The organism is Billgrantia lactosivorans (genome assembly GCF_003254665.1).
Lineage (GTDB): Bacteria > Pseudomonadota > Gammaproteobacteria > Pseudomonadales > Halomonadaceae > Halomonas > Halomonas lactosivorans.
This window is the reverse complement of sequence record NZ_QHGY01000002.1, coordinates 55,624-111,517: the sequence shown is the minus strand read 5'-3', so window position 1 is coordinate 111,517 and position 55,894 is coordinate 55,624. Positions and strand designations below refer to the sequence as shown.

Sequence of the window (55,894 nt, the reverse complement as noted above, 5' to 3'; positions counted from 1 at the left end):
GACGCGGACGTCGTGTCTCGGTCGGAAAGCATTCGGAACAGGCGAACGACCCGATGTTAGTCAAGGCCGGCGAGGAACGCAACCCCGCAGATCAACCTGGGGCGATTGACAGGCCGGAGGAGTCGCCGCAACCTTTAGCCATTGACCGTCAGGATGCCTCGATGAACTCACCCACGGAACGGCCCAACCTCGTCAGCGATGCCCCCGACGTGCCCCCGGCGCAGCGCCTGGCCGCGATCGACCTGGGCTCCAACAGCTTTCACCTGCTGGTCGCGCATCATCAGGCTGGCCGGCTTCAGGTCGTGGCCCGACTGGGCGAGAAGGTGCAGCTGGCCGCCGGCCTGGATGCCACCAACCGCCTCGACGAGGCCGCGATGGAACGCGCCATGGCGTGCCTCTCGCGTTTCGCCCCGCTGCTGGATGGTGTGGTTGCCGATCGTCTGCGCGTGGTGGGTACCAGCGCGCTGCGCACGGCGCGCAATCGGCAGTCCTTCGTTGAGCGTGCCGAGGCGCTGCTGGGCTGCCGCGTCGAGGTGATCCCGGGGCACGAGGAAGCGCGCCTGATCTACCTGGGCGCGGCCCACGCCATGGCCGAGAGCGGTCGTCGCCTGGTCGTGGACATCGGCGGGGGCTCCACCGAGTTCATCGTCGGCGAACGTTTGAAGCCGCTGATGCTGGAGAGCCTCGACATCGGCTGCGTGACCCACACCCGGCGCCACTTCGCCGATGGTCACTTGAGCGCGGCGCGCATGGACCAGGCCGAAGCGGACGTACGGGCCCAGCTCGCCCCCCTCCGGGCGAGCTACAGCGAGCTGGGCTGGGACGAGGCCCTGGGTTCCAGCGGCACGATCAAGGCGGCCGCCTCGGTGCTTGCCACCAGCGGCGGCACGCCCGGCGAGATCTGCCGGGCCGGCCTGGCAGAGCTGCGCCAGCGCCTGATCGACTGCGGCCATCTCGAGCGGGTCGCCCTGGAAGGGCTCAAGCCCGATCGCGCGCGCATCTTCCCGGCCGGTGTGGCGATTCTCGCGGCGATCTTCGAGGCGTTCGAGCTGACCACGATGCGCTATGCCGATGGCGCGCTGCGCGAAGGGGTGCTGCACGACATGCTGGCGCGCGAGGCGTCGCGGCCCTGAGCCTTCACTCTTTCCCGACCTCCGCCCGCCAGCCTTCGGCTACCGCCAGCCAGCGCATCGCATCGGGCTGAAGCACCGCCACGGGCGTCTCGCCGTGCCATGCCACCAGCAGCCGCTCCCGCTCCCACGGCGGCACCTCCCTCTCCTGCAGCAGGCGCTTGAGATCGCGACTTCCGCGCCGTGCCAGACGCAGGCTCTCGCCGCCCTGGCGCGGCATGAGGCGCAGCGAAGCCTGGCCGCCCTCCTCGGGCACGAGCTTGACGTCGACGGTCCGCCAAGGGGTCGCCAGGAGGGAGACGCCGTCCCATTCGACCAGCCACGTCGGCGCCAGCGGCGGCCGGCTCGGCAAGAAGTGAAGGTGTCCGCGCCAGATCCTCGCCTCGGCGCCGGCCCAGCTGACCCTCACCCGGGCGTCATGACGGGCATCGAACTGGGCCAGCAGCGCCTCGAGACGCGCCGCGGGCGGCGTGAGCAACTCCAGACGGTGGCAGGCATGTCGCAACAACGCGCGGCGGCGGGCGGGCGACAGCTCCGCGAGCCCCGCCAGCGGCAGCCGGGCGGGGTCGCCGCCAAGGGTCGCCAGATCCTCGGCGGCGCGTTCGGCGATCAACGCCTCGGCCTCGGCAGCGTGGCAAGCGCTGCTCGCCAGCGTCTCGCCCGCCTGAGGCCAGCGTTGCGCCAGCAGCGTCAGCACGCGGCGGCGCAGGAAGTTGCGGTCCAGGGTCTCGTCGGCGTTGGAGGGATCGTCGACCCAGTGCAGCCCGCGCCGCCCGGCCTCGGCCTCGAGCTCGGCCCGCGAGCGGGCGAGCAGGGGGCGCACCAGGCGCCTGCCCTGCCACTCGCGTTCGGACGGCATGCCCGCCAGGCCGCGCACGCCGCTGCCACGCAGGGCGGCGAGCAGGAAGGTCTCGGCCTGGTCGTCGCGGTGCTGGGCCAGCCACAGCGTTTCGCCCGGCGCCACGCGGCGGGCGAAGGCGGCATAGCGCGCCTGGCGCGCGGCGCCCTCGAGCCCCAGCCCGGCGTCGCGCTCGACCGCCACGCGCTCGACGAACAGCGGTACGCCGAGCCGCGAGGCGAGCCGGCGGCAGTGGGTCTCGAAGTCGTCGGCAGCGGCCTGCAGGCCGTGGTGGACGTGCAGCGTACGCAGCGGCCGGGGATGTCGACGGCACGCCGCGGCCGCCAGGGTGAGCAGCAGGCTCGAATCCATCCCGCCGGAGAGCGCCACCCAGACGACACGCCCCGGCGGGGTTTCCGCCAGGGCGTCGTCGATCAGGGCCTGCAGCGAGACTCTCTTATGCCGGTGCGCCATAGCTCATCAGGCGCTCATAGCGCCGTTCGAGGAGCGCCTCGGTCTCCATCGCCTCGAGGCGGTCGAGACTCGCCAGCAGCGCCTCCTTGACCCGTTCCGCCGTGGTCTGGGGATGGCGGTGGGCGCCGCCTAGCGGCTCCTCGATCAGGGTGTCGACGAAACCGAGCTCCTGCAGCCGCTCGGCGGTAATGCCCATGGCCTGGGCGGCGTCGGCGGCCTTCTCGGCGCTCTTCCACAGGATCGAGGCGCAGCCCTCGGGGGAGATCACCGAGTAGGTGGAGTACTGCAGCATGGCCAGCTCGTCGCACACGCCGATGGCCAGCGCCCCGCCGGAGCCGCCCTCGCCCACCACGGTGGAGACGATCGGCGTCTTGAGCCGCGACATCACCGCCAGGTTGTAGGCGATGGCCTCGCTCTGGCCGCGTTCCTCGGCGTCGATGCCGGGATAGGCCCCCGGGGTGTCGATGAAGGTGAGCACCGGCATCCGGAAGCGCTCGGCCATCTCCATCAGGCGACACGCCTTGCGGTAGCCCTCGGGCCGAGGCATGCCGAAGTTGCGCCGCACCTTCTCCTTCACGTCGCGGCCCTTCTGGTGGCCGATGACCATCACCGGACGGTCATCGAGGCGGGCGATGCCGCCGACGATGGCCGGGTCGTCGGCGAAGCGGCGGTCGCCGTGCAATTCGTCGAAGTCGGTGAAGATGTGTTCGAGGTAGTCGAGGGTATAGGGGCGCTGGGGGTGGCGCGAGAGCTGCGACACCTGCCAGGGGCTCAGGTCCTTGAAGATCGAGTCGGTGAGCTTGCGGCTCTTCTCCTCAAGGCGACTGATCTCGTCGCTGAGGTTGAGCTGGCTGTCGGTGCCGACCAGGCGCAGTTCTTCGATCTTGGCCTGGAGTTCGGCGATGGGCTGTTCGAAATCGAGGTAGTTGGGATTCATAGTGGCTGGGCCGCCTTGTCTTTGCTGTCGCCGAGGCATGATGAACGCTGTTCGCCCCGGAAGCCATGAAATCGAGTGTCGGGCATTATCGCACCCTCAACGCCCTACGCAAGGCAGGACATAAGGTGTTCTTGCCAGCCCCGCTGCCTTTCTCGGCGCCAACACCCATCGTCGATACCTAGCGGTACTTCAGCCGCACGCCGTCCTGCCCCTCCACCTCGCGCAGCGCGATCAGCAGCTCGTCGCAGGGTGACACCCGCCACTGGCCGTCCAGCTCCAGCCAGCCGGCGGCCGCGTCGTTGCGGTAGCGCAGGCGTACCGGCAAACCGCCTTCGTCGCGGTGCGGCGCCAGGCTGTCGCGCAGCGTGTCGATCAGGCGCCCATTGACCCGGCTGCCGTCCAGCGACAGCTCCACCGCCTCGCCGTAGCGCGCGCGGGCGGCCACCATCGGCGTGACCTCCTTGCCGCGCAGGCGCAGGCCGCCGGAGAAGTCGTCGCTGGAGACCTCGCCCTCGACGATCAACACCTGGTCCGCCTCGATCTGCCCGCGCAGCTGGTCGAACAGCTCGCCGAACAGCGACGCCTCGATGCGCCCGGTGCGGTCGTCCAGGGTGATGAAGGCCATGGTGTCGCCACGCTTGGACTTCATGGTGCGCATGGCCACCACCAGGCCCGCCACCCGCTGCGGCTCACGCGATGGCTTGAGGTCGCTGATGCGGGTCGAGACGAAGCGCGCCAGCTCCTTCTCGTACTCGTCGATGGGGTGGCCGGTGAGGTAGAGCCCGAGGGTCTCCTTCTCGCCGGCCAGGCGCTCCTTGTCGGTCCATTCGCGGGCGCGGCGATAGGCCTCGTAGGGGTCGCTCTCGACCTCGTCGTCGGCGAAGGCCTCGCCGAACATGTCCATCATGCCGAGGCTCTGGTTGGCCTGGGTCTGGGCCGCGGCGCGGATGGCGTCGTCGAGCGCGGCGGCGAGCACCGCCCGGTTCGGCCCCAGGTTGTCCAGGGCCCCCGAGCGGATCAGCGCCTCCAGGGTGCGCTTGTTCATGCGCCTGGGGTCGACCCGGCGACAGAAGTCGAACAGGTCGGCGAATGGGCCGTCGGCCTCGCGCGCCTCGACGATGGCACCGATGGGACCCTCGCCCACGCCGCGTATCGCCCCCAGGCCGTAGACCACGCGTCCCTCGCTATCCACGGTGAACTTGTAGGCGCCGATGTTGACGTCCGGCGGCGTCACGGTCAGGCCGATGCGCCGCGACTCCTCGATCAGCGGCACCACCTTGTCGAGATTGTCCATCTCGGTGGACATCACCGCGGCCATGAACGGCCCCGGATAGTGCGTCTTGAGCCAGGCGGTCTGGTAGGAGACCAGGCCGTAGGCCGCCGAATGCGACTTGTTGAAGCCGTAGCCGGCGAACTTTTCCACCAGGTCGAAGATGTTGCCGGCCAGCTCCTTGTCGATGCCGTTGGCCGCGCAGCCCTCCATGAAGCCGGCGCGCTGCTTGGCCATCTCCTCGGGCTTCTTCTTGCCCATGGCGCGGCGCAGCATGTCGGCCTGACCCAGGCTGTAGCCCGCCAGCACCTGGGCGATCTGCATCACCTGCTCCTGGTAGAGGATGATGCCGTAGGTGGGTTCGAGCACCGGCTTGAGCCACTCGTGCTGGTAGTCGGGGTGCGGGTAGGAGATCTCGGCGCGGCCGTGCTTGCGGTTGATGAAGTCGTCGACCATGCCCGACTGCAGCGGCCCCGGGCGGAACAGGGCGACGAGGGCGATCATGTCCTCCAGCGAATCGGGCAGCAGGCGCTTGATCAGCTCCTTCATGCCGCGCGATTCGAGCTGGAACACCGCCGTGGTCTCGGCGCGCTTGAGCATCTCGAAGGTGGGGCCGTCGTCGAGCGGGATGCTGTCGATCTCGAGCGGCCCCTCGCCCCTGGCGGCACGTACCTTGTCGACCATCTCCAGCGCCCAGTCGATGATCGTCAGGGTGCGCAGGCCGAGGAAGTCGAACTTGACCAGCCCGGCCTCCTCGATGTCGTTCTTGTCGAACTGCACGACCAGGCCGTTGCCCTCCTCGTCGCACAGCAGCGGCGAGAAGTCGGTGAGCTTGGTCGGCGCGATCACCACGCCGCCGGCGTGCTTGCCGGTACCGCGGGTGATGCCCTCGAGCTTGACCGCCATCTCCCAGATCTCGGCGGCCTCCTCGTCGTTGTCGATGAACTCCTTGAGCGCCGGCTCCGCCTCGATGGCCTTGGCGAGGGTCATGCCCACCTCGAAGGGGATCAGCTTGGAGAGCTTGTCGCCCAGCGAATAGGGCTTGCCCTGGGCGCGGGCCACGTCGCGCACCACCGCCTTGGCGGCCATGGTGCCGAAAGTGACGATCTGGGACACCGCGTTGCGGCCGTAGCGGTCGGCCACGTACTCGATCACCCGGTCGCGCTTCTCCATGCAGAAGTCGACGTCGAAGTCGGGCATCGAGACCCGCTCGGGGTTCAAGAAGCGCTCGAACAGCAGGTCGTACTCCAGCGGGTCGAGGTCGGTGATCTTCTGCGCGTAAGCCACCAGCGAGCCGGCGCCGGAGCCACGCCCCGGCCCCACCGGGACGTCGTTGTCCTTGGCCCACTGGATGAAGTCCATCACGATCAGGAAGTAGCCGGGAAAGCCCATCTGGATGATGATGTCGAGCTCGAAGTCGAGACGCTCGCGGTAGCGCTTGTCGATCTCGGCGAACTCGGCAGCGTCGCGCGGGTACCTGTCGGCGGGATAGAGGAAGTCGAGGCGCTCGGTGAGGCCGTCGTGGGAGACCTTGCGGAAGTACTCGTCCTGGGTCATGCCCTCGGGGATCTCGAACTCCGGCAGGAAGATCTCGCCCAGGCGCACGTCGACGTTGCAGCGCGCGGCGATCATCACGCTGTTCTCTAGCGCCTCGGGAAGGTCGGCGAACAGCTCGGCCATCTCCGCCGGGCTCTTGAGGTACTGCTCCTCGGTGTACTTGCGCTCGCGCCGCGGGTCGTCCAGCGCCTTGCCCTCGCCGATGGCGACCCGGGTCTCGTGGGCCCAGTAGTCCTCGCGCGCGAGGAAGCGCACGTCGTTGGTGGCCACCACCGGCGTGCCCGTGGCCACGGCGAGGTCCACCGAGAGGTGCACGCACTCCTCCTCCAGCGGCCGCCCGGTGCGGGTCAGCTCCAGGTAGAAGCGATCGGGGAAGGCCGCCTGCCACTCCTCGAGCAGCGCGCGGGCCTCGTCGCGGTGGTCGGCCAGCAGGTGGCGGCCGACGTCCCCTTCGCGGCCGCCGGAGAGCGCGATCAGCCCCTCGCTCTGCGCCAGCACCCAGGCCTTCTCCAGCACCGCGCGCCCCTGACGCTGCCCCTCCATCCAACCCCGCGAGATCAGCTCGGTGAGGTTGCGGTAGCCGGTGTCGTTCATCGCCAGCAGGGTCAGCCGGTAGGGGTGCGTCTCGTCGTGGGGGTTGGCCAGCCACAGGTCGGTGCCGATCACCGGCTTGAGCCCGCTGCCCTGGGCGCCGCGATAGAACTTGACCAGCCCGAACAGGTTGGCCTCGTCGGTCACGGCGAGCGCCGGCATGCCCTGCTCGGCGGTGGCCTTGAGCAGCGGCTTGAGCCGCACCAGGCCGTCGACCAGGGAGTATTCGGTATGGACGCGCAGGTGTACGAAGGGCGTGGTCATAAGAGGCTCGGGGCTTGGCGGTAAATGATCTAGAGCAGCTCGAGCTGCCCCTTGAGCGGGGCGAAGGAGCGGCGATGCTCGGGCAGGGGCCCGAGGCGCTCCAGGGCATCCAGGTGCTCGGGCGTGGCGTAGCCCTTGTGACGGGCGAAGCCGTACCCGGGAAAGAGGGCGTCGAGCGCCACCATCTGGGCGTCGCGGGCCACCTTGGCGAGTATCGAGGCCGCGGCGATGGCCGGATGGCGGGCGTCGCCCTTGACGATCGCCTGGCCGGGAACATGATGCCCGGGCAGCCGGTTGCCGTCCACCAGCAGGTACTCCGGGACCAGCGGCAGGGCGTCGATCGCGCGGCGCATGGCCAGGTGAGTGGCGTGGTAGATATTGAACTCGTCGACCTCGGCATGCGTGGCCTCGGCCACGGCGAAGGCCAGTGCCTTGTCGCGAATCTCCATGTCCAGTTCGGCACGCCGCTGGGGGGTGAGCTTCTTGGAGTCGGTCAGCCCCGCGATGGGTCGCATGGGGTCGAGGATCACCGCCGCCGCCACTACCGCGCCGATCAGCGGCCCGCGGCCCACCTCGTCGACGCCGGCCAGCAGGTGGCCCTGGTAGTCGACCACCAGCGGCGGGAACGGACAGTCGCTCATCTCTCTTCCCTCCCTACTCTGCCTCTCGGTACGGTTCGTCCGGCCGTCGCATCCTCGCTCGTCTCCCCGGCCTCACTGGAGCGCGGGGCCGGCAGCGGCCGCCCCGCCACCAGCGCCTCGATGGCCTCGGCCGCCCGGGCGCTGGCGTTGCGCTGCAGCCCGGCGTGCATCTCGGCGAAGCGCGCCTCGAGGGCGCCGCGGCGCTCGGCGTCGTCGAGCATCGGCCCGATATGCGCGACGATCGCCTCGGGCGTGGCGGCGTCCTGGATCAGCTCCGGCACCAGCGTCTCCCGGGCGATCAGGTTGGGCAGCGAGATCCACTCGGTCTTGACCAGGCGCCGGGCCAGCCAGTGGGTCATCGGCGCCATGCGGTAGGCCACCAGCATGGCCCGGTGGCACAGCATCGCCTCCAGGGCCGCGGTGCCCGAGGCCAGCAGCACGGCGTCGCTGGCCACCATGGCCTGGCGCGCCCGGCCGTCGAGCAGGGTGATTCGCTCGGCCAGCAGCGGCCTGTCCGCCAGCAGGCTCTCGAGTTCCTCGCGGCGCAGCGGGGTCGCCGCCGGGATCACCACCTGCAGCGCGGGCCGTTCGCGGCACAGCCGCTCGGCGGCATCGAGGAAGGTCGCGCCGAGGAAGCGGATCTCGTTGGCCCGCGAGCCCGGCAGCACCGCCAGTACCGGGTCGTCCTGGGCCAGGCCGAGCTCGGTGCGCGCCCCGCCGCGGTCGCTGACCAGCGGCAGCTCGTCGGCCAGCGGATGGCCGACGAAGGCCACCGGCAGGCGATGCCGCTCGTAGAAGGCGGCCTCGAAGGGCAGGAAGGTGAGCATGGCATCGACCGATCTCGCGATGCCCTTCACCCGGCCCTGGCGCCACGCCCAGACCGTGGGGCTGACGTAGTGCACCGTGGTCAGGCCGGCCTCGCGCAGCTGTCGCTCGAGGCCGAGATTGAAGTCGGGGGCATCGATGCCGATCATCACGTCCGGCCGCCAGGCCAGGGCGTCGGCGCGCAGGGTTCGCCGCACCCGGATCAGCTCGGGCAGGTGCCTGAGCACCTCCACCAGGCCCATGACCGAGAGCGTCTCGAGCGGGAAGCGGCTGTCGATGCCCTCGGCGAGCATGCCGGGGCCACCGATGCCACGGAACTGCACCTGGGGGTGGCGCGCCTTCAGGGCGCGCATCAGGCTGGCCCCGAGCAGGTCGCCGGACATCTCGCCGGCAACGATGTAGACACGCGCGAGCTGGCTCATATCAGACCCGTTGCGAGGCTGCGTCAGCGTATGATGCCGCGCGTCGAGACCTCGATGGAAGCGGCGAAGGATTCGGTCTCGGGCAGCGCGAAGCGGGTACGGATCTCCTCCAGCGCCTGGGGCACGGTCAGCCCCTGGCGATAGACCAGGCGATAGCATTCGCCCAGCGCCTTGATCGCCTCGGCCGAGAAGCCGCGACGCTTGAGCCCCACCTGGTTGAGCCCGTGCACCCGAGCCGGGTTGCCGTTGATCATGACGAAGGCCGGGGTGTCCTTGGTGATGATCGAGCCACCGCCGGCCATGGCGTGATCGCCGAAGTGGCAGAACTGGTGGATGGCCGACAGCCCGCCGAGGATGGCGAAGTCGCCCAGGGTCACGTGGCCGGCCAGGGTCGCCTGGTTGGCCAGCACGCAGTCGTCGCCGATGACGCAGTCGTGGCCGACGTGCACGTAGGCCATGAACAGGTTGCGCGAACCGATCGTCGTCTCGCCGCGATCCTGGGCGGTACCGCGATGCAGCGTCACGCATTCGCGAATGACGTTGTCGTCGCCCATCACCAGGCGCGTCGGCTCGCCGGCGTACTTCTTGTCCTGGCAGTCCTCGCCCACGGATGCGAACTGGAAGATGCGGGTGCGCGCGCCCAGCACGGTGGGGCCCTTGATCACCACGTGCGGCCCGATGCGGCTGCCGGGGCCGATCTCGACGCCGGGCCCGATCACGCTGAAGGGCCCGACCTCCACATCCTCGGCCAGACGTGCCCCGGGATCGACGATGGCAGTGGAATGTATCAAGAAACCTTCCTCTCCGCACAGATGACATCGGCCTCGCAGACCAGCTCGCCGTCTACCGTAGCACGACAGGCGAACTTCCAGATGCCGCGCTTTTCACGCTCGACCTTCGCTTCCAGCGCCAGCCGGTCCCCCGGCATCACCGGGCGCTTGAAACGCACGTTGTCGCTCCCCACGAGATAATAGACATAGCCGTCGGCCGGCAGCTTGTTGACGGTCTTGAAACCCAGGATGCCGCAGACCTGTGCCAGCGCCTCGAGCACCAGCACGCCGGGCATGATCGGATGGTGCGGAAAATGGCCGTTGAAGAACGGCTCGTTGATGCTGACGTTCTTGTAGCCAACGATGGATTCGCCAAGGCTCAGCTCGGTTACCCGGTCCACCAGCAGGAAGGGGTATCGGTGCGGCAGGTATTCACGAATCTCGTTGATGTCCATTACCATCGTAGCGACCTCTGAAATGAAGTAGGGAAGCCATCACGAGCGTTGGCGCGACTCGCCCGGCTTCCCGATAGAACGCCTGCATCAGGCAGGCGGGATTATAGCGCCGCCCCGCCCTGCCTCAACCCCCCCGGCTGCGCTTCTCGAGCCGCGCCAGGCGTCGGGCGAAATCGTCGAGCTGCTTGAAGCGCACCGCATTCTTGCGCCACTGGGCGTTGGTCATGGCGCCGGTGCCCGAGGAGTAGACGCCCGGCTCGTGGATCGAGTTGGTCACCAGGCTCATGCCGGTGACCTGCACGCCGTCGCAGATGGTGAGGTGGCCGGCAAGCCCCACGCCGCCGCCCAGCATGCAGTTGCTGCCCACGCGGGTGGAGCCGGCGATCCCCACGCAGCCGGCCAGGGCGGTATGGTCGCCGATGCGAACGTTGTGGGCGATCTGCACCTGGCTGTCGATCTTCACGTCGTTGCCGATCACGGTGTCGTCGAGCGCGCCGCGGTCGATGCTGGAACAGCTGCCGACCTCGACGTCGTCGCCCAGCACCACGCCGCCGAGCTGGGCGATCTTGTGCCAGCGACTGCCGTCGTGGGCGAAGCCGAAGCCATCGCCGCCGATCACGCAACCGCTGTGCAGGATGACCCGCGCGCCGACGATCACCCCGTGACATACGGTGGCATTGGGGTGCAGGCGCGATCCCGCGCCGATGCGCGCGCCGGCGCCGATGAAGCAGCCGGCGCCGACCACCACTTCGTCCCCCAGCTCGACGCCGGCCTCGACGACGGCATGGGGGCCGATCTCGACCCGCTCGCCAAGCGCCGCATCGTCGGCCACCACGGCCGTGGGGTGGATGCCCCCCCGCGGGGGCGCCAGGATCGGGTCGAACAGCTGCGACAGCTGAGCATAGCCGAGGTACGGGTTGTGCAGCTCCAGCCGCGCCACCGGGCAGGCCGCGGCGTGGTCGGGCTGCAGCAGCACGGCCCCGGCCCGGGTAGCGGACAGGTCCTTGAGATAGGAGCGATTGGCCACGAAGGCCACCTGATCGGGGCCGGCTTCCTTGAGGGTGGCCAGGCCCCGGATCCGGTGGTCGCCGTCACCCACCAGGTGGGCGCCGAGCCGCTCGGCCAGTTCGGCCAGGGTGAATTCGCGAGTAGCAGGGTGCGTCATGGAAACCCGTATCGACAGCGTGCGGCAGCAGCCTGCCGTCATGTTCAGTTGAGGGTGTTCAAGATCTCGACCACTTCATCCGTCAAGTTGGGCAGGTCTCGGTCGGAGTGCAGCACGCCCTGTGGCTCCACCAGCACCTCGACGCCATGGCGCTCGATCACCTGCCCCACCGCCTCTTCCAGCTTGGGCTCGGCCTGCTCCAGGAAGGCCTGCTCGGCGCTCCTCTGCTCCTCCATGATCTGCTGGCGCAGCTGCTCGAAGCGGCTGCCCTTCTGCTGGAACTCCTGGATCAGCGTCTGGCGCTCGGCATCGGGCAGGCTGTCGCCCTCCTGCTGCAGGCGCTGCTGCAGCTGCGACAGCTCCTGCCCCAGCGACTGCGCCTCCTGCTGATGGCCGGACAGCCGGCTCTCGAGGTCCTGCATGGAGCGCTGGGCGGCGTCGGACGAGAGCAGCGCCTGGCGCCAATCCAGCATGGCGACCTCGGCCGAATGGGCCGGCAGGGCCAGCAGCGAGAACAGCCCCAGGCACAGGATGGCGGTCAACTTGCGCATGCTACATTCCTCTTGGCGTGCAGGCTCAGAACGTCTGGCCCAGCGAGAATTGGAAGAACTGGGTATCGTCGCCACTCTCGTCGTTCAACGGCTCGGCGATGCTGAAGGTCAGCGGGCCGACCGGGGTCAGCCAGGAGAGCCCCACGCCGATGCTGTAGCGCAGCTCGCCGAGGTCGACGCCCGACGAGCAGCGCGAGGGGCCATCCCCTTCGACCACCGGATAGCAGCTGGTGAGGAAGGTGTTGCCGGCGTCGACGAAGAAGCCGGTCTGCAGCGAGCGCTGATCCTCGATGAAGGGCAGCGGGAAGAGCAGCTCGGCGCTGCCCTCGACCAGCACGTTGCCGCCCAGGGTACGGTCGCGCCCGTCCTCGCGCGGCGTGGTGCGCTCGCCCAGGGTGTTGGCGGTGAAGCCGCGCACCGAGCCCAGGCCGCCGGCGAAGAAGTTCTCGTAGAACGGATAGGGGTCGCTGCCGATGCTGTCGGCGTAGCCCAGCGTGCCGCCGAACTTGAGCGCCCAGGTCTCTTCCTCGTTGAGCGCGAAGAGCTGCTGGGCGCGGGCACGCAGCTTGTAGTAGTCGGCATCGCTGCCCGGTGCGGCGGTCTCCAGCGAGAGGCGCTGGTAGTCGCCGGAGGTAGGCATGATGCCGCGGTTGAGGTTGTTGCGCGTCCAGCTCGCGGTGAGCTTGAGGCTCTGGGCGTTATCGCCCTCGTCGTCGACGTAGCGCACGATCTCCGAGGCGGTATCGCGATAGGTCTTGACCGTGAGGTCCTCGAGGCTGGCGCCGAAGTTGAGCCGCGACAGCTCGCTGACCGGGTAGCCGAAGTTGATCCCACCGCCGTAGGAGTCGGTGGAGTAGGTCGAGATGTCCGAATCTTCGTAGTCGGTCTCGCGGTAGAACAGGTTGTAGCCGCGCGAGATGCCGTCCAGCGTCCAGTAGGGGTCGGTGAAACCGAAGTTGAGGCTGGTGAAGGTGTCGCTGCGCTGGGCGCCGATGTTGACCCGGTTGCCGGTGCCGAGGAAGTTGTTCTGGGCCAGCGCCGCGCCGTAGATCACCCCGGCGCTCTGGGAGAAGCCGATGCTCGCCGAGATCGAACCCGAGGGCTGCTCTTCGACGGTGTAGGTGACGTCGAGCTTGTCGGACTCGCCGGCCACCGGCTGGGTCTCCACCTCGACCTGGCGAAAGAAGCCCAGGCGCTCCAGGCGGGTGCGCGACTGGCTGATCGACTCGGTGGAGGCCGGCGCGCCCTCCATCTGGATCATCTCGCGGCGCAGCACCTCGTCCTCGGTGGTGGTGTTGCCGATGAAGTTGATGCGCCTTACATAGGCGCGGCGCCCCGGATCGACGCTGAAGGTGAGGTCGACGGTCTCGCCGTCGGCGCGCGGCTCGGGCACGCCCTCGACGCGGGCGAAGGCGAAGCCCTCGGCGCCCAGCCGCGAACGCAGCGCCTCGGTCGAGGCGGTAACGTCGCTGCGCGAGAAGATGTCGCCGCTCTCGACCTGCAGCAGGTCGCGCGCCTCGCGCTCGGAGATCTCCAGATCGCCGGAGAAGCCGATGTCGCCCAGGCGGTACTGGCTGCCCTCGTCGACGTTGACGGTGACGAAGATCTGCGACTTGTCGGGGCTGATCGAGACCTGGGTCGAGGTGATGTCGAAGTTGACGTAGCCGCGGTCCAGATAGAAGGAGCGCAGCCGCTCGAGGTCGCCTGACAGCGCCTCGCGGGAGTACTCGTCGCGGGAGAACCAGCCGAAGAAGCGCCCGGGGCGGTCGTTGAGCTCGAACACGTCGCGCAGCTCTTCGTCGTCGAACTGGCGGTTGCCGACGATGTTGATCTGGCGAATCTTGGCCACCGCGCCTTCGTTGATGTCGATGTCGACCTGGACCCGGCCCTCGTCGATCTCGCGCACGCTGGTCTCGATGCGGGCGCTGTAGCGGCCCTGGGCCTGGTAGACGCCCTCGAGTTCGCGCTGGATATCCTCCAGAGTGGAGAGCTGCAGGACCTGGCCCTCCGCCAGACCGCCTTCGCGCAACCCGCGGCGCAGGTCCTCCTCGGAGAGCTGCTTGTTGCCGCTGATGTTGAGACGCGAGATGGTCGGGCGTTCGACCACCTGTATGACCAGCACGTTGCCGTCGCGGGCGAGCTGAATGTCGTCGAAAAGGCCGGTGGCGAACAGGCTGCGGGCCGCCTCGGCCAGCTCGCGGTCATCGACCTCATCGCGTGCGCTGATGGGGAAGGCGTTGAAGACCGAAGCGGCCGAAACCCGCTGCAGTCCTTCCACGCGAATGTCGGAAACTTCGAAAGATTCGGCCAGCACCGTACTGGAACCGGCCAGCAGCAGTGCCGCCAGTCCGAGGGTCTTGATATTCATGCAGTCGCTTCGCTCGCGTTGATCCGCCTGCCTGTCCAGACAGGCACCATATACATATGTGCGGGTGACTGACAAGGCAGAGCGCAGCTCTGCCTCCGTGTGCCCCTGAGGGGGCGCTTGCTACCAGAGACGCATCAGATCGAAATACAGGGCCATCAGCATCAGCGTGCCGACCAGCGCCAGGCCGATCCGCAGGCCGACCGCCTGGGCCCGTTCCGACACCGGCCGGCCGCGCACCACCTCGACGAAATAGTAGAGCAGGTGGCCACCGTCCAGCACCGGAATCGGCAGCAGGTTGAGCACCGCCAGGCTGATCGAGAGGTAGGCCAGGAAGCTGACGAAGCTCTCCAGCCCCGTACGCGCCGTGTCCCCCGCCATCTGGGCGATGGTGATGGGGCCCGACAGGTTGGTCGGCGAGATCAGCCCCACCAGCATCTTGCGGATGGCATCCAGGGTCAGCAGCGTCATCTCGCCGGTACGGCCCATGGCCTGGCCCACCGCCGCCACCGGGCCGTAGCGGATCTCGCGGCGGAACTCCTCGGGCCACTCCACCGGCTCGACGCCGGCCCCGACATAGCCGATCGCGGCCCCCGTCTCGAGTTCGCGCTGGCCGGGCTCGAGGGACAGGGCGAGGCGCTCGTCGCCGCGGGCGACCTCGAGCTCCAGCGTCTCGCCGGGGCTGGCGCGAACCACGCTGACGAAGTCCATCCACTCCTCGACCGGGTTGCCGTTCACGGCCAGGATCGCGTCGCCCGTCTGGAGCCCCGCCTCGGCGGCGGGTTCGCCGTCGATCACCTGGCCCAGCACCGCCGGGATGCGCGGCTGCCAGGGCGTGATGCCAAGCGTCGCCAGCGGCTGGGGCGGCTCCTGGCGCACCAGGTAGTCCTCCACCGGCAGGCGATACTCGCGGGCATCGGACGCGGCGTCCTCGCGGGCCAGGAGGGAGAGCTCGCCGCTGAAGCCGATGTCGGCGATCAGGCGCAGGTTGATCTCGTCCCAGGAGCGCACCTCGCCGCCCTGGACCGCGACGATTTCCTGGCCGGACTGCAGGCCGCTGCGGGACGCCGGCGAGTCGGGCGCCACCTCGCCCACCACCGGGGCCACCGTGGTGGTGCCGGCCACGAACAGCGCCCAGTAGGCGACGATGGCGAGCAGGAAGTTGGCCATGGGCCCTGCCGCGACGATGGCGATGCGCTGCCACACCGACTTGCGGTTGAACGCCTCGTGAAGCTGCTCGCCAGGCACCGGGGCCTCGCGCTCGTCGAGCATCTTGACGTAGCCGCCGAGCGGAATCGCCGCCACGGCGAACTCGGTCCCGTGCCGATCGACACGCGACCAGATCGGCTTGCCGAAGCCCACCGAGAAGCGCAGCACCCTGACACCGCAGCGGCGCGCCACCCAGTAATGGCCGAACTCGTGGAAGGTGATCAACAGGCCCAGCACCACGATCACGGCCAGCACGTTCTGGATCAGACCCAAGTCAGTCTCCTTGAAAAATCCCCGCTCGACCGGCGAGCCGGCTCAGCGCCGAGCCAGCCTCTCGCGCGCCGCCTGGCGCGCCCGGGCATCGGCGTACAGAATGGTTTGCAGGTCGCCGCCGGCCTCGACCGGAACCACCTCGAGGATCTCGGCCACCAGCTCGCCGATCCCGGGGAAGCTCAGGCGTCCCGCCAGGAACGCCTCCACCGCCACCTCGTTGGCGCCGTTGAGCACGGCCGGCGCCGTTCCCCCCGCCTGCATCGCCGCGCGGGCCAGCCCCAGGCAAGGGAAGGCCGCCTCGTCGGGTGCCTCGAAGTCGAGCCGGGCGATCCGGAACAGGTCCAGCGCCTCGACGCCGGCGTCGATGCGCTCGGGCCAGGCCAGGCCGTAGGCGATCGGCGTGCGCATGTCGGGGTTGCCCAGCTGCGCCAGCACCGAGCCGTCGCTGTAGGCGGCCATGGAGTGGATCACGCTCTGCGGATGCACCACCACCTGCACCTGCTCGGGCCGGGCATCGAACAGCCAGCACGCCTCGATCAGCTCCAGCCCCTTGTTCATCAGCGTCGCGCTGTCCACCGAGATCTTGCGCCCCATCGACCAGTTGGGATGGGCGCAGGCCTGCGCCGGCGTCACCGTGGCCAGGCGCTGCGGCGACCAGCCGCGGAACGGCCCGCCCGAGGCGGTCAACAGCAGCTGCGTCACGCCATGGCGGAAGAGCCCGCCGCGATGCTCGGGTGGTAGACACTGGTAGATGGCATTATGTTCGGAATCGATCGGCAGCAGCGTGGCGCCATGGCGAGCGACGGCCTCCATGAACAGCGCGCCGGACATCACCAGCGCCTCCTTGTTGGCCAGCAGCACGCGCTTGCCGGCGCGCACCGCGGCCAGCGTCGGCAGCAGCCCCGCGGCGCCGACGATGGCCGCCATCACCACGTCCGCCTCGGCGTCGCCGGCCACCTCGACGAGCGCCTCCTCGCCGGCGCGCACCTCGGTCGCCAGGCCCGCCTGAGACAGCTGCTCGCGCAGCCAGGCGGCGTCGTGCTCGTCGCCGAGCACCACCACCCCGGGGCGATGGCGCAGGCACTGGGCCAGCAGCGCCTCGCGCGAGCGATGGGCGGTCAGCGCATGCACCCGGTAGCGCTCGGGATGACGCGCGATCACGTCGAGCGTGCTGGTGCCGATGGAGCCGGTGGCCCCCAGCACCGTAACGCGCTGCTGGCGAAGCGACGCGGCCATGTCACAGCATCCCGGGGGCGAGCAGCGCGAACAGCGGCACCGCCGCCGTCAGGCTGTCGATACGGTCGAGCACGCCGCCGTGCCCGGGGAGCAGGTTGCTGGAGTCCTTGATGCCGCGAAAGCGCTTGAGCATGCTCTCCAGCAGGTCGCCGAGCACCGAAACCAGGGTCACCAGCGCGGTCACCGCCATCAGCCCCAGGCCGGCGGTCGCGCCCAGCCCCTGCCACGCGGCGAACAGCAGCGCCAGCAGCAGCGTCACGCCCACGCCGCCGGCCACGCCCTCCCAGGACTTGCCGGGGCTCACCGCCGGCGCCAGCTTGCGCCGGCCCCAGGCACGCCCGCAGAAGTAGGCGCCAATATCGGCCCCCCACACCAGCAGCAGCACGTAGAGCAGCCAGATGCCGCCGGCGTCGCGCAGCACGTTGAAGCCGACCCAGGCCGGCAGCAGCACCCACAGCCCCATGGCCAGGCGCACGGCCGTCGAGCCCCACTGCTCACGCTGCGCCGGGTAGCGCACGACCCAGTAGAGGTTGATCGCCCAGCCGGCCACGGCGAGCCACAGGGGCCACAGCGCCAGGGCCGCACCGAGCCACCACAGCAGTACCATCAGCAGCGCCAGGCCGGCCACCAGCGCCAGGCGACGGCGCGTCGCGGCCACCCCGGCCAGGTTGGTCCACTCCCAGGCCGCCAGCAGCACCACGACCCCGGTGAAGGCGGCGAAGGCACCACCGGCGAGGCCGAACAGGCCGGCCAGCATCAGCGGCGTCAGCCACGCCGCGGTGATGATCCGCTGTCTAAGCACCCTTTGCCTCGATCTGTTCGTCGGTCATGCCGAAGCGCCGCTGCCGCCGGCAGAAATCGTCGATCGCCATGTCGAAGGCATGGCCGTCGAAGTCCGGCCACAGCAGCGGCGTGAAGTAGAGTTCGGCGTAGGCCATCTGCCACAGCAGGAAGTTGGAGATACGCTGCTCGCCGCTGGTGCGGATGCACAGATCGATGGGGGCCTCGTCGCCCAGGCACAGCGCCTGCTGGAAGGCGTGCTCGTCGATGGCGGCGGGATCGAGCTCGTGCTTCGCGACGCGCTCGGCCAGCTGCCGCGCGGCGGCGACGATGTCCCAGCGACCGCCGTAGTTGGCGGCGACGACGAGATGCAGGCCGGTGTTGTCGCGGGTGAGCTCCTCGGCCCGCACGATGTACTTCTGGATCGAGGAGGAGAAGGCGCTGCGATCGCCGATCACCGAGAGCCGTATGCCGTTGTCGTGCAGCTTCCTCACCTCGCGCTTGAGCGCGATCAGGAACAGCTCCATCAGGGCGCGAACCTCGGCCTCGGGGCGCCGCCAGTTCTCGCTCGAGAAGGCGAACAGGGTGAGGGTCTGGATGCCGCGCTCGGCGGCGCGCCGGATCACCGCACGCACGGCCTCGACGCCGGCACGGTGGCCGCGGATGCCGGACAGCCCGCGTGCGCGCGCCCAGCGGTTGTTGCCGTCCATGATGATCGCCACGTGTCGCGGCAGGTCGTCGCCGGGGGGCTTCGGTGGCATCTGCGATGCGGAAGTCTGCGCTGACGTCATGATGTCTCGCAATGGGGATGGAAGGACCGGGCGGCGGCGCAGCAGGCCGGCGCCCGGCGCTGCTCAGACCTGCATCAGGTCGTGTTCCTTCACTTCGAGCTGCTTGTCGATCTCGGCGATGTACTTGTCGGTCAGCTTCTGGATGACATCCTCGGCGCGGTGCTGCTCGTCCTCGGAGATCTCCTTCTCCTTGAGCAGCGCCTTGATGTCGTTGTTGGCATCGCGCCGCACGTTGCGCACCGCCACGCGGGCGTTCTCGGCCTCGTGGCGGGCCTGCTTGATGTAGCCCTTGCGGGTCTCCTCGGTGAGCATCGGCATCGGCACGCGGATCACGTTGCCGGCGCTCGAGGGGTTGAGGCCCAGGTCCGAGGTCATGATCGCCTTCTCGATCTTGGGCACCAGGTTCTGCTCCCAGGGCACCACCGAGAGGGTGCGGGCGTCCTCGACGTTGACCGAGGCAACCTGGTTGAGCGGCACCTGGCTGCCGTAGTACTCCACGGTGACCGAATCGAGGATGCTGGAGTGGGCACGCCCGGTACGAATCTTGTTGAAATTGGCATGAAGCGCCTCGACGCTCTTCTTCATGCGGCTTTCGGCATCTTTCTGGATGTCATTGATCACGGTATCAACCTCTGTCTATCAGCGTGCCTTCCTTGCCGCCCACCACCAGGTTCAGCAGGGCGCCCGGCTTGTTCATGTTGAAGACGCGAACCGGCATGTCATGGTCCCGCACCAGGCAGATAGCGGTCAAATCCATGATGCCGAGCTTCTGATCGAGCGCATTATCGTAGCTCAGATGATCGTACTTGACCGCATCGGCGTGCTTCACCGGGTCCTTGTCGTAGACGCCGTCCACCTTGGTCGCCTTGACCACCACGTCGGCATCGATCTCGATGCCGCGCAGGCAGGCCGCCGAATCGGTGGTGAAGAAGGGGTTGCCGGTGCCGGCCGAGAACAATACCACGTCTCCCGAGGTCAGGTAGCGGATGGCCGTGCGACGGTCATAATGCTCCACCACCCCGCTCATGGGGATCGCCGACATCACCCGCGAGCGGATGTTGGAGCGCTCCAGGGCATCGCGCATGGCCAGGGCGTTCATCACCGTGGCCAGCATGCCCATGTGATCGCCGGTGACCCGATCCATGCCGGCCGCGTTGAGCGCCGCGCCGCGGAACAGGTTGCCGCCGCCGATGACGATGCCGACCTGCACGCCGATGCCCACCAGCTGGCCGATCTCCAGCGCCATGCGGTCGAGCACCTGGGGGTCGATGCCGAAGTCGTGCTCGCCCATCAGCGCCTCGCCGGAGAGCTTGAGCAGGATGCGCTTGTACTTGGACTTGTCACTGCGGGACTTGTCGGAGCGGGGCTGGGCGGGACTCTCGACCTGATCGGGTATGGCCATGGCAACTCTCCTGGGCGCAAGGGGGGGATGAAGCAACGCTCTGCGGCGGCCGACGCGGCGGCCGGATACGAGAAGGCGTGCGCTCGCGCGCACGCCATTCTCGAGCTGGAACCTCTGACCTTAGCGGCGGCCAGCCTGTTCCATGACTTCCTTGGCGAAGTCGACCTCTTCCTTCTCGATACCCTCGCCCACCTCGAAGCGGGTGAAGCCGATCACCTCGCCGCCCGCGGCCTTGACGTACTCGGCGACGGACTGGTTCGGGTCCTTGACGAAGGGCTGCTCGGTCAGGCTGTTCTCGGCCAGGTACTTCTTCAGGCGGCCCTCGACCATCTTCTCGGCGATCTGCTCGGGCTTGCCGGCCATGTCGGGCTGGGCCAGGATGATCGCCTTCTCCTTGTCGAGCTGCTCCTGCGGCATGTCCTCGGGGCGCGCCACGGCCGGGTTGATCGCGGCCACGTGCATGGCGACGTCCTTGGCGACCTCGGCGTTGCCGCCCTTGAGCACGGTGAGCACGCCGATACGGCCGCCGTGGACGTACTCGCCCACCAGCGCGCCTTCGGGGGCCTCGACCACGGCGCAGCGGCGCACGCCGATGTTCTCGCCGATCTTCTGCACCAGCTGCTCGCGGGCGCTCTCGAGGGCACCTTCCATCACCGCGGCGACGTCCTCGCTCCTGGCGGCGAAGAAGGCGTCGGCGACCTGGTCGGCGAAGGCCTTGAAGTTGTCGTCGCGGGCGACGAAGTCGGTCTCGGAGTTGATCTCGACCACCACACCGTAGCTGCCGTCCTCGGCGACGCGGGTCGCCACGGCACCCTCGGCGGCGGTACGGCCGGCCTTCTTGGCGGCCTTCAGGCCCGAGCTCTTGCGCAGGTTCTCGATGGCGACCTCGATGTCACCACCGGCTTCGGTGAGCGCCTTCTTGCACTCCATCATGCCGAGCCCGGTACGCTCGCGCAGTTCCTTGACCTGGGAAGCGCTGATCGCTGCCATGGTATTCACCTCTCGATAAGTGGAACCCGGGTAGGTTCGACCTGGGAATAAGGGCGCCGGACCCTTGGGCCCGGTGCAATCCCGCCCGCCGCAGCGAGGCGGTAGTGGGCGGCCGCCAGGGCTGGCCGCCCACCCGGACCGGCGCTGCCGGCCCGGGTGGCTCGCCGTTACTCGGCAGCGGCAGCCGCGTCGCCGCTTTCACCCTCGGTGACCTCGACGAACTCGTCGGGACGGCCTTCCTTCGCCCGCGCGCAGGCGTCGGCGATCGCCTTGACGTAGATCTGGATGGCGCGGATGGAGTCATCGTTGCCCGGGATCACGTAGTCGACGCCGTCCGGGTCGGAGTTGGTGTCCACCACGCCGATGACCGGGATGCCGAGCTTGTTCGCCTCGTTGATGGCGATGCGCTCGTGGTCCACGTCGATCACGAACAGGGCGTCGGGCAGGCCGCCCATCTCCTTGATGCCGCCGATGGAGCGCTCGAGCTTGTCCTGCTCGCGGGTCGCCATCAGGACTTCCTTCTTGGTCAGCTTCTCGAAGGTGCCGTCCTCGCGCATGGTCTCGAGGTCGCGCAGGCGCTTGATCGACTGGCGGATGGTCTTGTAGTTGGTCAGCATGCCACCGAGCCAGCGGTGGTTGACGAAAGGCATGCCGACGCGGTTGGCCTCTTCCTTGATGATCTTGCTCGCGCTGCGCTTGGTGCCCACGAACAGGATCTTGTTGTTGGCCGCGGCCATCTTCTCGACCACGTCGATCACCTCGTTGAGGGCCGGCAGGGTGTGCTCGAGGTTGATGATGTGGATCTTGTTGCGCGCGCCGAAGATGAACTTGCCCATCTTCGGGTTCCAGTAGCGGGTCTGGTGACCGAAGTGGGCGCCCGCCTTGAGCAGGTCGCGCATGTTGACATGTGCCATGGATGACTCCTGAAAAATCGGGTTAGGCCTCCACGCACCCCATGGATCCGACCGCCGGGACGAACCGCGGCAGCACCCGGGACCATGTGCCGGTGCGTGTGTGTTTTCAAGGCTGTTGACATTACCGGCTCGAACCGTGACGCGTCGCGGCTCGGCGCCGACGCCTTCGCCGCCACGTCGGCCGGCCGGGGCTGGGCCTTGGCGGGCGACGATTGCAGGAAAGCGCGCGGCTTTATACCATAGTTCGCCAACGAGATGAAGTCGCCCGCCGTCCTTGGCCCACGTTGCCGGCGCCGCAACCCCTCTGAACCGAGATTCCATGAACATACCCATCAAGACGCCCGACGAGATCGAGAAGATGCGCGAGGCCGGCCGCCAGGCCGCCAGCGTGCTGGAAATGATAGCACCGCACGTGAAGGCCGGCGTGACCACCGGCGAGCTGGACCGCCTGTGCCACGACTACATCGTCGACGAGCTGGGCTCCACGCCGGCGCCGCTCAACTATCACGGGTACCCCAAGTCGATCTGCACCTCGCTCAACCATGTGGTGTGCCACGGCATCCCCGACCCGACCAAGAAGCTCAAGAAGGGCGACATCATGAACATCGATGTCACCGTGAAGACCGCCGACGGCTACCACGGCGACTCGAGCGCCATGTACGTGATCGGCGAGAACATCCAGGGCGAACGGCTGTGCCGGGTGACCCAGGAGTGCCTCTACAGGAGCATCGCCCTGGTGCGCCCCGGGGTGCGCCTCTCGACGCTGGCCCGCGCCATCCAGGACCACGCCGAGGCCAACGGCTACTCGGTGGTGCGCGACTTCTGCGGCCACGGCATCGGCGCCGGCTTCCACGAGGACCCGCAGGTGCTGCATTATGACGGCTATGCGCCCGAGGCCGATGCCACCCTGGCCGCCGGCATGTGCCTGACCATCGAGCCGATGATCAACGTCGGCGGGCACCAGACCAAGGTGCTGCGCGACGGCTGGACCGCGGTGACCCGCGACAAGAGTCTCTCCGCGCAGTGGGAGCACACGCTGCTGGTCACCGCGACCGGCGTCGAGGTGCTCACGGCGCGCCACGAGGAAGACTTCTCCTTCCTCGACCACTGAGTCGAGCCAACATGCTCCTGCACCACTACCGCTTCGAGCCCGACGAGACGCTGTTCGACGCCGAGACCTTCCGCCGCGAGCTGGCCGGCACCCGCTCGCCCATCGCCCCGTTCAAGGCGGCGCTGCGCGACATCCAGGGCCGGCTCGACGAGCGCTTCCACGCCGGCGCCGACATCCGCGACCTGGTGCATGGCCGCGCCTGGTGCCTCGACCAGCTGCTTGGCGTGGCCTGGTCGCTGCACGCCTGGCCCGACGACGGCGTGGCGCTGCTGGCGGTGGGCGGCTACGGACGCGGCGAGCTGCATCCGCACTCCGACGTCGACCTGATGCTGTTGCTGGAGGCGGACGACGACACCCCCTACCGGGAGCCACTGACCGCCTTCATCACCCTGCTGTGGGACATCGGCCTGGAGATCGGCCACAGCGTTCGCTCGCTCTCGGACTGCGAGCGCGAGGCCGAGGGCGACATCACCGTCATCACCAACCTGATGGAGTCGCGCACCCTGGCCGGCCCCGAATCGCTGCGCACGGCGATGAAGGCGCGCATCGCTCCCGAGCGGATGTGGCCGTCGGACCGCTTCTTCGAGGCCAAGTGGCAGGAGCAGATCGCCCGCCACCACCGCTTCAACAACTCCGAGTACCATCTCGAACCCAACATCAAGAGCTCGCCGGGCGGGCTGCGCGACATCCAGATGATCGGCTGGGTGGCCAAGCGCCACTTCGGCAGCCAGCGCTACGAGGACCTGGTGGCGAACGGCTTCATGAACGACGCCGAGCTGCGCATCCTGAGCCAGGGCCAGGCCTTCCTGTGGCAGGTGCGCTACGCGCTGCACATGCTCACCGGGCGCGCCGAGGATCGCCTGCTGTTCGACCACCAGCGCACCATCGCCGAGCTGTTCGGCTTCCGCGACACCCCGGAGCGGCTCGCCGTCGAGCAGTTCATGAAGCGCTACTATCGCCACGTCACGGCGCTGGCGGGGCTCAACGACATGCTGCTGCAGCACTTCGACGAGGCGATCCTGCGCGGCGGCGAGCGCCTGGAGAGCGCTCCCCTCAACGAGCGCTTCGAGACCGAGGGCGGCTACATCAAGGCGCGCCAGCGCTCGGTCTTCCGCGAGCACCCCTCGGCGCTGCTCGAGCTGTTCCTGCTGATGGCCGAGCACCCCGAGATCGAGGGCGTGCGCGCCGATACCATTCGCCTGATTCGCGACCACCGCCACCTGATCGACGACCTCTACCGCGACGACGCCCACCATCAGCACCTGTTCATGTCGCTGCTGCGCTCCAGCGGCAACGTGGCGCGCCAGCTCAGGCGCATGAACCGCTACGGCGTGCTCGGCAAGTACCTGCCCGAGTTCGGCCAGGCGGTGGGCCTGATGCAGCATGACCTGTTCCACATCTATACCGTGGACGCCCACACCCTGCGCCTGCTCAAGTTCATCCACCAGTTCCGCAAGCCCGAGGCGCGCGGCGACTTCCCGGTGGCGGCGGCGCTGGTCCATCAGTTGCCCAAGCTGGAGCTGCTGTGGCTCGCCGGGCTCTACCACGACATCGGCAAGGGCCGCGGCGGCGACCACTCGCTCCTCGGTGCCCGCGACGTGGAGCGCTTCGCCGAGCGCCACGGCCTGTCGAGTCGCGACACCCGGCTGGTCAGCTGGCTGGTGGAGAACCACCTGGTGATGTCGATGGTGGCGCAGAAGCGCGACATCACGGATCCCGACGTGATCCGCGAGTTCGCCGCCCAGGTCGGCGACGAGACCCGCCTGGACTACCTCTACGTGCTGACCGTGGCCGACATCAACGCCACCAACCCGACGCTGTGGAACGGCTGGCGCGCCTCGCTGCTGCGCCAGCTCCACGCCGAGACCAAGCGCGCCCTGCGCCGCGGCCTGGACAATCCCCTCGACCGCGAGGAGTGGGTGCGCGAGACCCGCGGCGAGGCGCGCTCGCTGCTGGCCACGGTGGGTGCCGACGTGGCCCGGGTCGACCGCCTGTGGGAGTCGCTCGGCGAGGAGTACTTCCTGCAGTACGCGCCCAGCGAGATCGCCTGGCAGACCATGGGCATCCTGGCCCACGGGGAGTCGCCCCTGCCGCTGATCCTGATCAGCGCCCCGACCGACGACATGACCGACGGCGGCACCAAGGTGTTCATCCACACCCGCTCGGTGGACGACCTGTTCGCCGCGACCGCCGCCGCCATGGAGCAGCTCGGGCTGTCGATCCACGACGCGCGCATCGCCACCTCGAGCAACGACTGGACGCTCAACACCTTCATCGTGCTCGACGACCAGGGCCGCGCCATCCGCGACCCGAACCGCATCGAGGAGATCCGCGCACATCTCGTCGAGGAGCTCGACGACCCCGATGACTATCCGCAGATCGTCACCCGCCACACCCCGCGACAGCTGCGCCACTTCAAGGTGCCGACCGAGGTACTGATCGAGCAGGACCCGGCCAACGAGCGCACCCTGCTCGAGCTGACCGCACCCGACCGCCCCGGCCTGCTGGCCCGGGTCGGGCGTATCTTCATGGAGCAGGACATCTCGCTCTCGGCGGCCAAGATCGCCACCCTGGGCGAGCGCGTCGAGGACGTCTTCTTCATCACCGACAAGGCCGGCGCGCCGCTGACCGACCCCGAGCGCCAGCAGCGCCTGCGCGCGCGGCTGATCGAGGTGCTCGACGTGGCGGGCTGAGCCCGCCGCGTATGGGTTTGAGGCGAGCCGGGGGCTTCCCTATAATCGTCGGTCTGCCCGCAGCCACGACAACGACGCCGCTCCACGGCGCCTGGACACCGATGAACCCCGACCTCGACGCCCTCAAGCCCTACCCCTTCGAGAAGCTCGCCGCGCTCAAGGCCGGCGTGACGCCCCCCACGGGGCTGGCGCACATTCCGCTGACCATCGGCGAACCGCAGCACGCGCCCTTCGCCGCCGCCCTGGGATCGCTGCAGGCCCACCAGCAGGCATTCGCCCGCTACCCGGCCACCGCCGGCATGCCCGAGCTGCGTGCCGCCATCGCCGCCTGGGCCACCCGTCGCTTCGGGCTCGCCGGCCTCGACGCCGAGCGCCAGGTGCTGCCGGTCAACGGCACCCGCGAGGCGATCTTCGCCTTTATCCAGGCGGCACTGGATCGCACCCGCCCGGCCCGGGTGGCGGTGCCCAACCCCTTCTACCAGATCTACGAGGGCGCCACCCTGCTCGCCGGCGGCCAGCCGCTCTACCTCGACTGCCGCGCCGAGAACGGTTTTCGCCCCGATTTCGATGCCGTGCCGGCCGACACCTGGCGCGAGGTGCAGATCGTCTTCCTCTGCTCGCCGGGCAACCCCACCGGCGCGGTGACGCCGCGGGCCGAGTTCGAAAGACTCATTGCGCTGGCCGACGAGTTCGATTTCCTCATCGCCTCCGACGAGTGCTACTCCGAGCTCTACCTCGACGAAGCCGCTCCGCCGCCGGGGCTGCTCGAGGCGTGCGCCGCCCTCGGCCGCCACGACTATCGCCGCTGCCTGGTGTTCCACTCGCTCTCCAAGCGCTCCAACCTGCCGGGGCTGCGCTCCGGCTTTGTCGCCGGTGACGCCGAACTGATCGCGCCGTTCAAGCGCTACCGCACCTACCATGGCTGTGCCATGGCGCTGCCCATCCAGCATGCCTCGATCACGGCGTGGAGCGACGAGGCTCACGTGCGCGCCAACCGCGAGGCCTACCGCGAGACGTTCGCCGCGGTGACCGAGATGCTCGCCCCGGTACTTGAATTCCCGACACCCGAGGCCAGTTTCTACCTATGGCCGGCGGTGCCGGGCGGTGACGACGAGGCCTTCGCCCGGGCACTGTTCGCCGCGGAGCATGTCAGCGTGCTCCCCGGCTCCTACATGGGGCGCCAGGGCAGTGACGGCACCAATCCCGGTGCAGGCCGCATCCGCCTGGCGCTGGTGGCCGACCTCGAGGCCACCGTGGAAGCCGCCCGGCGCATTCGCCGTTTCATCGAAAGGAGTGCATGATGGCGACGCTCTTCGTGATCAAGAACTGCGACACCTGCCGCAAGGCACGCCAGGCCCTGGACGCGAAGGGCCTGCCCTATCAGGTACACGACCTGCGCGAGGACGGCCTATCCGCCGCACTGCTCGAGCATATCCTCGCACGGGTCCCGGTGATGGAGGCCATCAACCGGCGCAGCACCACCTGGCGCAACCTCCCCGAAGAGGACAAGCAGGACCTCGACGCCAACAAGGTGCGTGCCTTGCTCATGGCCCACCCCACCCTGCTCAAGCGGCCATTGCTCGATACCGGTGACGAGATACGCATCGGCTACCGCGACGGCGACTACGACGATCTCAAGGGCTGAGGCCCATCCCCTTCAAGACGTGAGGACACCCCCATGCTGAGTTTTGCCTTCGGAATCGGCACCCAGAACACCCAGGGCGACTGGCTGGAGATCTACTACCCGGCACCGCTGCTCAAGCCGGAACCCAGCCTGGTGGAGGCCGTGGGCAAGGTGCTCGACGTCCCCGCCGGCAACAGCGCCGTCAGCTTCCTGCCCGAACACTGCGCCGATCTCGCCGCGGCACTCAAGGCGGCGGGCCACGTGGCCCAGGCCGAGCTGGCCGAGGCGCTGGCCGCGAGCCAGCGCCCGCTGGTCGCCACCTTCCTCGACAGCGACCTGCCGCCGCAGAGCGCCCCCGAGGTCTACCTCAAGCTGCACCTGCTGTCGCACCGCCAGGTCAAGCCGCACGGCGTCGACCTGACCGGCATGTTCGGCCTGCTGCGCAACGTGGCCTGGACCAGCGAAGGGCCGATCGACATCGAGGAACTGCCCGCCCGCCGCCTCAGGGCGCGCCTCGAGGGGCGCCCGCTGTCGGTGGACTGCGTCGACAAGTTCCCCAAGATGACCGACTATGTGGTCCCGAGCGGCGTGCGCATCGCCGACACCGCGCGGGTGCGCCTGGGCGCCTATCTCGGCGAAGGCACCACCGTGATGCACGAGGGCTTTGTCAATTTCAACGCCGGCGCCGAGGGCCCCGGCATGATCGAAGGCCGCATCTCCGCCGGCGTGATGGTGGGCAGGGGCTCCGACCTGGGCGGCGGCTGCTCCACCATGGGCACCCTCTCCGGCGGCGGCAACATCGTCATCAAGGTGGGCGAAGGCTGCCTGATCGGCGCCAACGCCGGCATCGGCATTCCGCTGGGCGACCGCTGCACCGTGGAGGCCGGGCTCTACATCACCGCCGGCGCCAAGGTCACCCTGCTCGACGACCAGGGCCAGGAAGTCAAGACCGTGGCGGCGCGCGAGCTGGCCGGGCAGAGCGACCTGCTGCTGCGCCGCAACTCGCAGAACGGGCGCATCGAGTGCCTGACCAACAAGAGCGCCATCGCGCTCAACGAAGCGCTCCACGCCCACAACTGAGGCGCGTCGGCGGCGCCACACGGCGCCGCCCGCCCCTCCCGGAACCTGCATGCCCTCAACGACTCCCGAACTCTCCCCCACCCTGGCGCTGGCCATGGAGCTGATCCGCCGCCCCTCGGTCACCCCCGATGACCTGGGCTGCCAGGCGCTGATGATCGAGCGCCTGGAGCGGCTCGGCTTCCACGTCGAGCGCCTGCCCTTCGGCGACGTGGAGAACGTCTGGGCAACCCATGGCCATCACGGCCCGGTGCTGGCCTTCGCCGGGCATACCGACGTGGTGCCGAGCGGCCCCCACACCCATTGGGACACGCCACCCTTCGAGCCCGTCATCGACGAGGCCGGCATGCTGCGCGGCCGCGGCGCGGCCGACATGAAGGGCAGCCTGGCGGCGATGGTCACTGCCGTGGAGCGCTTCGTCACCGCTCACCCCGACCACCACGGCCGCATCGCCTTCCTGATCACCTCGGACGAGGAGGGCCCCGCGGTGGACGGCACCCGGGCCGTGGTCGAGCACCTGCGCGAACGCAACGAGCGCCTCGACTTCTGCATCGTCGGCGAGCCCTCCTCGACCGACGCGCTCGGCGACGTGATCAAGAACGGCCGCCGCGGCTCGCTGGGCGGCGTGCTGCATATCAAGGGCATTCAGGGCCACGTGGCCTACCCGCACCTGGCGCGCAACCCCATCCACCAGGCCATGCCGGCGCTGGATGCGCTGGTGCGCGAGCACTGGGACGGCGGCAACGACTTCTTTCCCGCGACCAGCTTCCAGATCTCCAACATCCGCGCCGGTACCGGCGCCACCAACGTGATCCCCGCCGACGTGGAGGTAGTGTTCAACTTCCGCTTCTCCACCGAAGTGACCCACGAGCAGCTGCGTGCGCGCAGCGAGGCGATCCTCGACGCCCACGGCCTCGAGTACCAGATCGACTGGACGCTCAACGGCGACCCCTTCCTCACCGCCGAGGGGGAGCTGGTGGATGCGGCCCTCCACGGCGTCGAGTCCGTCCTCGGTCGCCGCCCCCGGCTCTCGACCAGCGGCGGCACTTCCGACGGCCGCTTCATCGCCACGCTGGGCAGCCAGGTGGTGGAACTGGGACCACGCAACGCCACCATTCACCAGGCCAACGAGCACGTTCGCGCCGCGGACCTCGACGACCTGAGCCGGATCTACGAAGCGATCCTGGCCAGGCTCTTCGTCAACGGAACCGCCCAGCCTTGACCGCGCCGAGAGGGTTCACCATGCCACACTCGCACGACAGCAACATGCGCTATCCGGACATCGAGGTCTACCTGCGCCAGGCGTCGCTTCCGGCGATCGACGCCTGGCTCGGCGAGACGCTGGATGCCGCCCCGCTGCGCGGCGCCGGACGCGGCAAGTGGCAGACCCGCGGCCATCACGGGGGGCACGTGATCCCGGTGCTGCTGGTCGAGAAGGCGGCTGACGGCTTCGCCAGCCTGTGGTTCGACAGCCCGCACACCCCCTGGCTGAGAGACTGCGACTGCGCCCGCGACGCCGCCGCCCGGCTCGACTGCGAGGTGCGCTGCTCGCTGGGCGGCTGGCAGCCCGGCGACGACCCCGACCGCTTCTGGCAGGTGCTGCCCGACGGCAGCGAAGGCGCCATCGACTGGCCCGACTCCGGCCAGTGACCGCAAACGACATCGCCCCGCATGATCTGAAACATGCGGGGCGATGCCTAAGAAAGCCAACCTGTCATCTGCGAAAGCTGCCGAGCGATGGCCAGGCTAGGCGGAAGTACAGCGGGAGTGCGGAGTTTGCTTGGGTACAGGAGCCTCTCGCGCTGTGCTTCCAACAACGCCTGGTCGAGCGCAGGCGCTTGCGACCACCTAAGTGATGACCGTGACGTCGTCGGCCTGCAACCCCCGCTCGTTCTCGATCACGTGATAGCGCACCTTCTGCCCCTCGGCCAGGGTGCGGTGGCCACGGCCGCGAATGGCACGGAAGTGGACGAAGACGTCCTCGCCGCTCTCGCGCTTGATGAAACCGTAGCCCTTGTTGACGTTGAACCACTTGACCTCGCCGATCTCGCGATCGTCGTTCTCCACCGCGGCCAGCACCGCCAGCTGCGGATTCAACGCATGGCTGGCCAGCGTGGCGACCAGCAGCAGCAGGAAGACGGCGAAGGAAACGATGGCATAGCCCACCGCGAAACCGCCGGGCTCGAGCAGGGTCAGCAGCTGCTGGGGCAGGCCGACGTCGGCCAGGGCAAGCGACAGGGCGATCAGCAGCGGCGCCGGCAGTGCCAGCAGCAGGCTGATCAACGTACAGCGAAAGATAACCTTGCGATTCATGGATCCGTATTGCTCACTTGTTATGTGGAAATGGTGAAACAGGACATTCGATGACGACGCGACGCGAGGCCCCGCCGACCAATGAAGGTGTCACGATGAACAGCGACACGCAGCGCGACGATTCTAGCATGAGCCTTTCCCAGGCGCTCGCCAGCCGTCTCGAGGCGCTGGAGAGCCGGATTGCCTACCAGGAACACTGGCTGGATACGCTGGACGCGGCCGTCGCCGCCCAGGAGCGGCGGCTGGCCCAGCTCGAGCGGATCAACGCCCTGATGCAGGAAAAGCTGCGCGACCAGCAACGTGCGCTGCAGGATTCGGAGATGGCGGCACCGTCAGCGCAGGACGAAGTGCCGCCGCATTACTAGCGCCGCGACCTTGTGTAGCGTCGACCTTGTGCAAGCGGCGCCGGGGAAAGGCCGAAGAGGAGGTCTTTTTCCAAGAATGGAGAAAGTGGCGCCCAAGGAGGGGGTTACAGCGCCTCCTCAAAGGCCTTTCGCCGGACTAGCCGCGTGCTGATACCGCAGAGCCTCTCCTTGGCTCCTTTATGGCAGCGCGTATACATCTCGTACCGTTACAGGTCGTCGAGGTAGCGCTCCGCATCCAATGCCGCCATGCAGCCGGTGCCGGCGGAGGTCACCGCCTGGCGGTAGACGTGGTCCATCACGTCGCCGGCGGCGAACACGCCCGGCACACTGGTGGCGGTGGCGTTGCCCTCGAGGCCGGACTTCACCTTGATGTAGCCGTCGTGCATCTCGAGCTGGCCCTCGAAGATGCCGGTGTTGGGGCTGTGACCGATGGCGATGAACACCCCCGGCGCCGCGATCTCCTTCACGCCGCCATCGACGGTGGAGCGAACGCGCACGCCGGTCACGCCGCTGGCGTCGCCCAGCACCTCCTCTACCACGTGGTTCCACTCGAGCACCACGTTGCCGCTCTCGGCCTTCTCGCGCAGGCGATCCTGCAGGATCTTCTCGGCGCGCAGGCTGTCGCGGCGGTGCACCAGGGTCACCTTGGAGGCGATGTTGGAGAGGTAGAGCGCCTCCTCCACGGCGGTGTTGCCGCCGCCCACCACCACGACCTCCTGGTTGCGGTAGAAGAAGCCGTCGCAGGTGGCGCAGGCCGACACCCCCTGGCCCATGAACTGCTGCTCGGACGGCAGCCCGAGGTAGCGGGCGCTGGCGCCGGTGGCGACGATCAGCGCGTCGCAGGTATAGCTGCCGCTGTCGCCCTTGAGGGTGAAGGGACGGTTGCGCAGGTCGACCTCGTGGATGTGGTCGAACAGGACCTCGGTGTCGAAGCGCTCGGCATGCCGCTTCATGCGCTCCATGAGCTCCGGCCCCTGCACGCCGGCATCGTCGCCGGGCCAGTTGTCGACGTCGGTGGTGGTGGTCAGCTGGCCGCCGGCCTGGATGCCGGTGATCAGCACCGGCTTGAGGTTGGCCCGCGCCGCGTAGACGGCGGCGGTGTAGCCGGCCGGGCCGGAACCGAGAATGATCAGGCGTTCGTGACGCGCTTCGCTCATGAAGGGAATCCTCGCTGCTCGAAAACGGGATGAGGCTTGGCATGCCCCCGGACGCGGTGGTCGCTACCTGCCGGGGCAAGGGTTGCCGCCATTGTACCAGCCTCCGCCGCCGAGGGCGTGGAGCGAGCCCACCCCGCCGATCTCTCACAGCACCTCGTCTTCGCGCCCCAGTTCGAGGGCGTCCAGCTCGCCCGTGGTCGGCGACACCTCCACCCGCAGCTGGATCGGCGCGCAGCAGTAAGGGCAGTCCTCCCAGGTCTGGTGGCTGCCCTGGGTGACGTCTATCAGCAGGTCGAAGCGCATGCTGCAGTAGGGGCAGTGGACGGGGTGGCTGTCGAGCTGCTCTTCATGCATGTCCAGGTCTCCCGGCGCGCGCCCTTCCCCCCGGCGGGACGACCGCACCTCGTTTCAGGCTTTCGTTCAGCATAGAAACCCTGGGCAGCGCTTGAAAGGGGGACCTATCATGACCATGTGCAAAGCATGAGACGAAGAAAAGGATCGTTCACTACCGTGACAGGAGGCCTTCATGAGCCGTGACGAGATGCCGGATACCCTGCAGACCCTGGTCGCCGGCGGCACCACGTATCACTACTACAGCCTGCCGAAGGCAGCCGATGCCCTGGGCAGCATCGACCGCCTGCCGAAGACGCTGAAGATCCTGCTGGAGAACCAGCTGCGCTTCGCCGACGACCCGAGCGTGGCGCGCGAGGACATGCAGGCGCTGGTCGACTGGCAGCAGGGCGGGCGCTCCGATCGCGAGATCGGCTATCGTCCGGCGCGGGTGCTGATGCAGGACTTCACCGGCGTTCCCGCGGTCGTGGACCTGGCCTCCATGCGTGCCGCGGTGCAGAAGCTCGGCGAGGACCCGTCCCGCATCAACCCGCTGTCACCGGTGGATCTGGTCATCGACCACTCGGTCATGGTCGACAAGTTCGGCAACCCTACCGCCTTCAAGGACAACGTCGCCATCGAGATGGAGCGCAACCGCGAGCGCTACGAATTCCTGCGCTGGGGCCAGCAGGCCTTCGACAACTTCAGCGTGGTGCCGCCCGGCACCGGCATCTGTCATCAGGTCAACCTCGAGTACCTGGGTCGTGCCGTCTGGAGCAAGGAGCAGGATGGCAGGACCTACGCCTACCCCGACACCCTGGTGGGCACCGATTCCCACACTACCATGATCAACGGCCTGGGCGTGCTCGGCTGGGGGGTGGGCGGCATCGAGGCCGAGGCCGCCATGCTCGGCCAGCCGGTGTCGATGCTGATTCCCGAGGTGGTGGGCTTCAAGCTCACCGGACGGCTGCACGAGGGCATTACCGCCACCGACCTGGTGCTGACGGTGACCCAGATGCTGCGCAGCCACGGCGTGGTGGGCAAGTTCGTCGAGTTCTATGGCGACGGCCTCGCCGACCTGCCGCTGGCCGACCGCGCCACCATCGGCAACATGGCGCCCGAGTACGGCGCCACCTGCGGCTTCTTCCCGGTCGACGAGGAGACCCTCGGATACATGCGCCTGACCGGGCGCGACGATGCCCAGGTCGAGCTGGTCGAGGCCTACTGCAAGGCCCAGGGGCTGTGGCGGCACCCCGGCGACGAGCCGATCTTCAGCGACACCCTGCATCTGGACCTGGGTGACGTCGAGGCCAGCCTGGCCGGCCCCAAGCGCCCCCAGGACCGGGTCGCCCTGAAGGACATGAAGGCCACCTTCGAGAAGCTGATGGAGGGCGAAGCGCAGGCCAAGCTCCCGCCCGATGAGGAGGGCGAGGAAAAGGGCCGCCTGTTCTCCGAGGGCGGTCAGACCGCGGTGGGGGTGCACGAGAGCTACGAGCACCACGACAGCCAGAGCGTCGAGTTCAACGGCGAGCAGTTCATGCTCAACCCCGGCGCCGTGGTGATCGCCGCCGTCACCTCCTGCACCAACACCTCCAACCCCAGCGTGATGATGGCCGCCGGCCTGCTGGCGCGCAACGCCCGCGCCAAGGGACTCAAGACCAAGCCCTGGGTCAAGCCCTCCCTGGCGCCGGGCTCCAAGGTGGTGACCGACTACTTCCGCGCCGCCGGGGTGCAGGAGGACCTCGACGCCCTGGGCTTCAATCTGGTGGGCTACGGCTGCACCACCTGCATCGGCAACTCCGGGCCGCTGCCGCCGCCCATCGAGAAGGCGATCGAGGACGGCGACCTCACCGTGGCCTCGGTGCTCTCGGGCAACCGCAACTTCGAGGGCCGCATCCATCCGCTGGTCAAGACCAACTGGCTCGCCTCGCCGCCGCTGGTGGTGGCCTACGCCCTGGCCGGCAACGTGCGCCTCGATCTCGCCCGCGACCCGCTGGGCGAGGACCGGGACGGCAACCCGGTCTACCTGCAGGACATCTGGCCCTCCCAGGCCGACATCGCCGAGGCCGTGGAGAAGGTCAAGACCGACATGTTCCGCAAGGAGTACGCCGCGGTGTTCGAGGGCGACGAGACCTGGCAGGCCCTGCAGGTGCCGCAGAGCCAGGTCTACGAGTGGTCGCCCTCCTCGACCTACATCCAGCACCCGCCCTTCTTCGAGGGCATGGGCCGCACCCCGGAGGTCATCGAGGACGTCGAGGACGCTCATATCCTTGCCCTGCTCGGTGACTCGGTGACCACCGACCACATCTCGCCGGCCGGCGCCATCAAGCCCGACAGCCCCGCCGGTCGCTACCTGCAGGCGCGCGGCATCAAGCCGGTGGACTTCAACTCCTACGGCTCGCGGCGCGGCAACCACGAGGTGATGATGCGCGGCACCTTCGCCAACGTGCGCATCCGCAACGAGATGCTCGACGGCGTGGTCGGCGGCGAGACCCGCCACGTGCCCTCGGGCGAACAGATGGCGATCTACGACGCCGCCATGAAGTACCAGGAGAAGGGCACGCCCCTGGTGGTGATAGCCGGCAAGGAGTACGGCACCGGCTCGTCGCGGGACTGGGCGGCCAAGGGCACGCGCCTGCTCGGCGTGCGCGCGGTGCTCGCTGAGTCCTACGAGCGCATCCACCGCTCCAACCTGATCGGCATGGGCGTGGTGCCGCTGCAGTTCCCCGAGGGCGAGGATCGCAAGAGCCTCGGCCTGACCGGCGACGAGACGATCTCGATCGAGGGGCTGGCCGACCTCACCCCGGGCGGCAAGGTGACGGTGACCATCAAGAGCGACAAGGGCGAGAAGCGCATCGAGGCCCTGTGCCGCATCGACACCGCCAACGAGCTGGAGTACTACCGCCACGGCGGCATCCTCCACTATGTGCTGCGGCGGATGATCGGCGCGGCGTAAGTCCTTCCCTTCATACCGTGCTCAAGCGAAAGGCTCTGTCGGTAACCGGCAGAGCCTTTGTCATGGTGTGTGGCATGGTGCTGCTGATTCATGTCACGAGCCAAGATACGCTGGCCAGGTTCGCTCCCGACGAACCAACGCACTTCCCACATCCCTGTGGGTCGTCGAGCGCAGTAATGAATCAGTCCACTATCAGAACGCCCGGCGGCGGTAGTGCCGGTACACCGGCGTCCAGCTGCTGCGCTCGATGGCCTGTCGCAGCTTGATGCCGTCGGTGCGCAGCGCCACGCCCTCCTGCTGGGCCTGGGCGGCGACCTCGAAGGCGATTGCCCTGGACAACTCGCGAATCTGCGATAGCGCGGGCAGCAGTGCCCCTTCGCCCTCCTTGACCAGCGGCGCCTCGCGCGCCAGCGCCCGCGACGCGGTCATCAGCATGGTATCGGTGATTCGCCGGGCGCCGCTGGCCACCACCCCGAGACCGATGCCGGGGAAGATGTAGGCGTTGTTGCACTGCGCGATGGGGTAGCGCTTGCCGTCGTATTCCACCGGCGGGAAGGGGCTGCCGGTGGCCACCAGCGCCTGGCCGTCGGTCCAGTGAAGGACATCGCTGGGAGTCGCCTCGACGCGCGAGGTGGGGTTGGAGAGCGGCATGATCACCGGGCGCTCGCAGCCGGCGTGCATGGCACGGATCACCGCCTCGGAGAAGAGCCCCGGCTGGCCCGAGACGCCGATCAGCACCGTGGGCTGGATATGGCGCGCCACCTCCAGCAGCGACTGGTCCTGCCACCCCGCCACCAGCTCGGGGTCATGGGCCAGGCGGCGCTGGAAGTCGCGCAGCCACGGCTGGTCGGCGGTCACCAGGCCATCGCGGTCGACCATGAAGACCCGGCGGCGCGCCTCCTTCTCGGAGAGCCCCTCGGCCTGCATCGCCACCACCACCTGCTCGGCGATGCCGCAGCCGGCGGAACCGGCGCCGACGAACACCACGCGCTGGTCGGCGATGGTCTCGTCGCGGGCCTGGCAGGCCGCCATTAGGGTGCCCACGGCGACGGCGGCGGTGCCCTGCACGTCATCGTTGAAGCAGCACAGCTGGTCGCGGTAGCGCTCCAGCAGTGGCACCGCGTTGGCCTGGGCGAAATCCTCGAACTGCAGCAGGACGTTGGGCCAGCGGCGCTTGACCGCGGCGATGAAGTCCTCGAGGAAGGCGTCGTACTCCTCTTGGGAGATGCGCGGGTGGCGCCAGCCCATGTACATGGGATCGTCGAGCAGGGCCTGGTTGTTGGTGCCCACGTCGAGCATGATCGGCAGCGTGTAGGCGGGGCTGATGCCGCCGCAGGCCGTATACAGCGCCAGCTTGCCGATGGGGATGCCCATGCCGCCGATGCCCTGGTCGCCGAGGCCGAGGATCCGCTCGCCGTCGGTCACCACGATCACCTTGACCTTGTCCTTGGTGGCGCTGCGCAGGATATCGTCCATGCGCTCGCGGTCGGGATAGCTGACGAACAGGCCGCGGTGGCTGCGGTAGATGTTGGAGAACTCCTCGCAGGCCTGTCCCACCGTCGGGGTGTAGATGATCGGCAGCATCTCCTCGAGGTGCTGCATGACCAGGTGATAGTAGAGCGTCTCGTTGTCGTCCTGGATCGCGCGCAGGTGGATATGCTTGTCCAGGTCGCTGTGGCACTGCTGGTACTGGCGATAGGCCCTCTCGGCCTGTTCCTCGATGGACTCCACGTTCTGTGGCAACAGCCCGATCAGGTTGAACTCGAGGCGTTCCTCGCGGGAGAAGGCGCTGCCCTTGTTGAGCAGTGGCATCTCGAGCAGCGAAGGACCCGCGTAGGGAATATAGAGTGGACGTTTGCTTTCGTTGGGCATCTCTTGTCTCGATACGGTGACTGGAACCGGGCCGTAAGCGCTCTGCTGGCGCCTTCGCGCCAACTCTACCACGCCTCCGCCACGATGGCGCCTCAGCTCACCTTGGCCCGCGTCCTGTCGCCTGGCGGTCGGTCGAAGAACCACGGGCGCAGCCGCACCCCGACCATGTTGCCGGTGAATCCCGCCACCAGCCACACCCAGCCATGCAGGCTGCCCGAGGCGATGCCACTGAAGTAGGCGCCGATATTGCAGCCGAAGGCCAGCCTGGCGCCGTAGCCCAGCAGCAGCCCGCCGATCACCGCCGCGAGCACCGAACCGAGCGGGATGCGCAGGGTCGGGGCGAAGCGTCCGGCCAGGGTGGCGGCCACCATGGCGCCGAGGATGATGCCCAGGTTCATCACCGTGGTGATGTCGCTCCACACGCTGGCCTCGAGGGCCGCGGCGTTGTCGGGGTTCTGCCAGTAGGCCCAGGCGCTGACGTCACCGCCGAGCAGCTCGTAGACCTTGGCCCCCCATAGCGCGAAGGCCGAGGTGATGCCCCAAGGCCGGCCGGCCAGCGCCAGGGTAGCGAAGTTGAGCAGCGCCAGCGCCACCGCGCCGAGCAGCAACGGCCAGGGCCCGGTGAGCCAGCGCCCCTCGCTCAGGTTGGGCCGGGGGGCCTCCTCCAGCCGGCCATGACGGCGCTTCTCCAGCAGCACGCTGAAGACGGCAATGCCACCGAACAGCGCCAGACTCACGGCGATGCCGCCGCCCGCACCGAAAGCATCGACGAGCGATACCGGCGCGAAGGCCGGCAGCGACATCCACCAGCCGAAGTGGGCGGAACCGATCAGCGAGCCGACGATGAAGAAGAGTAGCGTGATCGCCATGCGCGCATTGCCGCCGCCGGCGGTGAACAGGGTGCCCGAGGCACAACCGCCGCCCAGCTGCATGCCGACGCCAAACAGGAAGGCACCGACCACCACCGAGACGCCGATGGGCGAGACGAAGCCGGTCACCTCCTGGCCCCACAGGCCGCCCGCGCCCAGCGCGGGGAAGAACAGCAGCACGGCGATGGCCAGCATCGCCATCTGGGCGCGCAGCCCGCGTCCGCGACGTTCGCTGATGAAGACCCGCCAGGCGGCGGTGAAGCCGAAGGCGGCGTGATAGAGGGAGACGCCGAGCAGCGCCCCGACGATCATCAGCAGCCCCAGGCGCGTGCCGTAGGCCAGGCCCACCAGCAGTGCGCCCGCCAGCAGCAGCGCGCCCAGCGCCCCGGAGATCCGCCGCGGTCGTTTCGCATCCAGTGCCGTCGTCATGAGACTCCTCCTGTGGCTCCGCTCCTGTAGGGTGGCAAGTTCCAGCGAGCTGCGCCAGGTGGCGGCCATGACGCGACAGGGCGCCCGAAGGCGCCCTGCAGGGTCACGGCTGCTGCGGGTCACACGAAGCGGCCCAGCCCCACGGCATGGCGCAACCTGTCCATGAACGGCGCGGCCTCGGCGCGCGCGCGCTCGGCCCCCTTGCGCAGCACGCTCTCGATATGCCCCGGATCCTCCATCAGCGCCTGGTAGCGCTCGCGAGGCTCGCGCAGCTGCGCATCGAGAAGCTCGAACAGGCGGTTCTTGACCTCGCCCCAGCCAATGCCGTTCGCGTACTCGAGGCGCATCGCCTCGTGCTCGTCGCGAGTGGCGAAGGCGGCGTAGATCTGGAACAGGGTGCAGCCTTCCGGTTCCTTGGGCTCGCCGGGCTCCAGCGAGTTGGTCTTGATCTTGCGCACCAGCTTGAGCAGCTTCTTCTCGGCGACGAACAGCGGGATGGTGTTGTTGTAGCTCTTCGACATCTTGCGCCCGTCGAGGCCGTTCAGCACCGCTACCTCGTCGTCTACCACCGCCTCGGGCAGGGTGAAGAAGTCGCCCTTGTAGAGGTGGTTGAAGCGCCCGCCCATGTCGCGGGCCATCTCGATGTGCTGGATCTGGTCGCGACCCACCGGCACCCTGTGGGCGTTGAACATGAGGATGTCGGCGGCCATCAGCACCGGATAGCCGAACAGGCCCATGGTGATGCCCTTGTCGGGATCCTGGTTGCCGGCGGCCTCGTTCTCGGCCACCGCCGCCTTGTAGGCGTGGGCGCGGTTCATCAGCCCCTTGGCGCAGACACAGGAGAGCATCCAGGTCAGCTCGGGAATCTCGGGAATGTCCGACTGGCGGTAGAAGATGGCGTTGTCGGTGTCGAGCCCCAGGGCCAGCCAGGTGGCGGCGATCTCCAGGCGCGACTCCTGCACCCGCTGGGGGTCCTGGCACTTGATCAGCGCATGCAGGTCGGCAAGGAAGTAGTAGGACTGCACGCTGGGGTCCTGGCTCGCGGCGATGGCCGGCTTGATGGCGCCGACGTAGTTGCCCAGGTGGGGCGTGCCGGTGGTGGTGATGCCGGTGAGAACGCGGGTCTTCTGGGAGGCTGCACTCATGGGAAAGCGGACTCTGCTAGCGGAAATGCCCGCTATGGTAACGCGAGGGGGCGGTCAAGGCGACCGCCCCCGGCGCCGCTCTCACCGTATCAGGCTGGCGGGATCGACGCTCTCAAGGCCGAAGGCCTCGGCCACGGCGCGATAGGTGACCTGACCGTCGTGGACGTTGAGCCCGGGCAGGAAGTGGGCATCGTCGGCCAGCGCCCGCTTCCAGCCCTTGTCGGCCAGGGCGATGACGAACGGCAGGGTGGCGTTGGTCAGCGCCTGGGTCGAGGTGCGCGCCACCGCGCCCGGCATGTTGGCCACGCAGTAGTGGACGATGCCGTCGACCACGTAGGTCGGCTCGGCGTGGGTGGTGGGCTTGCTGGTCTCGAAGCAGCCGCCCTGGTCGATGGCGACGTCCACCAGCACGCTGCCGGGCTTCATGTCGGCCAGCATCGCACGGGTGATCAGCTTGGGTGCGGCGGCGCCGGGGATCAGCACGGCGCCCACGATCAGGTCGCACTCGCGCACCGCCTCGTCGATGGCGTCGGCGGTGGAGAAGACGGTCTTCATGCGGCCCTGGTAGCGGTCGTCGAGCACCTCGAGGCGCGGGATCGACTTGTCGAGCACCGAGACCTCGGCGCCCAGGCCCAGCGCCATGCGTGCGGCGTTCTCGCCCACCACGCCGCCGCCGATCACGGCGACCTTGCCGGGGGCCACGCCGGGCACGCCGGGCAGCAGCACGCCGGAGCCGCCCTGGGCCTTCTCCAGGCTGTGCGCGCCGGCCTGGATGGCCATGCGCCCGGCCACGGTGCTCATGGGTGCCAGCAGCGGCAGGCCGCCCTGGCGGTCGGTGACGGTCTCGTAGGCGATGCAGGTGGCGCCGCTCTCCATCAGGCCGCGGGTCAGCTTCTCCTCGGCGGCCAGGTGCAGGTAGGTGAACAGGGTCTGACCGCGCGCGAGGCGCGCCACCTCCTCCGCCTGCGGCTCCTTGACCTTGAGGATCAGCTCCGCGTCGGCCCAGAGGGCGTCCACGCTGACCTCGAGCCGGGCGCCGGCCGCCTCGAAGTCGGCGTCGGTAAAGCCCGCGCCCTCGCCGGCGCCGGCCTGGACGGTGACCGAGTGGCCGCGTGCCGCCAGTTCCCGCGCTCCCGTGGGGGTCAGGGCGACGCGATATTCATGGTTCTTGATTTCCTTCGGCACGGCGATCTTCATGGCACACCTCCTGAGCGTTCAACGCCTATTGTTAGGGTAAGACAGGCGAATTACAGCACAGACAGACCAAACATGAAGCGCCTTCGAGAAAGAACGGCAAAAATACGAGAAATTCTGCTTGCCAGAAGAAAATCGGCATTTGCTCCAGGCAAATGACGAAAAAATCCTGGCCTCATTCGACAATGAGCGCCCCGCCGTAGACCGCCACGTACTCCGCGGGCAGGCGCCGCGGCCGGCCCGTGGAGAGCTCGATGCAGGCGAAGCGGGTGCGTGCCCGCAGCAGGGTGCGATCATCGGCGGGGCGAACGAGCTGGAAGCGTCGCGTCAGGGTGAGGCGGCCGTCGCAACCGACGATCCAGGTCGCCAGTTGCAGGCGCTCGCCCTGGAAGGCCGGCGCCAGGTAGTCGAGCTCGTGACGATGTACCGCCATGGCGCGGTCGAGCGCGCGATAGCGGGCCAGGTCGAGGCCGAGATGCTGCGAATGGGCCCAGCTCACCCGTTCGACCCAGCGCAGGTACTCGGCATTGTTGGCGTGGCCGTATTCGTCGATGGCCGAGGCGGCCACCTCGAGCTCGATGACGAACGGGTCGGGAAGATCCCACTGCGGTGACATGTCTACTCTCCCTGTCGCTTTACGCCTCCGTGGTACTGCAGCGCCAGCAGGCGTCGAACACTCCCTCCAGCCGCTCGCCACAGGTGGGGCAGGTCCAGTCGGGGGCCATGCTCTCCCCTGCCATGGCTCGACGAATCAAGTCCTCGGAACGCTCGCGATTGTGCGCGGCCACCCATACCTCGGGCTCGCACTCCCCCAGCGGCAGCTCACCGGCGCCGCCACCCAGCACCATGTTGCGCAGCTCCACGGGAATACCCGCTGCGGCCAGCACGTTGCGCACGTGGCTGACCAGCAGCGTATTGGAGTGGGCGAAGACGCGAACGTAGTTCATCTGCACCGGTTTGCCATGGGGCGAGCGCAGCGCCGGCTGGCTCAGCCGCGGAAGACGCGAACCCCGAGCGCCTTCAGGTAGGCCGTCTCGGGAATCGCCGGGTGTACCGGGTGATCCGGCGCCTGGTGGCCCTGGTAGACCACCTGGCCGTGGCGATCCTGATGCCGCACCGCACCGCGCACCACGTCCACCAGGCGTTCCGGGGCCAGGTGCATGGAGCAGGAGGCGCTGAGCAGCAGGCCGTCGCGGCCGAGCAGGCGCATCGCCTCGCGGTTGAGCCGGGCGTAGGCGCGCTCGCCGTTGGGGATGTCCTTGCGCTTCTTGATGAAGGCCGGCGGGTCGAGGATCACCACGTCGAACTGCTCGCCGTCGGCCTTGAGCGCCGCCAGCGCCTCGAAGGCGTCGGCCTCGCCCACCGCCACCTGCTCGTGCAGGCCGTTCAGGGCAGCGTTCTCGGCCACCCGTTCCAGGGCCTGGGCGCTGGCGTCGACACACAGCACCTCGCTGGCGCCATGGGCCGCTGCCTGCACCCCCCAGCCGCCGACGTAGCTGAACAGGTCCAGCACCCGCTTGCCGGCCACCAGGCCGTTGAGCCAGGCACGGTTGGCACGATGGTCGTAGAACCAGCCGGTCTTCTGGCCGTCGAGCACCGGCACGTGGAAGCGCACGCCGTTCTCCTCCATCGCCACCGGGCCGTCGAGTTCGCCCTTGGCCACGGTGACCTGGCGTTCGAGCTGCTCCTGGCGCCGCCCGGAGGAGTCGTTCTTGAACACGATGACCCGCGGTGAGAGCACCTTGTCGAGCGCGGCGACCACCTCCTCGGCCAGGCGCTCCATGCCCAGGGTATTGAGCTGCACCACCAGCACCTCGTCGAAGCGGTCCACCACCAGCCCCGGCAGCAGGTCGCCCTCGCCGTGCACCAGCCGGTAGAACGGCTTGGCGTAGAGGCGCTGGCGCAGCGCCAGGGCCTGGTTGAAGCGGTGCACCAGCAGCGAGCGGTCGAGACGCATGTTGGGGTCGCGCGACACCACCCGGGCGCAGATCAGCGAGTTGGGGTTGACGTAGGCGACGCCCATGGCCTTGCCATTGGCAGCCTCGACCACCACCTGGCCGCCCGGCTCGAGGCCCTTGAGCGGCGTGGCCTCGGTGTCGACCTCGTTGGAATAGAGCCACAGGTGACCGGCCTTGAGGCGGCGGTCGGCGTTCTTCTTGAGGCGCAGGGTCTGGGTCATGGTGGGTCTCGTGGAATGGAAGTCATCGTTGGCAAGAGGGGCAGAACACGCTGGCCCGCTGGCCCAGCGTCACCAGCCGCAGCTCGCCGTTGCAGCGCCGGCAGCCCTGGCCGTGACGGCCGTAGACGTTGAGGCGCTGCTTGAAATAGCCCGGCTCGCCGGTGCCGCTGACGAAGTCGCGCAGGGTGGTGCCGCCCTGGGTGATGGCCGCGGCGAGCACCTCGCGGATCGCCTCGGCCAGGCGCTCGTAGCGCTCGCGGGAAATGCGCCCCGCCGCCCGGCGCGGATCGATGCCGGCCAGGAACAGCGCCTCGCTGGCGTAGATGTTGCCTACGCCCACCACCACGCCATTGTCCATCAGAAACGGTTTCACGGCCATGCGCCGGCCGCGCGAGAGCCGATAGAGCCGCTCGCCGTCGAAGGCCTCCGACAGCGGCTCGGGCCCCAGGCTGGCCAGTCGCGGGTCGCGCTCGGCGCTGCCCGCCAGCCAGTCGACGAAGCCGAAGCGGCGCGGGTCGTGATAGCGCAGGATGGCGCCGTCATCGAACACCAGGTCGATGTGGTCGTGCTTCCTGGGCAGCTCGCCCAGCCGGGCAATGCGCAGGCTGCCCGACATGCCCAGGTGCCAGATCAGGCTGCCGGCGCCTTCCCTCGCTCCCTCGTCCCCGGTCTCGACCGGCAGCAGCAGGTACTTGGCGCGGCGCGCCAGGGTGCCGATGCGAGAACCCACCAGGCGCTCGACGAAATCGTCGGGCACCGGCACGCGCAGGCGCGGCTGGCGCACGATCGCCTCGACGATCTCGCGCCCCTCCACGTGGGGAGCGATGCCGCGCCGGGTGGTCTCGACTTCGGGAAGCTCGGGCATGGCGAGGAAATATCCGGGAAATAGATACGCCTGAACCCGACCGCATGGCCGGGTTCAGGAGGACAGGTCTTGCTACCTGCGGCGGGAAGCCGTCAAGCCGCCAAGCACGCCCGTCGCCAGCGGCGGGCGCCGGATCGGCTTACTTGATCTTGGCTTCCTTGTACATCACGTGCTTGCGGACGACCGGGTCGAATTTCTTGAATTCGAGCTTGTCGGGGGTGTTCCGCTTGTTCTTGTCGGTGGTGTAGAAGTGACCGGTACCGGCACTGGACACCAGCTTGATCTTGTCACGCATGGCTGCTTACTCCCTGATCTGGTCGCTTAGACGGCTTCGCCGCGCTTGCGGATGTCGCTGAGCACCGCGTCGATGCCCTTCTTGTCGATGATGCGCATCCCCTTGGAGGAGACCCGCAGCTTGACGAAGCGGTTCTCGGACTCCACCCAGAAACGGTGGGTGTGCAGGTTCGGCAAGAAACGACGACGGGTCTTGCGCTGGGAGTGTGAAACGTTGTTACCAGTCACCGGGCGCTTGCCGGTAACCTGACATACTTTGGACATGGGAGCCTCCAACCGCTTGGCCAGGTGGTCAAACCTGTGTGTTCAAAACCTGTCGGGCAAACCGGGAACGACCCCGTTGTCATTTGACCCAAGGGAATTCAAAGGCTGCACTTTATAGCAGAGTGCGCCCCTACAGGCAACAAGTAGCCGCGTATTCTACCTTTCCTGCCGCCTAAAGCCACCCTCTCTCTGCAAAAGATACGACCTCCCCATCGCCGACCACGAAGTGGTCCAGCACGCGGATCTCGAACAGTCCCAGCGCCTCGCGCAGCCGCTCGGTGATGCGCCGGTCGGCGTCACTCGGCTCGGCCACGCCCGAGGGATGGTTGTGGGCGAAGATGATCGCGCCGGCGCCCAGCTCCAGCGCGCGTCGCGCCACCTCGCGGGGGTAGACCGAGGCGCTGTCCAGCGTGCCGCGGAACAGCGACTCGAAGCGGATCACGCGATGCTGGGTGTCGAGGAACAGCGCGGCGAACTCCTCGTGACCGAGGTGGCGCAGCTGGGTCGCCAGGTAGGCACGCACCAGGGTCGGCGAGGTCAGCGCGTTGCCCCGGGCGAGCTGGGCGGCCAGGTGGCGCTTCGACAGCTCGAGGGTCGCCTGCAGCTGCACGAACTTGGCCGCGCCCAGGCCGCGCTCGGCGCAGAAGCGCGCCTGGTCGGCCTCGAGCAGCTGACGCAGGCCGCCGAACGCCCCCAGCAGGTCGCGGGCCAGGTCCACCGCCGAGCGCCCCGCCACCCCCACGCGCAGGAAGATCGCCAGCAGCTCGGCATCCGACAGTGCCTCGGCGCCCAGCGCCAGCAGCTTCTCCCGCGGGCGCTCGCCCTCCGGCCAGTCACGAATCGACATCCGCTGTCTCCTTGCTACGCTTTCCATGGGTCATCGAAGTCAGCCATTGTAACCGACGCAGCCGAAAGGCCGCGGCTGCGCAACTTCAACGGCAATGGTAAGGTAGGCGGTCGGGTTACAGTCCAGGAAATCGTCATGACTACGCAGACCGTCAATCGGCTCGTCGGCCGGCGCATCCTGCTCGGCATCAGCGCCGGCATCGCCGCCTACAAGAGCGCCCAGCTCGCCCGACTGCTCAAGCAGGCGGGCTGCGAGGTGCGCGTGGTCATGACCGAGGGCGCCCAGGCCTTCATCACGCCGCTGACGCTGCAGGCGCTCAGCGGCGAGCCGGTACGCACCTCGCTGCTCGACCCCGAGGCCGAAGCCGGGATGGGGCACATCGAGCTGGCGCGCTGGGCCGACGTCATCCTGATCGCCCCGGCCACCGCCGACCTGATGGCGCGTCTGGCCCAGGGCATGGCCGACGACCTGCTGACCACCCTGTGCCTGGCCAGCGAGGCCGAGAAGGTCCTGGCGCCGGCCATGAATCAGGCCATGTGGCGCCACGCGGCCACCCGGCGCAACGCCGAGCGCCTTGCCCAGGATGGCTGGCGGCTGCTGGGGCCGGCCAGCGGCGACCAGGCCTGCGGCGATGTCGGCCCCGGGCGCATGCTCGAGCCCGAGGCGATCGTGGCCGCACTCATCCAGGCGCCCAGCGCCGCAGTGCACGGCCAGGCCCCGCCCTCCGCGGACGCGCCGGCCCGGGGCCTGCATGTCGTCATCACCGCCGGTCCCACCCGCGAGCCCCTCGACCCGGTGCGCTACCTCTCCAATCACAGCTCGGGAAAGATGGGTTTCGCTCTGGCCGCCGCGGCGGCAGAACTCGGTGCCCGGGTCAGCCTGATCAGCGGCCCGGTGAACCTGCCGACGCCCGAGGGAGTCGAGCGTACCGACGTGGAGACGGCGCGGCAGATGCACGCGGCGAGCCAGCGGCTGGCGGCCGAGTGCGACATCTTCATCGGCTGCGCCGCGGTGGCCGACTACCGCGCCGAGGCCGTGGCGGAGCACAAGATCAAGAAGACCGAGGGCGAGGACGCCTTGACCCTGAAGCTGATCAAGAACCCCGATATCGTTGCCGATATCGCCAAGGCGCGCGACGCGGCGGGGGGGCGCCCCCTGGTGGTGGGCTTCGCCGCCGAGACCCGCGATCTCGAGGCCTATGCCCGCGACAAGCTAGAGCGCAAGCGGCTGGACATGATCGTCGCCAACGACGTCTCCAGCGCCGGGCTCGGCTTCGGCGCCGACGACAACGCCGCCCTGCTGCTGTGGCGCGACGGCGACGGTGAAGGCGGCGCGAACCTGCCGCCACAGCCCAAGACCGAGCTGGCCCGGGCCGTGATCGAACGCGCCCTCGGCTGCCTCGCCTCGCGCCCCGTACACTGAACACCGGCATCCAGACATCAGCCAACCCCACGGAGCGACCATGCCCGAATCCGGACAAGCCAGGCCCCTTACCCGACCGCGGCTGGCGGTCAAGCTGCTCGACGAGCGGCTGCACGACTACATGCCCCGCTACGCCACCCTGGGCTCCGCCGGGATGGACCTGCGCGCCCTGCTCGACGCGCCGCTGACCCTCGCGCCCGGCCAGTGCGAGCTGGTTCGCACGGGACTCGCCATCCATATCGGCGACCCGGGCCTGGCCGGGCTGATCCTGCCGCGCTCGGGGCTGGGCCACAAGCACGGCATCGTGCTCGGCAACCTGGTCGGGCTGATCGATTCCGACTACCAGGGCGAGCTGATGATCTCGACCTGGAACCGCGGCACGGCTCCCTTCGTGCTGGAGCCCTTCGAACGCCTGGCCCAGTACGTGCTGGTGCCGGTGGTGCAGGCCGAGCTGGAGGTCGTCGAGGACTTCGAGGCCAGCCCGCGCGGCGAAGGCGGCTTCGGCAGCTCCGGCCGCCATTGAGGCACGACGCGTCGCTGCCGAGCGCCCCAGGGAGCGGGACCGACCGGCAGCGCGTTCGCAACCTGAACCCATGAAACCATCACTGTCTGACAAGGAACCGCTATGAGCCAAGTCAAGAACAGCAGCGTACCGGCCTCCATCTTTCGCGCCTACGACATCCGCGGCATCGTCGACGATACGCTGACCGAGGCGACCGTCGAGCAGATCGGCCGGGCCATCGGCTCGGAAGCCGCGGCGCGCAACGAATCCACCGTGGTGGTGGCCCGCGACGGCCGCCTCTCCGGCCCCCGACTCAGCGAGGCGCTGATGCGGGGCCTGACCGCCGCCGGGCGCGACGTGATCGACATCGGCATGGTGCCCACCCCGGTGCTCTACTTCGCCACTCACCTCCTGGAGGGCACCGCCTCGGGGGTGATGGTCACCGGCAGCCACAACCCGCCGGACTACAACGGCTTCAAGATCGTGCTGGGCGGCGAGACGCTCTCGGGCGAGGCGATCACCGCGCTGTACGAGCGCATCGCGTCCGGCGACCTGGCCGAAGGTCGCGGCAGCGTGCACCAGGAGGACGTGCGTGACGCCTACCTCGAGCGCATCGTCGGCGACATCAGGCTCGAGCGCCCGATCAAGGCGGTGGTCGACTGCGGCAACGGCGTGGCAGGCGAGCTGGGCCCCAAGCTGATCGAGCGGCTCGGCGCCGAGACCGTGCCACTGTTCGCCGAGATCGACGGCAACTTCCCCAACCACCACCCCGACCCGGGCAAGGTGGAGAACCTGCAGGACCTGATGCGCGCGGTGAAGGAGACCGGCGCCGACATCGGCCTGGCCTTCGACGGCGACGGCGACCGCCTCGGCGTGGTCACGCCGCGCGGCGAGCTGATCTATCCCGACCACCTGATGATGGCCTTCGCCGAGGACATGCTGGCACGCAACCCCGGCGCCCGGGTGATCTTCGACGTCAAGTGCACCGGCAACCTGGCGAGCGTGGTCGAGCGGGCCGGCGGCACGCCGGAGATGTGGCGCACCGGCCACTCGCTGATCAAGGCACGCATGAAGGAGACCGGCGCCGCGCTCGCCGGCGAGATGAGCGGCCACATCTTCTTCCAGGAGCGCTGGTACGGCTTCGACGACGGCCTCTACGGCGCCGCCCGGCTGCTGGAGATCCTGTCCAAGCAGGAGGAGGACGCGGACACCTTCTTCGCCCGCTACCCGCAGGACATCGGCACCCCCGAGATCAACGTGCACGTGACCGACGAGAACAAGTTCGAGCTGGTCGACAGGCTCGCTCGCGAGGGCGACTTCGGCGACGATGGCGTCAAGACCACCCTCGACGGCATCCGCGTCGACTACCCCGACGGCTGGGGCCTGTGCCGCGCCTCCAATACCACCCCGGTGCTGGTACTGCGCTTCGAGGGCAAGAGCGATGCGGCGCTCGAACGCATCCGCAACCGCTTTGCCGACGCCCTCGAGCAGGTCGACCCGGCGCTGACGCTGCCGAGCTGACGACGGCGTTTACGTATCCCTGAGGAAGGACCATGACCGAAACGACTCGCGACCCGCGGCTGGTGGTGGAAGTGCTCTCCGAGGCGCTTCCCTACATCCAGCGCTTCTCCGGCAAGACCGTCGTCGTCAAGTACGGCGGCAACGCCATGACCGAGGACACCCTGATCGACTCCTTCGCACGCAACATGGTGCTGATGAAGGAGGTGGGCATCAACCCGGTGGTGGTGCACGGCGGCGGGCCGCAGATCGGTGACCTGCTGGCCAAGCTGCAGATCGAGTCGCGCTTCGTCAACGGCATGCGGGTCACCGATTCGCAGACCATGGACGTGGTGGAGATGGTCCTCGGCGGGCTGGTCAACAAGGGCATCGTCAACCTGATCAACCAGTGTGGCGGCAAGGCCATCGGCCTCACCGGCAAGGACGGCGCCCAGATTCGTGCCCGCCAGCTCAAGGTGGAGCACAAGACGCCGGAGATGACCGCCCCCGAGATCATCGACATCGGCCACGTGGGCGAGGTCGAGCACGTCTCCACCGACCTGATCGAGATGCTCGCCGAGCGGGACTTCATCCCGGTAATCGCACCCATCGGGGTCGATGCCAAGGGCCACAGCTACAACATCAATGCCGACCTGGTGGCGGGCAAGGTGGCCGAGGCGCTGGGGGCGGAGAAGCTGATGCTGCTGACCAACGTGGCCGGCCTGATGAACGCCGAGGGCGAGGTCCTCACCGGGCTGACCACCGCCCAGGTGGATGCATTGATCGCCGACGGCACCATCCATGGTGGTATGCTGCCCAAGATCCGCTGCGCGCTCGACGCCGTGAAGGGGGGCGTGCGCAGCGCGCACATCATCGACGGTCGCGTGCCTCACGCCACGCTGCTGGAAATCTTCACCAACGCCGGGGTCGGCACCCTGATCACCGATGCCGAGCAGCAAGGGAACGACAGCGCCTGAGGGTCTGCTTGCCCTGTGCCCGTCACAGGGCGAGCGGCCCCGGCCACCCAATAACCAGAAGACACATTCCAACATGACGCAGGCAACACAGACGTCCAGCCGGCGCGAGCAGATCCTGCAGGCGCTCGCCCTGATGCTGGAGGAAGACAGCGGCAAGCGCATCACCATCGCGGCGCTGGCCCGCCAGGTGGGGGTATCCGAAGCCGCACTCTACCGCCATTTCCCGAGCAAGGCGCGGATGTTCGAGGGGCTGATCTCGTTTATCGAGGAGACCCTGTTCGAGCGCATCAGCCGGATCCTCGACGAGGTACACGAGGCCGTGCCACGCTGCGGGCAGATTCTCACCCTGCTGCTGGCCTTCGCCGAGAAGAACCCGGGGCTGTCGCGCCTGCTCGAGGGCGACGTGCTGACCGGCGAGACCGCCCGGCTCAGGCTGCGCATCCATCAGCTCTTCGAGCGCCTGGAGACCCAGCTCAAGCAGGTCCTGCGCGAAGCCGAACTGCGCGAGCGAAGGCGCACCGTGCTGACGGTGTCGGCTTCCGCCAACCTGCTGATCGCCATGGCGGAGGGGCGGATCTCCCAGTACGTGCGCAGCGACTTCCAGCGTCGCCCCACCGAGCACTGGGACGACCAGTGGGCGCTGCTCTCGGCACAGCTGCTGCGCACGCCGGTCACGCAAAGCGCCTAGACCCCGCCTTGCCACGCAGAAGCCCCGGCTCGCTGAGCCGGGGCTTCTGCGTGGGGCCTTGGCAGGGCCGGGAGGGCACTCAGGCAGCCAGGGTGTCGCCCAGTTGCTGACGGATCTTCTTCATGGCGTTCTTCTCGAGCTGGCGAATGCGCTCGGCGGAGACGCCGTAGACATCGGCCAGGTCGTGCAGCGTGGCCTTGTCGTCGGCCAACCAGCGCTGTTGAAGAATGTCGCGAGAGCGCTCGTCCAGCGCCTCCAGTGCCAGCTTGAGGCGACGGTTGGCGTCGTCCTCCCAGTCGCTGTCCTCGAGCTGGACGGCGGGATCGGAGCCGTCGTCGTCCAGGTAGTGGACCGGCGCCTGATAGGCGGAATCCTCGTCGTCGCTCGGCGAGACGTCGAAGCCGGCGTCGTGAGCCGCCAGGCGGCCTTCCATCTCGCGCACCACCTCGGGCTTGACGTCGAGATCGCGGGCGATGGCGTCGACCTCGTCGTTGTTGAGCCAGGCCAGGCGCTTCTTGGCGCTGCGCAGGTTGAAGAACAGCTTGCGCTGGGCCTTGGTGGTGGCGATCTTGACGATGCGCCAGTTGCGCAGCACGAACTCGTGGATCTCGGCCTTGATCCAGTGCACGGCGAAGGAGACCAGGCGAACGCCCTGGTTGGGATCGAAGCGCTTGACGGCCTTCATCAGGCCCACGTTGCCCTCCTGGATCAGGTCGGCCTGGGGCAGACCGTAGCCGGAGTAGCTGCGCGCGATGTGAACGACGAAGCGAAGATGCGACAGCACCAGGCGACGCGCCGCCTCCAGATCGCCTTCGTCGTGAAGGCGGAAGGCAAGTTCGCGCTCTTCCTCGGCGGTCAGCATGGGGATGCCGTTGACCGCCTGGATGTACCCGTTGAGGTCATGCCCCGGTGAGAGCTGGCCCACCGGAAGAAGACTGGTGCTCATAGCAGGTTGTCTCCCTGAAAGCCCATCAAAAACCCGATAACTGTTTCAACCGCTTGTTTGACGGCCGAAAACCGATAATGTTCCCTGTCTGGCGACAGGGTGGCAGATGCCGCGCGATGTCGCCAGCGAGCGGATGCGGCCGGGTGTCGCAAGGAGGTTGGCCCTATCGCGGCCGCACCTCCGCGAGGTGGCGACTCACGGCGATCCAGGCGCCCAGCCAGCCCAATAGTGTACTGCACAACAGCAGCGTTGCCGAGCCCTCCGCCCCCAGCCGCGGCAGCGTGAAGGAGGCGCCGTAGCTCGCCGCCAGGGCGCTGACCGGCGCTGCCAGCCACTGGTTGCCGAGCCCCAGCAGGCCACAGGCGAGCAGGCCGCCGCCGAGTCCGTACCAGGCCCCGCTGTAGAGGAAGGGGCGACGCACGAAGGCGTGGGTGGCACCGATCAGCATCACCACCTCGATCTCCTGGCGGCGGCTCTCCACCGCCAGGCGGATGGTGTTGCCCACGACAAGCAGCACGCCCAGGCCGAACAGCACCGCCAGGGCCAGGGCCAGGCGACTGCCCAGCTCGGCCAGGTGGCGCAGGCGTTCGAGCCAGGCCAGGTCGAGGCGCACCTCGTCGACGCCGCTCAACGCCTCGAGCTCGCCGGCCAGCCGGCGCACCGCCTCGGGGGCCGGGTCGAGGGGCACCACCACGATGCTGGCCGGCAGCGGGTTGTCCTCGAGGCGCTCCAGGGCGTCCTCCAGCCCCAGCGCCTGCTGGAACTCCGCCATGCCCTCGGCGGCCGAGATCGGCCGGGTACGGGCGACGCCCTCCTGGGCTGCTACCGCCTCGCCGATGCGCCCGGCCTGGGCCTCATCCACGTGGCGCTCCAGGTAGACGGTCAGGGTGGCGCTCTCGTCCAGTTCGGCGTCGAGCAGGCGCGCGCTGTCCAGCGCCAGCCACAGCGCCGCCGGCAGCACCAGGGCGATGGCGATGGCGAGCATGGTGAGCAGGCTGCCGATGGGCGTGCGCAGCAACCGCCGGGCGCTGTCGAGGCACATGGCGCGGTGGTGGCGCAGCCAGCCGCGTATGCGACTGGAGGAGCGGGGGCGCTGAGTGCGTGCGCCGCGCGGCGGCGCGGGCGGCTGCCGGCTCATGCGGCCTCCTCGTCGGCTACCAGGCGGCCATCGCGCAGGCGCAGCACGCGGTGCCGCAGGCGGGCGATCAGCGCCAGGTCGTGGCTGGCGATCATCACCGTGGTGCCGATGCGGTTGAAGTCCTCGAACAGCGCCATGATGTCCGCCGAGAGCTGCGGGTCGAGGTTGCCGGTGGGTTCGTCGGCGAGCAGCAGCGAGGGCTTGTTGACCACCGCGCGGGCGATGCCCACCCGCTGCTGCTCGCCGCCGGAGAGCTCGATGGGCAACGCCTTCTCGCGATGCAGCAGGCCGACCTTGTCCAGCGCCGCCCGCACCCGGCGCGCGGCTTCGCGCGGGTCGAAGCCGCGGATCTCCAGCGGCAGCGCCACGTTGTGGAAGATGGAGCGGTCGAAGAGCAACTGGTGGTCCTGGAACACCACGCCGACCTGACGCCGGTAGAACGGCACCTGGCTGGGGTGCAGGCGGCCGATGTCATGCCCCGCCACCAGCACCCGCCCGCGGGTCGGCCGCTCAAGCAGCATGATCAGGCGCAGCAACGAGCTCTTGCCGGCGCCGGAATGGCCGGTGAGAAACACCATCTCGCCACGGCGCACGCGGAAATCGATGTTGGCCAGCGCCTCGAAGCGCCCGCCGTAGCGTTTCCCCACATGCTCGAAGAGGATCATGACGAGGCGGCGTCTCCCTCGTCGCCCTGATCGAAGAGCGCATCGACGAAATCACGCGCCTCGAAGGGGCGCAGGTCGTCTAGCCCCTCGCCCACGCCGATGAAGCGGATCGGCGTGCCGAGCTGCTTGGCCAGGGCGAAGATGATGCCGCCCTTGGCGGTGCCGTCGAGCTTGGTCAGGGTGATACCGGTGACCGGCACCGCCTCGTTGAAGGTGCTGGCCTGGGACAGCGCGTTCTGCCCGGTGCCGGCGTCGAGCACCAGCATCACCTCGTGGGGCGCGCTGGCGTCGAGCTTGCCCATCACCCGATGGACCTTCTTGAGCTCTTCCATCAGGTGGCTCTTGTTGTGCAGCCGGCCGGCGGTGTCGGCGATCAGCACGTCGACGCCGCGCGCCTTGGCCGACGACACCGCATCGAAGATCACCGAGGCGCTGTCGGCGCCGGTGTGCTGGGCGACGACGGGCACCTCGTTGCGCTCGCCCCACACCTTGAGCTGCTCCACCGCGGCGGCGCGGAAGGTATCGCCGGCAGCCAGCATCACGCTGCGCCCCTCGCGCTGGAAGCGCTGGGTCAGCTTGCCGATGGTGGTGGTCTTGCCCACGCCATTGACGCCCACCACCAGGATCACGAAGGGGCCCTCCCCCTTGGCCGGCAGCGCCAGCGGCCTGGCCACGGCGTCGAGCATCACGGTCAGCTCGTCCTGCAGGGCGCGATAGAGCGCCTGGGGATCCTTGAGCTCCTTGCGCGAGACGCGCTCGGTGAGCCGGTCGATGATCTCGGTGGTAGCCTCGATGCCCACGTCGGCCATCAGCAGCTGGGTCTCGAGGTCCTCGATCAGCTCGTCGTCGATCTGCTTCTTGCCGAGGAACAGACCGGCGATGCCCTCGGTGAGGTTGGCGCGGGTCTTGCCCAGGCCGGTACGAATGCGGGCGAACCAGCCCTGTTTCTCGGCGGCGGGCTTCTCCTGCAGCGGCACGCGAGCAGGCTCGGGCTCAAGCTCGGGCTCGGCGGCCAGCGCCTCCTGGCGCAGCACCGCGTTCTCCTCTTCGCGGTCGAGCTCATCGACCGCCTCGGACTCATCGAGCGCGGCATCCGCCGCCGGGCCGGCCATGGCGCGCTCCTCGACGCCCGGCGCATCACCGTCACCGGCGGCCGACTCGCGCTCGGCCTCGCCGGCCGAGGCCTGCTCCTCGGCCGTCTCCGCTGCCGGCCGCTCCTCGCCCGCGTCCTCCGCTTCGGTCGGCGTCGGCTGCCGCTCCTCGTGCTCTTCCTGCTGCTGTTCCTGCTGCTTCTTGCGCTTGAAAAAACCGAACATGGGGGGATTCAGCCTCACGGGTGAATGATCGCTACATCCTAACACCGCGCACCATGACTGTGGACAAGCCGACGGGTACAATTCGAGCGCATGACACGTCGCCGCTCCTCCCCTCGCTCACGCCCCCGCCCGGGGGCCGGCCCACCCAAGGGCAGTGGCCGCCTGCGCATCATCGGTGGCGAGTTCCGCCGCCGCCTGCTGCCGGTGCTCGACAGTCCCGGCCTGCGGCCCACCCCCGACCGGGTGCGCGAGACCCTGTTCAACTGGCTGGCCACAACCACGCCGGGGGCTCGCGTGCTCGACCTGTTCGCCGGCACCGGGGCGCTGGGGCTGGAGGCACTCTCCCGCGGGGCTCGCGAGGCACTGTTCGTCGAACGCGACGGCCTGGTCGCCAGGGCGCTCGAGGACAATCTGCGCACCCTCGGCGCCAGCGAGCGGGGGCGGCTGCGGCAGGCCGACGCCCTCGCCTTTCTCGCCGCCGGCCCGGCCGATGCTGACGCCTTCAGCCTCGTCTTCCTCGACCCGCCCTTCCGCCAAGGGCTCGCCGAGCCCTGCTGCGAGCGACTGGAGCGGGGCTGGCTCGCCGCGGAGGCCTGGATCTACCTGGAAACCGAGACGACGCTCGAGGCGCGCGTGCCGGCCAGCTGGACGCTGCATCGAGAGGTGCGCGCCGGCGACAGTACCGGGCGGCTCTATCGCCGCCTGGCAACGTCCGGCGACTGAGCCGGCGTCGCCGTTCGGCTACGCTTGCCCGGCCGCGGCCCTCGGCGTTACGCTGCGCAACGGATGCTGCGCAACGGATTCAGCGCGGGCAAGGGGCCCGCCCCGGCAGGACCTCTTTTCAGGAGAACACGATGAGCACCGAACTCTTCAATCGGCTCGAACAGAAAGTGGCCAGTGCCGTCGAGGCCCTGGAGCTGCTGAAGATGGAAGCCGAGGAGCTGCGCGAGGAAAACGGCAGGCTGAAGCAGGAGCGCGAGGAGTGGGAGCGTCGCCTGACCGCGCTGCTGGGCAAGTTCGACGAGGTGGAAGCCGAGCGAGGCTGAGCCCTGGCCGTTTCCGGCCGTGCGTCCTGAGGCTTCAGCGCACCAGCCGCCTCAAGGCCGGCGTGACATCAGAACGGCATCCTCCCTGTGCGCGTCGGCCGCCTCCTCCAGGGGCGGGTAATAGCCGCGGCGCCGACCGTCCTCGCCGAAGCCCGCGCGGCGATAGAGTGCGATGGCCGGCACATTGCCCGCCCTGACCTCGAGCAGCAGCCGCTCGCTGCCCCACTGCCGGCTCTGCTCGACCACCGCCTCCAGCAGCCGCG

The 55,894-nt window shown here is 68.7% G+C and carries 54 protein-coding genes (1 of these 54 cut by a window edge); 17 read left to right on the top strand and 37 right to left on the bottom strand.

Annotated elements, in window-relative coordinates; translation table 11 throughout:
- The first annotated feature begins 161 nt into the window (after positions 1-161).
- Entirely contained in the window at positions 162-1,133 is a 972-nt protein-coding gene (locus tag DIS04_RS06085; protein WP_111412892.1) for a Ppx/GppA phosphatase family protein, read from the top strand.
- A gap of 4 nt (positions 1,134-1,137) precedes the next feature.
- Here DIS04_RS06085 and tilS read toward each other — a convergent pair whose 3' ends face one another.
- From tilS to rpsB, 18 genes are all read right to left on the bottom strand, one after another.
- Positions 1,138-2,442, bottom strand: coding sequence for a tRNA lysidine(34) synthetase TilS (gene tilS, locus DIS04_RS06080; RefSeq protein WP_111412891.1), 1,305 nt, complete (start codon positions 2,440-2,442; stop codon positions 1,138-1,140).
- Positions 2,426-3,379 carry an acetyl-CoA carboxylase carboxyl transferase subunit alpha gene (gene accA / locus DIS04_RS06075; protein WP_111412890.1) on the bottom strand — a complete coding sequence of 318 codons (954 nt, stop codon included), beginning with the start codon at positions 3,377-3,379 and terminating at the stop codon, positions 2,426-2,428. Before accA ends, tilS begins: the two co-directional genes overlap by 17 nt.
- A gap of 178 nt (positions 3,380-3,557) precedes the next feature.
- A complete protein-coding gene (gene dnaE, locus DIS04_RS06070; RefSeq protein ID WP_111412889.1) occupies positions 3,558-7,061 on the bottom strand; it encodes a DNA polymerase III subunit alpha in 3,504 nt (1,167 codons plus the stop codon).
- Between the two features lie 29 nt (positions 7,062-7,090).
- Entirely contained in the window at positions 7,091-7,702 is a 612-nt protein-coding gene (rnhB, locus tag DIS04_RS06065) for a ribonuclease HII (RefSeq protein WP_111412888.1), read from the bottom strand.
- Entirely contained in the window at positions 7,699-8,949 is a 1,251-nt protein-coding gene (lpxB, locus tag DIS04_RS06060; protein ID WP_111412887.1) for a lipid-A-disaccharide synthase, read from the bottom strand. The genes rnhB and lpxB overlap by 4 nt, the downstream gene beginning before the upstream one ends.
- A 23-nt stretch (positions 8,950-8,972) precedes the next feature.
- On the bottom strand, positions 8,973-9,740 hold the full coding sequence (gene lpxA / locus DIS04_RS06055) for an acyl-ACP--UDP-N-acetylglucosamine O-acyltransferase (RefSeq protein WP_111412886.1): 768 nt from the start codon (positions 9,738-9,740) through the stop codon (positions 8,973-8,975).
- Positions 9,737-10,180, bottom strand: a complete 444-nt coding sequence (gene fabZ / locus DIS04_RS06050; RefSeq protein WP_111412885.1) for a 3-hydroxyacyl-ACP dehydratase FabZ — start codon at positions 10,178-10,180, stop codon at positions 9,737-9,739. Before fabZ ends, lpxA begins: the two co-directional genes overlap by 4 nt.
- Before the next feature lie 118 nt (positions 10,181-10,298).
- Positions 10,299-11,339, bottom strand: a complete 1,041-nt coding sequence (gene lpxD / locus DIS04_RS06045; RefSeq protein WP_111413301.1) for a UDP-3-O-(3-hydroxymyristoyl)glucosamine N-acyltransferase — start codon at positions 11,337-11,339, stop codon at positions 10,299-10,301.
- 44 nt (positions 11,340-11,383) lie between these two features.
- Entirely contained in the window at positions 11,384-11,890 is a 507-nt protein-coding gene (locus tag DIS04_RS06040) for an OmpH/Skp family outer membrane protein (RefSeq protein ID WP_111412884.1), read from the bottom strand.
- A gap of 25 nt (positions 11,891-11,915) precedes the next feature.
- The gene (bamA, locus tag DIS04_RS06035) at positions 11,916-14,258 is read right to left on the bottom strand and encodes an outer membrane protein assembly factor BamA (protein ID WP_245904502.1); all 2,343 of its coding nucleotides are present in this window, start codon (positions 14,256-14,258) and stop codon (positions 11,916-11,918) included.
- A gap of 120 nt (positions 14,259-14,378) precedes the next feature.
- Positions 14,379-15,737, bottom strand: a complete 1,359-nt coding sequence (gene rseP / locus DIS04_RS06030) for an RIP metalloprotease RseP (protein WP_111412883.1) — start codon at positions 15,735-15,737, stop codon at positions 14,379-14,381.
- A gap of 42 nt (positions 15,738-15,779) precedes the next feature.
- Entirely contained in the window at positions 15,780-16,973 is a 1,194-nt protein-coding gene (gene ispC, locus DIS04_RS06025) for a 1-deoxy-D-xylulose-5-phosphate reductoisomerase (protein WP_111412882.1), read from the bottom strand.
- Position 16,974: 1 nt separating this feature from the next.
- The gene (locus DIS04_RS06020; RefSeq protein ID WP_111412881.1) at positions 16,975-17,775 is read right to left on the bottom strand and encodes a phosphatidate cytidylyltransferase; all 801 of its coding nucleotides are present in this window, start codon (positions 17,773-17,775) and stop codon (positions 16,975-16,977) included.
- The gene (gene uppS, locus DIS04_RS06015; RefSeq protein ID WP_111412880.1) at positions 17,768-18,544 is read right to left on the bottom strand and encodes a polyprenyl diphosphate synthase; all 777 of its coding nucleotides are present in this window, start codon (positions 18,542-18,544) and stop codon (positions 17,768-17,770) included. Before uppS ends, DIS04_RS06020 begins: the two co-directional genes overlap by 8 nt.
- A 63-nt stretch (positions 18,545-18,607) precedes the next feature.
- A complete protein-coding gene (frr, locus tag DIS04_RS06010) occupies positions 18,608-19,165 on the bottom strand; it encodes a ribosome recycling factor (RefSeq protein ID WP_111412879.1) in 558 nt (185 codons plus the stop codon).
- Positions 19,166-19,169: 4 nt separating this feature from the next.
- Positions 19,170-19,946, bottom strand: a complete 777-nt coding sequence (gene pyrH / locus DIS04_RS06005; RefSeq protein WP_179951232.1) for a UMP kinase — start codon at positions 19,944-19,946, stop codon at positions 19,170-19,172.
- A gap of 120 nt (positions 19,947-20,066) precedes the next feature.
- Complete coding sequence (gene tsf / locus DIS04_RS06000; protein ID WP_111412878.1) at positions 20,067-20,936, bottom strand: translation elongation factor Ts; 870 nt, start codon at positions 20,934-20,936, stop codon at positions 20,067-20,069.
- Positions 20,937-21,103: 167 nt separating this feature from the next.
- Entirely contained in the window at positions 21,104-21,850 is a 747-nt protein-coding gene (gene rpsB / locus DIS04_RS05995; protein WP_111412877.1) for a 30S ribosomal protein S2, read from the bottom strand.
- A gap of 319 nt (positions 21,851-22,169) precedes the next feature.
- Here rpsB and map point away from each other — a divergent pair, with 319 nt between their 5' ends.
- The 7 genes from map to DIS04_RS05960 all read left to right on the top strand — a co-directional run bounded on the left by map (position 22,170) and on the right by DIS04_RS05960 (position 30,005).
- A complete protein-coding gene (gene map, locus DIS04_RS05990) occupies positions 22,170-22,961 on the top strand; it encodes a type I methionyl aminopeptidase (RefSeq protein ID WP_111412876.1) in 792 nt (263 codons plus the stop codon).
- Between the two features lie 11 nt (positions 22,962-22,972).
- Positions 22,973-25,654, top strand: coding sequence for a [protein-PII] uridylyltransferase (locus DIS04_RS05985; RefSeq protein WP_111412875.1), 2,682 nt, complete (start codon positions 22,973-22,975; stop codon positions 25,652-25,654).
- Between the two features lie 101 nt (positions 25,655-25,755).
- The gene (gene dapC / locus DIS04_RS05980; RefSeq protein ID WP_111412874.1) at positions 25,756-26,955 is read left to right on the top strand and encodes a succinyldiaminopimelate transaminase; all 1,200 of its coding nucleotides are present in this window, start codon (positions 25,756-25,758) and stop codon (positions 26,953-26,955) included.
- Positions 26,955-27,299 carry a Spx/MgsR family RNA polymerase-binding regulatory protein gene (locus DIS04_RS05975; protein WP_111412873.1) on the top strand — a complete coding sequence of 115 codons (345 nt, stop codon included), beginning with the start codon at positions 26,955-26,957 and terminating at the stop codon, positions 27,297-27,299. Before dapC ends, DIS04_RS05975 begins: the two co-directional genes overlap by 1 nt.
- A 33-nt stretch (positions 27,300-27,332) precedes the next feature.
- On the top strand, positions 27,333-28,358 hold the full coding sequence (dapD, locus tag DIS04_RS05970) for a 2,3,4,5-tetrahydropyridine-2,6-dicarboxylate N-succinyltransferase (RefSeq protein ID WP_111412872.1): 1,026 nt from the start codon (positions 27,333-27,335) through the stop codon (positions 28,356-28,358).
- A 49-nt stretch (positions 28,359-28,407) separates the two neighbouring features.
- Positions 28,408-29,577 (top strand): succinyl-diaminopimelate desuccinylase, encoded by a 1,170-nt coding sequence (gene dapE, locus DIS04_RS05965; protein WP_111412871.1) that lies wholly within the window; start codon positions 28,408-28,410, stop codon positions 29,575-29,577.
- A 20-nt stretch (positions 29,578-29,597) separates the two neighbouring features.
- The gene (locus tag DIS04_RS05960) at positions 29,598-30,005 is read left to right on the top strand and encodes a hypothetical protein (RefSeq protein ID WP_179951231.1); all 408 of its coding nucleotides are present in this window, start codon (positions 29,598-29,600) and stop codon (positions 30,003-30,005) included.
- Positions 30,006-30,203: 198 nt separating this feature from the next.
- Here DIS04_RS05960 and DIS04_RS20825 read toward each other — a convergent pair whose 3' ends face one another.
- On the bottom strand, positions 30,204-30,668 hold the full coding sequence (locus DIS04_RS20825) for a cold shock domain-containing protein (protein ID WP_111412870.1): 465 nt from the start codon (positions 30,666-30,668) through the stop codon (positions 30,204-30,206).
- A gap of 50 nt (positions 30,669-30,718) precedes the next feature.
- Between DIS04_RS20825 and DIS04_RS05950 the strand changes: the two genes are divergently transcribed.
- On the top strand, positions 30,719-31,033 hold the full coding sequence (locus DIS04_RS05950; protein ID WP_111412869.1) for a SlyX family protein: 315 nt from the start codon (positions 30,719-30,721) through the stop codon (positions 31,031-31,033).
- A gap of 206 nt (positions 31,034-31,239) precedes the next feature.
- Here the strand turns inward: DIS04_RS05950 and trxB are convergent, their stop codons facing one another.
- Complete coding sequence (trxB, locus tag DIS04_RS05945; protein ID WP_111412868.1) at positions 31,240-32,190, bottom strand: thioredoxin-disulfide reductase; 951 nt, start codon at positions 32,188-32,190, stop codon at positions 31,240-31,242.
- A 144-nt stretch (positions 32,191-32,334) separates the two neighbouring features.
- The gene (locus DIS04_RS05940; protein ID WP_111412867.1) at positions 32,335-32,544 is read right to left on the bottom strand and encodes a zinc ribbon domain-containing protein; all 210 of its coding nucleotides are present in this window, start codon (positions 32,542-32,544) and stop codon (positions 32,335-32,337) included.
- Positions 32,545-32,716: 172 nt separating this feature from the next.
- Between DIS04_RS05940 and acnA the strand changes: the two genes are divergently transcribed.
- Positions 32,717-35,476 carry an aconitate hydratase AcnA gene (acnA, locus tag DIS04_RS05935; RefSeq protein WP_111412866.1) on the top strand — a complete coding sequence of 920 codons (2,760 nt, stop codon included), beginning with the start codon at positions 32,717-32,719 and terminating at the stop codon, positions 35,474-35,476.
- Positions 35,477-35,668: 192 nt separating this feature from the next.
- On the opposite strand, the gene DIS04_RS05930 is transcribed toward acnA, so the two are convergent.
- The 11 genes from DIS04_RS05930 to radC form a co-directional block, all read right to left on the bottom strand.
- Positions 35,669-37,348: an NAD-dependent malic enzyme gene (locus tag DIS04_RS05930; protein ID WP_111412865.1), complete on the bottom strand. Its 1,680-nt coding sequence runs from the start codon at positions 37,346-37,348 to the stop codon at positions 35,669-35,671.
- 92 nt (positions 37,349-37,440) lie between these two features.
- Complete coding sequence (locus DIS04_RS05925) at positions 37,441-38,646, bottom strand: YeeE/YedE family protein (protein ID WP_111412864.1); 1,206 nt, start codon at positions 38,644-38,646, stop codon at positions 37,441-37,443.
- 119 nt (positions 38,647-38,765) lie between these two features.
- Complete coding sequence (locus tag DIS04_RS05920; protein ID WP_111412863.1) at positions 38,766-39,791, bottom strand: tryptophan--tRNA ligase; 1,026 nt, start codon at positions 39,789-39,791, stop codon at positions 38,766-38,768.
- Positions 39,792-39,872: 81 nt separating this feature from the next.
- Complete coding sequence (gene ald / locus DIS04_RS05915) at positions 39,873-40,988, bottom strand: alanine dehydrogenase (RefSeq protein ID WP_111412862.1); 1,116 nt, start codon at positions 40,986-40,988, stop codon at positions 39,873-39,875.
- Between the two features lie 172 nt (positions 40,989-41,160).
- Positions 41,161-41,601, bottom strand: a complete 441-nt coding sequence (locus DIS04_RS05910) for an acyl-CoA thioesterase (RefSeq protein WP_111412861.1) — start codon at positions 41,599-41,601, stop codon at positions 41,161-41,163.
- Between the two features lie 19 nt (positions 41,602-41,620).
- Positions 41,621-41,932, bottom strand: a complete 312-nt coding sequence (locus DIS04_RS05905; RefSeq protein ID WP_111412860.1) for a putative signal transducing protein — start codon at positions 41,930-41,932, stop codon at positions 41,621-41,623.
- Positions 41,933-41,973: 41 nt separating this feature from the next.
- Positions 41,974-43,164, bottom strand: coding sequence for a class I SAM-dependent rRNA methyltransferase (locus DIS04_RS05900; protein WP_111412859.1), 1,191 nt, complete (start codon positions 43,162-43,164; stop codon positions 41,974-41,976).
- Positions 43,165-43,186: 22 nt separating this feature from the next.
- The gene (mutM, locus tag DIS04_RS05895; RefSeq protein WP_111412858.1) at positions 43,187-44,029 is read right to left on the bottom strand and encodes a bifunctional DNA-formamidopyrimidine glycosylase/DNA-(apurinic or apyrimidinic site) lyase; all 843 of its coding nucleotides are present in this window, start codon (positions 44,027-44,029) and stop codon (positions 43,187-43,189) included.
- 139 nt (positions 44,030-44,168) lie between these two features.
- Positions 44,169-44,324, bottom strand: coding sequence for a 50S ribosomal protein L33 (gene rpmG, locus DIS04_RS05890; protein WP_086509014.1), 156 nt, complete (start codon positions 44,322-44,324; stop codon positions 44,169-44,171).
- Between the two features lie 26 nt (positions 44,325-44,350).
- Positions 44,351-44,587, bottom strand: a complete 237-nt coding sequence (rpmB, locus tag DIS04_RS05885) for a 50S ribosomal protein L28 (protein ID WP_010630182.1) — start codon at positions 44,585-44,587, stop codon at positions 44,351-44,353.
- A gap of 172 nt (positions 44,588-44,759) precedes the next feature.
- Positions 44,760-45,434 carry a RadC family protein gene (gene radC / locus DIS04_RS05880; protein WP_111412857.1) on the bottom strand — a complete coding sequence of 225 codons (675 nt, stop codon included), beginning with the start codon at positions 45,432-45,434 and terminating at the stop codon, positions 44,760-44,762.
- 135 nt (positions 45,435-45,569) lie between these two features.
- Between radC and coaBC the strand changes: the two genes are divergently transcribed.
- The 5 genes from coaBC (at position 45,570) to slmA (ending at position 50,520) form a co-directional block, all read left to right on the top strand.
- Complete coding sequence (coaBC, locus tag DIS04_RS05875) at positions 45,570-46,856, top strand: bifunctional phosphopantothenoylcysteine decarboxylase/phosphopantothenate--cysteine ligase CoaBC (protein ID WP_111412856.1); 1,287 nt, start codon at positions 45,570-45,572, stop codon at positions 46,854-46,856.
- A gap of 40 nt (positions 46,857-46,896) precedes the next feature.
- A complete protein-coding gene (gene dut / locus DIS04_RS05870; protein ID WP_111412855.1) occupies positions 46,897-47,379 on the top strand; it encodes a dUTP diphosphatase in 483 nt (160 codons plus the stop codon).
- A 102-nt stretch (positions 47,380-47,481) separates the two neighbouring features.
- Positions 47,482-48,879 carry a phosphomannomutase/phosphoglucomutase gene (locus tag DIS04_RS05865; protein ID WP_111412854.1) on the top strand — a complete coding sequence of 466 codons (1,398 nt, stop codon included), beginning with the start codon at positions 47,482-47,484 and terminating at the stop codon, positions 48,877-48,879.
- 32 nt (positions 48,880-48,911) lie between these two features.
- Positions 48,912-49,832, top strand: a complete 921-nt coding sequence (gene argB, locus DIS04_RS05860) for an acetylglutamate kinase (RefSeq protein ID WP_111412853.1) — start codon at positions 48,912-48,914, stop codon at positions 49,830-49,832.
- 73 nt (positions 49,833-49,905) lie between these two features.
- Positions 49,906-50,520, top strand: a complete 615-nt coding sequence (gene slmA, locus DIS04_RS05855; RefSeq protein WP_111412852.1) for a nucleoid occlusion factor SlmA — start codon at positions 49,906-49,908, stop codon at positions 50,518-50,520.
- Positions 50,521-50,599: 79 nt separating this feature from the next.
- Here slmA and rpoH read toward each other — a convergent pair whose 3' ends face one another.
- The 4 genes from rpoH to ftsY form a co-directional block, all read right to left on the bottom strand.
- A complete protein-coding gene (rpoH, locus tag DIS04_RS05850) occupies positions 50,600-51,466 on the bottom strand; it encodes an RNA polymerase sigma factor RpoH (protein ID WP_111412851.1) in 867 nt (288 codons plus the stop codon).
- A gap of 163 nt (positions 51,467-51,629) precedes the next feature.
- Entirely contained in the window at positions 51,630-52,604 is a 975-nt protein-coding gene (gene ftsX, locus DIS04_RS05845; protein ID WP_111412850.1) for a permease-like cell division protein FtsX, read from the bottom strand.
- On the bottom strand, positions 52,601-53,269 hold the full coding sequence (gene ftsE / locus DIS04_RS05840) for a cell division ATP-binding protein FtsE (RefSeq protein ID WP_111412849.1): 669 nt from the start codon (positions 53,267-53,269) through the stop codon (positions 52,601-52,603). Before ftsE ends, ftsX begins: the two co-directional genes overlap by 4 nt.
- Positions 53,266-54,585, bottom strand: coding sequence for a signal recognition particle-docking protein FtsY (ftsY, locus tag DIS04_RS05835; RefSeq protein WP_111412848.1), 1,320 nt, complete (start codon positions 54,583-54,585; stop codon positions 53,266-53,268). Before ftsY ends, ftsE begins: the two co-directional genes overlap by 4 nt.
- Positions 54,586-54,675: 90 nt before the next feature.
- Here ftsY and rsmD point away from each other — a divergent pair, with 90 nt between their 5' ends.
- Together rsmD and DIS04_RS05825 are read left to right on the top strand one after the other, a co-directional pair.
- Entirely contained in the window at positions 54,676-55,308 is a 633-nt protein-coding gene (rsmD, locus tag DIS04_RS05830; RefSeq protein ID WP_111412847.1) for a 16S rRNA (guanine(966)-N(2))-methyltransferase RsmD, read from the top strand.
- Between the two features lie 131 nt (positions 55,309-55,439).
- On the top strand, positions 55,440-55,631 hold the full coding sequence (locus DIS04_RS05825) for a cell division protein ZapB (RefSeq protein ID WP_111412846.1): 192 nt from the start codon (positions 55,440-55,442) through the stop codon (positions 55,629-55,631).
- 51 nt (positions 55,632-55,682) lie between these two features.
- Here DIS04_RS05825 and DIS04_RS05820 read toward each other — a convergent pair whose 3' ends face one another.
- A protein-coding gene (locus tag DIS04_RS05820) for a GNAT family N-acetyltransferase (protein WP_111412845.1) crosses the window boundary here: on the bottom strand, positions 55,683-55,894 show its final stretch. It continues 253 nt past the right edge of the window; 212 of the gene's 465 nt are visible here — the last part of the coding sequence; its start codon lies off the right edge, out of view — the gene reads right to left on this strand; it ends in the stop codon at positions 55,683-55,685.

Bases quoted from the DNA above. Each gene is read 5' to 3' on its own strand.
- DIS04_RS06085 (WP_111412892.1), top strand. From the start codon at position 162: ATGAACTCACCCACGGAACGGCCCAACCTCGTCAGCGATGCCCCCGAC.
- tilS (WP_111412891.1), bottom strand. From the start codon at position 2,442: ATGGCGCACCGGCATAAGAGAGTCTCGCTGCAGGCCCTGATCGACGAC.
- accA (WP_111412890.1), bottom strand. From the start codon at position 3,379: ATGAATCCCAACTACCTCGATTTCGAACAGCCCATCGCCGAACTCCAG.
- dnaE (WP_111412889.1), bottom strand. From the start codon at position 7,061: ATGACCACGCCCTTCGTACACCTGCGCGTCCATACCGAATACTCCCTG.
- rnhB (WP_111412888.1), bottom strand. From the start codon at position 7,702: ATGAGCGACTGTCCGTTCCCGCCGCTGGTGGTCGACTACCAGGGCCAC.
- lpxB (WP_111412887.1), bottom strand. From the start codon at position 8,949: ATGAGCCAGCTCGCGCGTGTCTACATCGTTGCCGGCGAGATGTCCGGC.
- fabZ (WP_111412885.1), bottom strand. From the start codon at position 10,180: ATGGTAATGGACATCAACGAGATTCGTGAATACCTGCCGCACCGATAC.
- lpxD (WP_111413301.1), bottom strand. From the start codon at position 11,339: ATGACGCACCCTGCTACTCGCGAATTCACCCTGGCCGAACTGGCCGAG.
- DIS04_RS06040 (WP_111412884.1), bottom strand. From the start codon at position 11,890: ATGCGCAAGTTGACCGCCATCCTGTGCCTGGGGCTGTTCTCGCTGCTG.
- bamA (WP_245904502.1), bottom strand. From the start codon at position 14,258: ATGAATATCAAGACCCTCGGACTGGCGGCACTGCTGCTGGCCGGTTCC.
- ispC (WP_111412882.1), bottom strand. From the start codon at position 16,973: ATGGCCGCGTCGCTTCGCCAGCAGCGCGTTACGGTGCTGGGGGCCACC.
- uppS (WP_111412880.1), bottom strand. From the start codon at position 18,544: ATGACGTCAGCGCAGACTTCCGCATCGCAGATGCCACCGAAGCCCCCC.
- pyrH (WP_179951232.1), bottom strand. From the start codon at position 19,946: ATGGCCATACCCGATCAGGTCGAGAGTCCCGCCCAGCCCCGCTCCGAC.
- tsf (WP_111412878.1), bottom strand. From the start codon at position 20,936: ATGGCAGCGATCAGCGCTTCCCAGGTCAAGGAACTGCGCGAGCGTACC.
- rpsB (WP_111412877.1), bottom strand. From the start codon at position 21,850: ATGGCACATGTCAACATGCGCGACCTGCTCAAGGCGGGCGCCCACTTC.
- map (WP_111412876.1), top strand. From the start codon at position 22,170: ATGAACATACCCATCAAGACGCCCGACGAGATCGAGAAGATGCGCGAG.
- DIS04_RS05985 (WP_111412875.1), top strand. From the start codon at position 22,973: ATGCTCCTGCACCACTACCGCTTCGAGCCCGACGAGACGCTGTTCGAC.
- dapC (WP_111412874.1), top strand. From the start codon at position 25,756: ATGAACCCCGACCTCGACGCCCTCAAGCCCTACCCCTTCGAGAAGCTC.
- DIS04_RS05975 (WP_111412873.1), top strand. From the start codon at position 26,955: ATGGCGACGCTCTTCGTGATCAAGAACTGCGACACCTGCCGCAAGGCA.
- dapD (WP_111412872.1), top strand. From the start codon at position 27,333: ATGCTGAGTTTTGCCTTCGGAATCGGCACCCAGAACACCCAGGGCGAC.
- dapE (WP_111412871.1), top strand. From the start codon at position 28,408: ATGCCCTCAACGACTCCCGAACTCTCCCCCACCCTGGCGCTGGCCATG.
- DIS04_RS05960 (WP_179951231.1), top strand. From the start codon at position 29,598: ATGCCACACTCGCACGACAGCAACATGCGCTATCCGGACATCGAGGTC.
- DIS04_RS20825 (WP_111412870.1), bottom strand. From the start codon at position 30,668: ATGAATCGCAAGGTTATCTTTCGCTGTACGTTGATCAGCCTGCTGCTG.
- DIS04_RS05950 (WP_111412869.1), top strand. From the start codon at position 30,719: ATGACGACGCGACGCGAGGCCCCGCCGACCAATGAAGGTGTCACGATG.
- trxB (WP_111412868.1), bottom strand. From the start codon at position 32,190: ATGAGCGAAGCGCGTCACGAACGCCTGATCATTCTCGGTTCCGGCCCG.
- DIS04_RS05940 (WP_111412867.1), bottom strand. From the start codon at position 32,544: ATGCATGAAGAGCAGCTCGACAGCCACCCCGTCCACTGCCCCTACTGC.
- acnA (WP_111412866.1), top strand. From the start codon at position 32,717: ATGAGCCGTGACGAGATGCCGGATACCCTGCAGACCCTGGTCGCCGGC.
- DIS04_RS05930 (WP_111412865.1), bottom strand. From the start codon at position 37,348: ATGCCCAACGAAAGCAAACGTCCACTCTATATTCCCTACGCGGGTCCT.
- DIS04_RS05925 (WP_111412864.1), bottom strand. From the start codon at position 38,646: ATGACGACGGCACTGGATGCGAAACGACCGCGGCGGATCTCCGGGGCG.
- DIS04_RS05920 (WP_111412863.1), bottom strand. From the start codon at position 39,791: ATGAGTGCAGCCTCCCAGAAGACCCGCGTTCTCACCGGCATCACCACC.
- ald (WP_111412862.1), bottom strand. From the start codon at position 40,988: ATGAAGATCGCCGTGCCGAAGGAAATCAAGAACCATGAATATCGCGTC.
- DIS04_RS05910 (WP_111412861.1), bottom strand. From the start codon at position 41,601: ATGTCACCGCAGTGGGATCTTCCCGACCCGTTCGTCATCGAGCTCGAG.
- DIS04_RS05905 (WP_111412860.1), bottom strand. From the start codon at position 41,932: ATGAACTACGTTCGCGTCTTCGCCCACTCCAATACGCTGCTGGTCAGC.
- DIS04_RS05900 (WP_111412859.1), bottom strand. From the start codon at position 43,164: ATGACCCAGACCCTGCGCCTCAAGAAGAACGCCGACCGCCGCCTCAAG.
- mutM (WP_111412858.1), bottom strand. From the start codon at position 44,029: ATGCCCGAGCTTCCCGAAGTCGAGACCACCCGGCGCGGCATCGCTCCC.
- rpmG (WP_086509014.1), bottom strand. From the start codon at position 44,324: ATGCGTGACAAGATCAAGCTGGTGTCCAGTGCCGGTACCGGTCACTTC.
- rpmB (WP_010630182.1), bottom strand. From the start codon at position 44,587: ATGTCCAAAGTATGTCAGGTTACCGGCAAGCGCCCGGTGACTGGTAAC.
- radC (WP_111412857.1), bottom strand. From the start codon at position 45,434: ATGTCGATTCGTGACTGGCCGGAGGGCGAGCGCCCGCGGGAGAAGCTG.
- coaBC (WP_111412856.1), top strand. From the start codon at position 45,570: ATGACTACGCAGACCGTCAATCGGCTCGTCGGCCGGCGCATCCTGCTC.
- dut (WP_111412855.1), top strand. From the start codon at position 46,897: ATGCCCGAATCCGGACAAGCCAGGCCCCTTACCCGACCGCGGCTGGCG.
- DIS04_RS05865 (WP_111412854.1), top strand. From the start codon at position 47,482: ATGAGCCAAGTCAAGAACAGCAGCGTACCGGCCTCCATCTTTCGCGCC.
- argB (WP_111412853.1), top strand. From the start codon at position 48,912: ATGACCGAAACGACTCGCGACCCGCGGCTGGTGGTGGAAGTGCTCTCC.
- slmA (WP_111412852.1), top strand. From the start codon at position 49,906: ATGACGCAGGCAACACAGACGTCCAGCCGGCGCGAGCAGATCCTGCAG.
- rpoH (WP_111412851.1), bottom strand. From the start codon at position 51,466: ATGAGCACCAGTCTTCTTCCGGTGGGCCAGCTCTCACCGGGGCATGAC.
- ftsX (WP_111412850.1), bottom strand. From the start codon at position 52,604: ATGAGCCGGCAGCCGCCCGCGCCGCCGCGCGGCGCACGCACTCAGCGC.
- ftsE (WP_111412849.1), bottom strand. From the start codon at position 53,269: ATGATCCTCTTCGAGCATGTGGGGAAACGCTACGGCGGGCGCTTCGAG.
- ftsY (WP_111412848.1), bottom strand. From the start codon at position 54,585: ATGTTCGGTTTTTTCAAGCGCAAGAAGCAGCAGGAACAGCAGCAGGAA.
- rsmD (WP_111412847.1), top strand. From the start codon at position 54,676: ATGACACGTCGCCGCTCCTCCCCTCGCTCACGCCCCCGCCCGGGGGCC.
- DIS04_RS05825 (WP_111412846.1), top strand. From the start codon at position 55,440: ATGAGCACCGAACTCTTCAATCGGCTCGAACAGAAAGTGGCCAGTGCC.